46 protein-coding genes and 1 pseudogene (1 of these 47 only partly in view) are annotated in these 57513 nt (G+C 67.9%); 32 read left to right on the top strand and 15 right to left on the bottom strand.

Annotated features, from left to right (window positions below; all coding sequences use genetic code 11):
* Positions 1 to 313: 313 nt before the first annotated feature.
* The 5 genes from QYL93_RS22940 to QYL93_RS22960 are packed head-to-tail and all read left to right on the top strand — an operon-like array spanning position 314 to position 4828.
* Positions 314 to 946, top strand: a complete 633-nt coding sequence (locus tag QYL93_RS22940; RefSeq protein WP_305745825.1) for a PepSY-associated TM helix domain-containing protein — start codon at positions 314 to 316, stop codon at positions 944 to 946.
* 17 nt (positions 947 to 963) lie between these two features.
* Positions 964 to 1494, top strand: a complete 531-nt coding sequence (locus QYL93_RS22945) for a DUF2271 domain-containing protein (RefSeq protein WP_305745826.1) — start codon at positions 964 to 966, stop codon at positions 1492 to 1494.
* Between the two features lie 29 nt (positions 1495 to 1523).
* On the top strand, positions 1524 to 2324 hold the full coding sequence (locus QYL93_RS22950; protein WP_305745827.1) for a DUF4198 domain-containing protein: 801 nt from the start codon (positions 1524 to 1526) through the stop codon (positions 2322 to 2324).
* 27 nt (positions 2325 to 2351) lie between these two features.
* Positions 2352 to 3437: an FAD:protein FMN transferase gene (locus tag QYL93_RS22955; RefSeq protein WP_305745828.1), complete on the top strand. Its 1086-nt coding sequence runs from the start codon at positions 2352 to 2354 to the stop codon at positions 3435 to 3437.
* The gene (locus QYL93_RS22960; RefSeq protein ID WP_305745829.1) at positions 3434 to 4828 is read left to right on the top strand and encodes a sulfite reductase subunit alpha; all 1395 of its coding nucleotides are present in this window, start codon (positions 3434 to 3436) and stop codon (positions 4826 to 4828) included. The genes QYL93_RS22955 and QYL93_RS22960 overlap by 4 nt, the downstream gene beginning before the upstream one ends.
* Positions 4829 to 5002: 174 nt before the next feature.
* On the opposite strand, the gene QYL93_RS22965 is transcribed toward QYL93_RS22960, so the two are convergent.
* The 3 genes from QYL93_RS22965 to QYL93_RS22975 are packed head-to-tail and all read right to left on the bottom strand — an operon-like array spanning position 5003 to position 8384.
* The gene (locus QYL93_RS22965) at positions 5003 to 6808 is read right to left on the bottom strand and encodes a bifunctional UDP-sugar hydrolase/5'-nucleotidase (RefSeq protein WP_370877024.1); all 1806 of its coding nucleotides are present in this window, start codon (positions 6806 to 6808) and stop codon (positions 5003 to 5005) included.
* Positions 6805 to 7902, bottom strand: coding sequence for a chorismate synthase (aroC, locus tag QYL93_RS22970; protein ID WP_305745830.1), 1098 nt, complete (start codon positions 7900 to 7902; stop codon positions 6805 to 6807). The genes QYL93_RS22965 and aroC overlap by 4 nt, the downstream gene beginning before the upstream one ends.
* Before the next feature lie 32 nt (positions 7903 to 7934).
* Positions 7935 to 8384, bottom strand: a complete 450-nt coding sequence (locus QYL93_RS22975; protein WP_305745831.1) for a CBS domain-containing protein — start codon at positions 8382 to 8384, stop codon at positions 7935 to 7937.
* Between the two features lie 111 nt (positions 8385 to 8495).
* Here QYL93_RS22975 and QYL93_RS22980 point away from each other — a divergent pair, with 111 nt between their 5' ends.
* The 5 genes from QYL93_RS22980 to QYL93_RS23000 all read left to right on the top strand — a co-directional run bounded on the left by QYL93_RS22980 (position 8496) and on the right by QYL93_RS23000 (position 14926).
* Positions 8496 to 9803 (top strand): O-acetylhomoserine aminocarboxypropyltransferase, encoded by a 1308-nt coding sequence (locus QYL93_RS22980; protein WP_179681413.1) that lies wholly within the window; start codon positions 8496 to 8498, stop codon positions 9801 to 9803.
* A gap of 8 nt (positions 9804 to 9811) precedes the next feature.
* Positions 9812 to 11305 (top strand): DUF4303 domain-containing protein, encoded by a 1494-nt coding sequence (locus QYL93_RS22985; protein WP_305745832.1) that lies wholly within the window; start codon positions 9812 to 9814, stop codon positions 11303 to 11305.
* Positions 11306 to 11371: 66 nt separating this feature from the next.
* Positions 11372 to 12184, top strand: a complete 813-nt coding sequence (locus QYL93_RS22990; RefSeq protein WP_305745833.1) for an alpha/beta fold hydrolase — start codon at positions 11372 to 11374, stop codon at positions 12182 to 12184.
* 16 nt (positions 12185 to 12200) lie between these two features.
* A complete protein-coding gene (locus QYL93_RS22995; protein ID WP_305745834.1) occupies positions 12201 to 13184 on the top strand; it encodes a DUF2157 domain-containing protein in 984 nt (327 codons plus the stop codon).
* Positions 13181 to 14926 carry a GDYXXLXY domain-containing protein gene (locus QYL93_RS23000; protein WP_305745835.1) on the top strand — a complete coding sequence of 582 codons (1746 nt, stop codon included), beginning with the start codon at positions 13181 to 13183 and terminating at the stop codon, positions 14924 to 14926. The genes QYL93_RS22995 and QYL93_RS23000 overlap by 4 nt, the downstream gene beginning before the upstream one ends.
* Positions 14927 to 14944: 18 nt before the next feature.
* Here the strand turns inward: QYL93_RS23000 and QYL93_RS23005 are convergent, their stop codons facing one another.
* A complete protein-coding gene (locus QYL93_RS23005) occupies positions 14945 to 16198 on the bottom strand; it encodes a DUF418 domain-containing protein (protein ID WP_305745836.1) in 1254 nt (417 codons plus the stop codon).
* 152 nt (positions 16199 to 16350) lie between these two features.
* Here QYL93_RS23005 and QYL93_RS23010 point away from each other — a divergent pair, with 152 nt between their 5' ends.
* Positions 16351 to 16701, top strand: a complete 351-nt coding sequence (locus tag QYL93_RS23010; RefSeq protein WP_305745837.1) for an Mpo1-like protein — start codon at positions 16351 to 16353, stop codon at positions 16699 to 16701.
* A 180-nt stretch (positions 16702 to 16881) separates the two neighbouring features.
* Here the strand turns inward: QYL93_RS23010 and QYL93_RS23015 are convergent, their stop codons facing one another.
* From QYL93_RS23015 to dnaG, 4 genes are all read right to left on the bottom strand, one after another.
* Positions 16882 to 18423: a methyl-accepting chemotaxis protein gene (locus QYL93_RS23015; protein WP_305745838.1), complete on the bottom strand. Its 1542-nt coding sequence runs from the start codon at positions 18421 to 18423 to the stop codon at positions 16882 to 16884.
* A 64-nt stretch (positions 18424 to 18487) separates the two neighbouring features.
* Complete coding sequence (locus QYL93_RS23020) at positions 18488 to 19504, bottom strand: tripartite tricarboxylate transporter substrate binding protein (protein ID WP_305745839.1); 1017 nt, start codon at positions 19502 to 19504, stop codon at positions 18488 to 18490.
* 203 nt (positions 19505 to 19707) lie between these two features.
* A complete protein-coding gene (gene rpoD / locus QYL93_RS23025) occupies positions 19708 to 22080 on the bottom strand; it encodes an RNA polymerase sigma factor RpoD (RefSeq protein WP_305745840.1) in 2373 nt (790 codons plus the stop codon).
* Positions 22081 to 22328: 248 nt separating this feature from the next.
* Positions 22329 to 24407, bottom strand: coding sequence for a DNA primase (gene dnaG, locus QYL93_RS23030; protein ID WP_305745841.1), 2079 nt, complete (start codon positions 24405 to 24407; stop codon positions 22329 to 22331).
* 111 nt (positions 24408 to 24518) lie between these two features.
* Between dnaG and QYL93_RS23035 the strand changes: the two genes are divergently transcribed.
* A complete protein-coding gene (locus QYL93_RS23035) occupies positions 24519 to 26165 on the top strand; it encodes an acyl-CoA synthetase (RefSeq protein WP_305745842.1) in 1647 nt (548 codons plus the stop codon).
* Between the two features lie 3 nt (positions 26166 to 26168).
* Here QYL93_RS23035 and gcvA read toward each other — a convergent pair whose 3' ends face one another.
* Positions 26169 to 27068, bottom strand: a complete 900-nt coding sequence (gene gcvA, locus QYL93_RS23040; RefSeq protein ID WP_305745843.1) for a transcriptional regulator GcvA — start codon at positions 27066 to 27068, stop codon at positions 26169 to 26171.
* A 116-nt stretch (positions 27069 to 27184) separates the two neighbouring features.
* On the opposite strand from gcvA, the gene QYL93_RS23045 reads away from it, so the two are divergent.
* On the top strand, positions 27185 to 27817 hold the full coding sequence (locus QYL93_RS23045; RefSeq protein WP_305745844.1) for a pyridoxamine 5'-phosphate oxidase family protein: 633 nt from the start codon (positions 27185 to 27187) through the stop codon (positions 27815 to 27817).
* Between the two features lie 54 nt (positions 27818 to 27871).
* Here the strand turns inward: QYL93_RS23045 and QYL93_RS23050 are convergent, their stop codons facing one another.
* Positions 27872 to 30670 (bottom strand): di-heme oxidoredictase family protein, encoded by a 2799-nt coding sequence (locus tag QYL93_RS23050; RefSeq protein WP_305745845.1) that lies wholly within the window; start codon positions 30668 to 30670, stop codon positions 27872 to 27874.
* 423 nt (positions 30671 to 31093) lie between these two features.
* Here QYL93_RS23050 and QYL93_RS23055 point away from each other — a divergent pair, with 423 nt between their 5' ends.
* Positions 31094 to 31927 carry an aldo/keto reductase gene (locus QYL93_RS23055; protein ID WP_305745846.1) on the top strand — a complete coding sequence of 278 codons (834 nt, stop codon included), beginning with the start codon at positions 31094 to 31096 and terminating at the stop codon, positions 31925 to 31927.
* Positions 31928 to 32020: 93 nt separating this feature from the next.
* On the opposite strand, the gene QYL93_RS23060 is transcribed toward QYL93_RS23055, so the two are convergent.
* Positions 32021 to 32998: a LysR substrate-binding domain-containing protein gene (locus QYL93_RS23060; RefSeq protein WP_305745847.1), complete on the bottom strand. Its 978-nt coding sequence runs from the start codon at positions 32996 to 32998 to the stop codon at positions 32021 to 32023.
* 129 nt (positions 32999 to 33127) lie between these two features.
* Between QYL93_RS23060 and QYL93_RS23065 the strand changes: the two genes are divergently transcribed.
* Both QYL93_RS23065 and QYL93_RS23070 read left to right on the top strand, forming a co-directional pair.
* Positions 33128 to 33874: a sulfite exporter TauE/SafE family protein gene (locus tag QYL93_RS23065; protein WP_305745848.1), complete on the top strand. Its 747-nt coding sequence runs from the start codon at positions 33128 to 33130 to the stop codon at positions 33872 to 33874.
* Between the two features lie 105 nt (positions 33875 to 33979).
* On the top strand, positions 33980 to 34411 hold the full coding sequence (locus QYL93_RS23070; protein ID WP_305745849.1) for a cupin domain-containing protein: 432 nt from the start codon (positions 33980 to 33982) through the stop codon (positions 34409 to 34411).
* 815 nt (positions 34412 to 35226) lie between these two features.
* Here the strand turns inward: QYL93_RS23070 and QYL93_RS23075 are convergent.
* The 4 genes and pseudogenes from QYL93_RS23075 to QYL93_RS23090 form a co-directional block, all read right to left on the bottom strand.
* Positions 35227 to 36452 (bottom strand): annotated as a pseudogene (locus QYL93_RS23075) (gamma-glutamyltransferase family protein); the annotation flags it as partial.
* Between the two features lie 189 nt (positions 36453 to 36641).
* Positions 36642 to 38201, bottom strand: coding sequence for an alkaline phosphatase (locus QYL93_RS23080; protein WP_305745850.1), 1560 nt, complete (start codon positions 38199 to 38201; stop codon positions 36642 to 36644).
* Positions 38202 to 38211: 10 nt separating this feature from the next.
* The gene (locus QYL93_RS23085) at positions 38212 to 39741 is read right to left on the bottom strand and encodes a GGDEF domain-containing protein (RefSeq protein WP_305745851.1); all 1530 of its coding nucleotides are present in this window, start codon (positions 39739 to 39741) and stop codon (positions 38212 to 38214) included.
* 96 nt (positions 39742 to 39837) lie between these two features.
* Positions 39838 to 40812 (bottom strand): NADPH:quinone oxidoreductase family protein, encoded by a 975-nt coding sequence (locus QYL93_RS23090; protein ID WP_057268959.1) that lies wholly within the window; start codon positions 40810 to 40812, stop codon positions 39838 to 39840.
* Positions 40813 to 40944: 132 nt separating this feature from the next.
* Here QYL93_RS23090 and surE point away from each other — a divergent pair, with 132 nt between their 5' ends.
* The 16 genes from surE to hfq all read left to right on the top strand — a co-directional run.
* Complete coding sequence (gene surE / locus QYL93_RS23095; RefSeq protein WP_057205328.1) at positions 40945 to 41715, top strand: 5'/3'-nucleotidase SurE; 771 nt, start codon at positions 40945 to 40947, stop codon at positions 41713 to 41715.
* Positions 41715 to 42512 carry a protein-L-isoaspartate(D-aspartate) O-methyltransferase gene (locus tag QYL93_RS23100; protein WP_305745852.1) on the top strand — a complete coding sequence of 266 codons (798 nt, stop codon included), beginning with the start codon at positions 41715 to 41717 and terminating at the stop codon, positions 42510 to 42512. The genes surE and QYL93_RS23100 overlap by 1 nt, the downstream gene beginning before the upstream one ends.
* A 13-nt stretch (positions 42513 to 42525) precedes the next feature.
* Complete coding sequence (locus QYL93_RS23105; RefSeq protein WP_305745853.1) at positions 42526 to 43425, top strand: peptidoglycan DD-metalloendopeptidase family protein; 900 nt, start codon at positions 42526 to 42528, stop codon at positions 43423 to 43425.
* Positions 43422 to 44465: an RluA family pseudouridine synthase gene (locus tag QYL93_RS23110; protein ID WP_370877025.1), complete on the top strand. Its 1044-nt coding sequence runs from the start codon at positions 43422 to 43424 to the stop codon at positions 44463 to 44465. The genes QYL93_RS23105 and QYL93_RS23110 overlap by 4 nt, the downstream gene beginning before the upstream one ends.
* 199 nt (positions 44466 to 44664) lie before the next feature.
* Positions 44665 to 45654, top strand: coding sequence for an SMC-Scp complex subunit ScpB (gene scpB, locus QYL93_RS23115; protein ID WP_305745854.1), 990 nt, complete (start codon positions 44665 to 44667; stop codon positions 45652 to 45654).
* Entirely contained in the window at positions 45651 to 47423 is a 1773-nt protein-coding gene (locus QYL93_RS23120) for a pseudouridine synthase (protein ID WP_305745855.1), read from the top strand. Before scpB ends, QYL93_RS23120 begins: the two co-directional genes overlap by 4 nt.
* 98 nt (positions 47424 to 47521) lie before the next feature.
* Positions 47522 to 47947 carry a nucleoside-diphosphate kinase gene (gene ndk, locus QYL93_RS23125; RefSeq protein ID WP_007848912.1) on the top strand — a complete coding sequence of 142 codons (426 nt, stop codon included), beginning with the start codon at positions 47522 to 47524 and terminating at the stop codon, positions 47945 to 47947.
* An 87-nt stretch (positions 47948 to 48034) separates the two neighbouring features.
* On the top strand, positions 48035 to 49222 hold the full coding sequence (gene rlmN / locus QYL93_RS23130) for a 23S rRNA (adenine(2503)-C(2))-methyltransferase RlmN (protein ID WP_305745856.1): 1188 nt from the start codon (positions 48035 to 48037) through the stop codon (positions 49220 to 49222).
* Positions 49223 to 49248: 26 nt separating this feature from the next.
* The gene (gene pilW / locus QYL93_RS23135; protein WP_305745857.1) at positions 49249 to 50085 is read left to right on the top strand and encodes a type IV pilus biogenesis/stability protein PilW; all 837 of its coding nucleotides are present in this window, start codon (positions 49249 to 49251) and stop codon (positions 50083 to 50085) included.
* A complete protein-coding gene (locus QYL93_RS23140) occupies positions 50078 to 51031 on the top strand; it encodes a helix-turn-helix domain-containing protein (protein ID WP_305745858.1) in 954 nt (317 codons plus the stop codon). Before pilW ends, QYL93_RS23140 begins: the two co-directional genes overlap by 8 nt.
* Positions 51032 to 52348, top strand: coding sequence for a flavodoxin-dependent (E)-4-hydroxy-3-methylbut-2-enyl-diphosphate synthase (gene ispG / locus QYL93_RS23145; RefSeq protein WP_057205342.1), 1317 nt, complete (start codon positions 51032 to 51034; stop codon positions 52346 to 52348).
* A gap of 174 nt (positions 52349 to 52522) precedes the next feature.
* Positions 52523 to 53788 carry a histidine--tRNA ligase gene (gene hisS, locus QYL93_RS23150; RefSeq protein ID WP_305745869.1) on the top strand — a complete coding sequence of 422 codons (1266 nt, stop codon included), beginning with the start codon at positions 52523 to 52525 and terminating at the stop codon, positions 53786 to 53788.
* Positions 53789 to 53803: 15 nt separating this feature from the next.
* On the top strand, positions 53804 to 54490 hold the full coding sequence (locus QYL93_RS23155; RefSeq protein WP_057268967.1) for a tetratricopeptide repeat protein: 687 nt from the start codon (positions 53804 to 53806) through the stop codon (positions 54488 to 54490).
* Positions 54487 to 55659 (top strand): outer membrane protein assembly factor BamB, encoded by a 1173-nt coding sequence (gene bamB / locus QYL93_RS23160; protein ID WP_305745859.1) that lies wholly within the window; start codon positions 54487 to 54489, stop codon positions 55657 to 55659. Before QYL93_RS23155 ends, bamB begins: the two co-directional genes overlap by 4 nt.
* A 161-nt stretch (positions 55660 to 55820) precedes the next feature.
* A complete protein-coding gene (der, locus tag QYL93_RS23165; RefSeq protein WP_179681384.1) occupies positions 55821 to 57164 on the top strand; it encodes a ribosome biogenesis GTPase Der in 1344 nt (447 codons plus the stop codon).
* 277 nt (positions 57165 to 57441) lie between these two features.
* On the top strand, positions 57442 to 57513 hold the 5' portion of the coding sequence (hfq, locus tag QYL93_RS23170; protein ID WP_057205382.1) for an RNA chaperone Hfq. It continues 183 nt past the right edge of the window; only the first 72 of its 255 coding nucleotides appear in the window; it begins with the start codon at positions 57442 to 57444; its stop codon lies off the right edge, out of view.

The raw sequence follows: 57513 nt of genomic DNA on the forward strand, positions 1-57513 counted from the left end.
ATGAACGCACTTTCTTCCACCACCCGCCGAGGCGCCCTGGCCTTGGGCCTCATGTACAGCGAACTGGCGCGCACGGCGCAGGCGGTGAAGAACGCGAACGTAACCATGGATTGAAGTGAAACCACCTTGCGCAGTCGCTTCGCGGCTTCGCCCTGGAGGGCAAGCGCCGGCAGGGCAGGGGGTTGCCATGTCCCGGCAGCTTCCCGAGGTAAAGATGGTTTAAATGCAAATGGTTGTCATTCTCTTCAACTAGAATCCTGGTTTCGCATCCCCGCGCGACGTCTTTCGGCGTGTTGCGCGCACCCCTCCAGGAATGACCAAACCACAGGACAACCGGCGCCGGTCTTACTGGCTCAAGACGCTGCACGAATGGCATTGGGTCAGCTCGGCCATGTGCCTCATTGGCATGCTGCTGTTTGCCGTCACGGGCTTCACGCTCAACCACGCCGGGCAGATCGAGTCCAAGCCCAAGGTGGTGAGCCAGCAGGCCACCGTGCCCGATGCGCTGCTGACCACGCTAAAGGCCTTGCCGCCGCCGCCGAAAGACCGCGCCCCGCTGCCCGAGGCCTTGCAGGCCTGGGCGCGCACGCAGTGGTCGCTGGACACGGCGGGCCGCGACGCCGAGTGGTCGGCCGATGAAATCTATGTCTCGCTGCCGCGCCCCGGCGGCGATGCTTGGCTGCGCGTGAACCTGGCCGATGGCGAGGCCGAGTACGAGCGCACCGACCGCGGCTGGATCTCCTACCTCAACGACCTGCACAAGGGCCGCAACACCGGTGCCGCCTGGAGCTGGTTCATCGATATCTTCGCTGCCGCCTGCCTGGTGTTCACCGTCACCGGCCTGTTCATCCTGAAGATGCACGCGGGCAACCGCCCCTTCACCTGGCCCATGGTGGGCATGGGGCTGGTGATCCCGGTGGTGTTGGCACTCCTGTTTATCCACTGAACCGAAAGAAGAAAAGAATGCCTGTGACAAAGCATTTGCACCTGCGCTACAGCATCGCGCTGGGCGCATGCCTGGGTGCCCCGGCGTTTGCCGCTGGCCTGGGCGTGGGCGTGGAGATCCCGCGCCTGGACGTGGCCGAGTACCACCGCCCCTACGTGGCGATGTGGGTCGAGCGTGCCGACAACTCGGTGGCATCGACCCTGGCCGTCTGGTACGACGTGAAGATGAAGAACGAAGAGGGCGCCAAGTGGCTCAAGGACCTGCGCCAGTGGTGGCGCCGCACGGGCCGTGACCTGGCCGTGCCCATCGACGGCGTGACCAGCCCCACGCGCCCCGTGGGCAAGCACCAGGTCGCTTTCAACGAAGGCACCAAGCAACTGGCCACACTGCCCGCCGGCAGCTACAAGCTGGTGGTCGAGGCCTCGCGCGAGGTCGGTGGCCGCGAGCTGGTGACGATTCCCTTCACCTGGCCCACCACCAAGGCCCAGCAGTTGAGTGCCAAGGGCAGCAGCGAGCTCGGTGAGGTCACCCTCGACCTCAAGCCCTGACACCTTTAACGAATACCCGGAGTACCTTCATGCAATTCAAGACCCGTATCGCCACCTGCATCGCCCTGTTGTGCGGTGCCTTCTCGGCCCAGGCCCACAACGTGTGGCTGCTGCCATCGACCACCGTGCTCTCCAAGGCCGAGTGGATCACCGTGGATGCCGCCGTCTCCAACGACCTGTTCTTCTTCAACCACTTCCCGCTGGGCCTGGACAACCTCGTGGTGGTGGCACCCGATGGCTCGGCCGTCAAGCCCGAGAATTCGCACCGCGGCAAGCTGCGCAGTGTGTTCGACCTGAACCTCACGCAGACCGGCACCTACCACCTGGCTGTAGTCAGCAGCGGCCTGAACGCGAGCTACAAGGACAAGGCCGGCCAGCCCAAGCGCTGGCGCGGCACGGCCGAGAAGTTCGCGGCCGAAGTGCCTGCCGACGCGCAGGAGCTCAAGGTGACGCAGTCGGCCGGCCGCATCGAGACCTTCGTGACGGTGGGCAAGCCCAGCGCCATCAAGCCCACGGGCCAGGGCCTGGAGCTGGTGCCCGTGACGCACCCCAACGACCTCGTGAAGGGCGAGAAGGCCACGTTTGCCTTCCACGTGGACGGCAAGCCCGCCGCCAACCTCGAAGTGGTGCTGGTGGCTGGCGCCACGCGCTACCGCGACAAGATCGGCGAGATCAAGGCCACCACCGATGCCAAGGGCGAGTTCAGCGTGACCTGGCCTGCCGCCGGCATGTACTGGGTGGATGCCGATGCCAAGGACGAGAAGACCTCGCTGCCCCAGGCCAAGGAACGCCGCCTGTCGTACGTGGGCACGCTCGAAGTCTTGCCTTGATCTGTTGCAGGTGAGGTTTCGGCGCGCATGAGCATCCAGGTGCAGTATGGGCAGGGATTCGGGCGCGTAGCCGTTGCTGCGGCGCCTCTTCCTGCCCTGGTATCGTTCGGCGGGGCTGGCCATGCCGCCCCGCATGTGCCTGTGCGCGCTGCCGATCCTGCTGTCTTGCAGACCCTGGCCGGCGAGGCCATGGGCACGACCTGGTCGGTGCGCGTTTGCAATCCGCAGTTCACGCCGCTCGCGCCCGTGCGCGCAGCCATCGAAGAAGCCCTGGCCCTGGTCGTGCGGCAGATGAGCAACTGGGAGCCCGAATCGGAGGTCTCGCGCTTCAACCGCGCGCCCGCGGGCAGCTGGCATGCGCTGTCGCCCGCGTTCTTCGCGGTGCTGCAGGCCGCGCAGCACTGGGCGCTGGCCAGTGGCGGTGCGTTCGACGTGGGAGTGGGGTCGCTGGTGAGCCGCTGGGGTTTCGGCCCCCGGCCCGATCCGCATGCCGACCACTCGCCACCCGCCACGATGCCCTCGGCGCAGGAGCTGCAGTCCCTGCGTCCGCACCGCGCGGGCCTGGCGCTGCGCGACGCGGGCATGCAGGCGCTGCAGCCGGGCGGCCTGCAACTGGACCTGTCGGGCATTGCCAAGGGCTACTCGGTGGACCTGGTCGTGCAGGTTTTGCAGGCGCAGGGCTGGGTGGATTTCCTGGCCGAGGTGGGCGGTGAGCTGCGCGCGAGTGGCACACGCCCCGGCGGCCAGCCCTGGCGCGTGGCCGTGGCAGGCGAGGCTGGCTCGGCCCGGGCACTGCCGCTCCAGGGCATGGCCATCGCTACGTCGGGCGACCACTGGCATGCCTTTGAGCACGGGGGGCGGCGCTACTCGCACACCATAGACCCGCGCACTGGCGAGCCTGTGGCGCATTCGCTGGCCAGCGTGACAGTGCTGCACCAGGAATGCATGCATGCCGATGCCCTGGCCACGGTGCTCACGGTGCTGGGGCCCGTCGAGGGCCTGGCCTTTGCCACAGGGCAGGGCGTGGCCGCGCTGCTGTGCGAACGCTCGCACCAGGGGGCTCAGTGGACTGCGACCCCGGCCTGGCGCGAGCGCTTTCCCGAATTTCAATGAACTTTTCTGATCCCGCTGTGCGGCTGGCCGCTGCCGCCGCCCTGGTGCTGCTCTACGCGGCCCTGTGCGCCGCCATCTGGCTGCGCGAGCGGCGCAGGCACCAGGCGCAGGCCGCACAGGCCCTGGCACTTGCATCGGCGCGCGAAGGAGTGCAGCCGCTGCTGGTGGTGTATGCCAGCCAGACCGGCCAGGCCGAAGAACTGGCGCGCGAGACGGCGCGCCTCTTGCACACGGCCGGCGAGCCCGTGCACCTGTGTGCGCTCGACAAGCTCGACGCGGCCTTGCTTGCACGCAGCCGGCGTGCGCTGTTCCTGGCCAGCACCTACGGCGAGGGCGATGCGCCCGACAATGCCGCAGCCTTCCAGCAGGCGTGCATGGGGGCCAGCGAAGACGGTGCGCCGGACCTGTCGCAGCTGCAGTACGGCCTGTTGGCCCTGGGCGACCGCCAGTACGCCCACTTCTGCGGCTTTGGCCGCCAGCTCGACGCATGGCTGCGTGCGCGTGGCGCCAGGCCGCTGTTCGAGCGCGTGGAGATGGACAACGGCGCGCCGGCGGCCCTCACGGCCTGGCAGCACCAACTGGCGCAGGTATCGAGCCTGAGCGAGTTGCCCGCGTGGGAGGCGCCCGCCTTCGAGCAGTGGGCCCTGGCTGCGCGCAGCCACCTGAACCCCGGCAGCGAGGGGGCTCCCGTGCACCTTGTGGAGCTGGCGCCACCCGCTGGCGCGGCGGCTGTTTGGGAGTCGGGCGACCTGGTGCAGCTGTGCGTGCCCGGCGACCTGGAGCACCCGCGCGAGTATTCGATCGCCTCGCTCGCCAGCGATGGCCTTGTGCACCTAGTGGTGCGCCAGGCCATGCGCGAGGACGGCACGCCAGGCCTTGCATCGCATTGGCTGACCGAGGGCGCGCAGGTGGGCGCAGCGGTGCCAATGCGCCTGCGCGCGCACCGCAATTTTCGGCTTGAAGACAATGCTTCGCGCCCGTTGATCCTGGTGGGCAATGGCACGGGAATAGCCGGCCTGCGCAGCCACCTGCGGTCCCGGGCGCAGGCCGGTGCCGGGCCCAACTGGCTGCTGTTCGGCGAGCGCAACGCTGCGCACGATTTCCTCTTTCGCGACGAGCTCACCGCCTGGCAGGCGGCTGGCGTGCTCACGCGGCTGGACCTGGCTTTCTCGCGCGACGATCCGGCCCACAAGGTCTATGTACAGGACCTGCTGCAGGCGCAGGCCGCCAGCGTGCGTGCCTGGGTCGAGGAGCAGGGCGCGGCCATCTACGTGTGCGGCAGCCTGCAGGGCATGGCGCAGGGCGTGGACATGGCTCTCACCGGCCTGCTGGGGCCCGTGCCCATGGCTGAGCTGGTGCGCAGCGGGCGCTACCGCAGGGACGTGTACTGACGAAGTGATGCGTGTGCCGATAAGGCGCGCCCGCGGTCGGCTTCTGCCGCGAACGCTCCTCGTTACGGTTTTGATGGTTTGGTTGCTGCTTCTGGTGTGTCGCTTCGCTCGGTCGCGGTGTGGCCGCGCCCCTAGGCAAAGCACGCGGTCGCAACCAGCGTCACAACAGAAAAATCAGTGCAGATCTAAGCGAACAATCCGATCCGTAGCCGGCGGCACCACCGCCCCACCAGAAGCTGTGAAGTAAGCCTCCAGAGCATCCAGATCCTGACCTGCCCCCAATCCATCCACGCCTTGCGTGAACACCGTGAAGTTGTCCCCGCCCGTAGCCAGGAAGCTGCTCACCACCACCCGGTATACCGCATCCGCGCGCAGCGGCTGGCCATTGAGCGTGACGCCACTCACCCGCTGCCCCGCAGGCAGACGCAGGTCATAGCGGTAAGTAAACCCCTTGGAAACCGACAGCACCCGCGGGCTCTGCGCGGTGTTGGTGCCGCTGGCGAACTGCTGCTCCAGGATCGCCTTCACCTGCCCACCCGTGAACGACTGCACCATCAGGCTGTTGCCAAACGGCTGTGCCGTGAACATCTGGCCATAGCGCACCTGGCCATCGGTACCAGGCACCAGCACGCCGCGCACGCCGCCCGGGTTCATGAACGAGATCTGGGCGTTGAGGCCCGGGCCTTGGGCCGCGAGCAACTGTGCGTCGGCGATCAGGTTACCCATGGATGTTTCGAGCGACGCGGCGGGCTCGCGCGAGACAGGGCCCGTGAGGCGCCCTGCGGGGCGCTGGGCCTGGGGTTCGGCGGCGGCGCGGTAGCGCTCCACGATGGCGTGTACGCCCTCATCGCGCGCGAAGATGGGGAAGCGCTGGTCCACGGCGAATGTGGTGGGCCCGCTGGTGAAGCCCTCGCCCTGCACGATGACCTGGCGGGCGGTCTTGCGCACCACACGGCGGGTGGCGGTGTCCACGCGCAGGCTGATGTCGGTGACGTGCGTGCCGTACTGGCCGGCGCTGGTCAGCAACAGCGGGTGGGCGGGGTTCACCGTGCCGTAGTCGCACAGGTAGGAGCGGTGCGTGTGGCCCGAGACCACCACGTCCACCGCAGGGTCGAGCCGCTCCAGGATGGGCAGGATGTCGCCGCTCAGGCCCTTGCAGCTGGTCTCGCCCAGCGCCGTCTCGGTCTCGCCGCCCTCGTGCACCATGACCACGATCACATCGGCCCACTGGGCGCGCAGGCCCGGGATCAGTGCGTTGACGGTATCGGCCTCGTCCGCAAAGCGCAGGCCGGCCACGCCGGCGGGCGCCACCATCGCGGGTGTGCCGCGCAGGGTCAGGCCGATGAAGCCCACGCTGACCGTGACGCCGCCCTCGGTAAAGCGCTTGATGCCGGTGGGCGGCAGCAGCGGGCGGCCGTCGTCGTGCGAGGTGTTCGCTGCCAGCAGGCCGAAGTTGGTGCCTGGGAAGGTGGGGTTGAGCTGGCAGGGCTCGCGCACCGTGTGCTTCTCGCAGCCGCCGTTCTTCAGGCGCAGCAGCTCGCGCCAGCCCTTGTCGAACTCGTGGTTGCCGACGGCATTGAAGTCGATGCCCATGCGGTTGACGGCTTCGATGGTCGGCTCGTCGAGGAACAGTGCCGACACCAGGGGCGATGCGCCCACCATGTCGCCCGCTGCCACCACCGCATGGTGTTTGTGAAGGGTCTTCAGGTGCGCGATGGCGCTGGCCATGTAGGCCGCGCCGCCGGCAGGCACGCGCGCCTGGCCGCTGCCGTCGGGCGCGGCCACCTGCAGGGCCATGCGCGGCGGCTCCAGATGGCCGTGCAGGTCGTTGAAGGCGATCAGGCCGATGTCGATGTGGGTGGGGCGCGCGGTTGGGGACGCGCAGCCTGCCAGCAGGGCGACCGCCGCCAGGGCCGAGGCAGCAGCGAACGCCAGCGGCCAGCGGCGCGCGGCGGCGCCCCCTGCTGCTGCGGCGCTCAAAGGAAGGACGCCTGGATGGGCGCTACCTCGCGCACCACGTCCGCGCACTGGGCGCGGTTGCGCAAGGCATGCTCCATCACCACCAGCGCCAGCAGCGCCTCGGCAATCGGCGCGGCGCGGATGCCCACGCACGGGTCGTGGCGGCCCTTGGTGATGACCTCGGTGGGCTGGCCGTGGATGTCGATGGACTCGCGCGGGCTGATGATGGAGCTGGTGGGCTTGATCGCGATCGACACCTCCAGGTCCTGCCCGGTGCTGATGCCGCCGAGCACGCCGCCGGCGTGGTTGGTGCGAAAGCCCTGGGGCGTCATCGAATCGCCGTGCATGGTGCCGCGGTGGGCCACGCTCTCGAAGCCCGCGCCGATCTCCACTCCCTTGACGGCGTTCAGGCCCATCATGGCGTGGGCGATGTCGGCGTCGAGCTTGTCGTACAGCGGCTCGCCCAGGCCCACGGGCACGCCGCTGGCCGAGATGCGGATGCGCGCGCCGCACGAATCACCGGCCTTGCGCAGCGCGTCCATGTAGTCCTCGTACTGCTGCACGTCGGCCACGGGGGCGAAGAAGGGGTTTGCGCGCACATAGTCCCAGCTCTCGAAGGGGATGGGCAGCTCGCCCAGCTGGGTCATGCAGGCGCGGAACTGCGTGCCGTACTGCTCGGCCAGCCACTTCTTGGCCACGGCGCCGGCGGCCACGGTGGGTGCCGTCAGGCGTGCCGACGAACGGCCGCCGCCGCGCGGGTCGCGGATGCCGTACTTGTGCCAGTAGGTGTAGTCGGCATGTCCCGGGCGAAAGCTCTCGGAGATGTTGCTGTAGTCCTTGCTGCGCTGGTCGGTGTTGCGGATCAAGAGCGCGATGGGGGTGCCGGTGGTCCGGCCTTCGTACACGCCCGAGAGGATCTCCACCGCATCGGGCTCGTTGCGCTGGGTCACATGCCGGCTGGTGCCGGGGCGGCGGCGGTCCAGGTCGGCCTGGATGTCCGCCTCGCTCAAAGGCATGCCCGGCGGGCAGCCGTCGATCACGCAGCCAATGGCCGGGCCGTGGGATTCACCAAAATTGGTGACAGCGAATAGGGTACCGATGGTGTTGCCGCTCATGGGACCGATTATCCCAGAGTGGCGGAACCTGTTCAGCCGCCGCGCTCTTCTTCTGGCCAGTCGCGGATATAGGCCTTGAGCATCTTGTTCTCGAAGTTCTGGCTGTCCACCACGGCCTTGGCCACGTCGTAGAAGCTGATCACGCCCATGAGCATGCGCTTGTCCATCACCGGCATGTAGCGGGCGTGGCGGTCCAGCATCATGCGGCGCACCTCGTCCATGTCGGTTTCAAGGGTGCAGGTCAGCGGGTGGTCGTCCATGGCCGAGCGCACCTGCAGCGTGCCCACGCTGCCGCCGTTCTTGACGATGGCCTGGATCACTTCGCGGAAGGTGAGCATGCCCACCAGGTCACCGAGCTCCATCACCACCAGCGAGCCGATGTCGCGGTCGGCCATGATGTCCACGGCATTGGCCAGCGGTTCGTCGGGGGTCACGGTGTAAAGGGTGTTGCCTTTGACGCGAAGGATATCGCTGACTTTCATGATCGGTCTCCAATGGGGCGAGCGGGGCGGCCACGGACGGGGTGGCGCAGCTTGTTCCGATCAAATATAGCCCACAATGCCTGCCAACACCGACAACATGGGAGACATTGGATGCCCGGTTACTCCGACCCTGGCTTTGACACGCTTGCGCTGCATGCCGGCGCCACCCCCGATCCGGCCACTGGCGCACGCGCCGTACCAATCCACCTGACGACCTCGTTTGTCTTCGAATCGAGCGACCACGCCGCCTCGCTGTTCAACCTGGAGCGGCCTGGCCATGTCTACAGCCGCATCAGCAATCCCACCAATGCGGTGCTGGAGCAGCGCGTGTCCGCGCTGGAAGGCGGCGTGGGCGCCATCGCCACCGCCAGCGGCCAGGCCGCGCTGCACCTGGCCATCTGCACCTTGATGGGCGCGGGCAGCCACATCGTGGCCAGCACGGCGCTGTACGGCGGTTCGCAGAACCTGCTGCACTACACGCTGTCGCGCTTCGGTATAGAGACCACCTTCGTCAAGCCCGGCGACATTGACGGCTGGCGCGCCGCCGTACGGCCTAATACGAAACTGTTCTTCGGCGAGACGGTGGGCAACCCGGGCCTGGATGTGCTGGACATTCCGACCATCAGCGCCATTGCGCACGAGGCGGGTGTGCCGCTGCTGGTCGACTCGACCCTGACCTCGCCCTGGCTCATGAAGCCGCTGGAGCTTGGCGCCGACCTGGTCTACCACTCGGCCACCAAGTTCCTGTCGGGCCACGGCACGGTGGTGGGCGGCATCGTGGTCGATGGCGGCAGCTTCGACTGGGACGGCCCGCGCTCGGCGGGCAAGTTCGCCGAGCTGACTGAGCCGTACGAGGGTTTCCACAACATGGTGTTCAGCGAGGAAAGCTCGGTGGGCGCCTTTTTGCTGCGCGCGCGCCGCGAAGGCCTGCGCGACTTCGGCGCCTGCATGAGCCCGCACACCGCCTGGCTGATCCTGCAGGGCATCGAGACGCTGCCGCTGCGCATGGAGCGGCACATGCGCAATACGGCGCGCGTGGTCGAATTCCTGGCCAGCCAGCCCTTTGTCTCGCGTGTGGGCCATCCCATGCTCGAATCGCACCCCAGCCACGCCCTGGCGCAAAAGCTGCTGCCCCGGGGTGCAGGCTCGGTGTTCAGCTTCGACCTCAAGGGCAACCGCGAGCAGGGCAAGAAGTTTATCGAGGCGCTCAAGGTTTTCAGCCACCTGGCCAACGTGGGCGATTGCCGCAGCCTGGTGATCCACCCGGCCAGCACCACGCATTTCCGCATGAGCGACGAGGCGCTGGTGAACGCCGGCATCACGCAGGGCACGATCCGCCTGTCCATCGGGCTGGAGGATGCCGACGACCTGATCGACGACCTCAAGCGAGCCCTCAAGGCTGCGGAGAAGGCGGCCTGAGCCGGGTGATGGCTGACAAGGCACCCGCCATGGACTGGCAGGCCTTCGAGCAGACGCTGCTGGACGATGCGCTGGCGCTGGTGCTGCTTGCGCTGCAGGCGCACACCCTGCGCGGCGATGTCTATGCCGTAGCGCTGGCTGGCATGTACCGCGAGCTCGATGGGCCCATCTACCTGCCCACGGTATCCATGGGCAGCGAAGCAGCGCTGGCCGAGGCCGGGGATGGGCCGGAAGATGACAGCGGCACGCTCTACAGCCTGCGCTGGAACCCCGCCGACTGGAGCTGGCCCGAAATGTCCTCGGACAGCGCCGCCATGGCCTCCGCCCAGGCCGCATTGGCGGCCGAGGCCCAGGGCGGCGACGTGGCGCAATGGGAGGCCGCGGACCGCCGCTGCGTCGATGCCCTGGTGGACGTGTGCCACCGGCTGCGTACCGCCCTGCAAGCGTCGCCCGAGGCCGACCGGCTCACGCCCGGCTTTGCCGTGCTGCTGCACGAGGATAGCGATGAGGGCATTGCCATCGCCCAGCGCTGTCTGGGTGAGGAGGCCTTTGAACGCCTGCTGCCAGGCCATGCCGCCGACCTGGCCGAGGCCCGGCGCGTCGCAGGGTTGCCCGATGCCGAGCGCTTGCGCTACCACCTGGCCTGCCTGGCGCACCAGCCTGCCCCCGAACTGGGACTGACGCGCGCGCAGGCCCAGCGCCACGGCGAAGCGGCGCAGGGTGCCCTGCGCGCCTTCGGTACCGCTGCCATTGCGGCGCTGCTGCAACTGCTGCCGCGTGCCGAAACGCAATGTGAAGCCGCTCGCCTGCTGGGCGAGATCGGTGCGGCCACGCCCGAGGTGGTGGCCGCGTTGCGTACGCAGGTGCTCAAAGCCGTGCCGCGCAGCAGCATGCGCCACCGGGCCCAGGCCGGGCGCAATGTCTGCTCCGGTGCGCTGGCCCACCTGGGCGACAGCGCCTGGCTGCTGCAGCAGGCACAGTCCGGCACGTTGGGCGATGAATGCGTGGCCCAGGGCCTGTCATCGCCCTACGGCGCGTTCCGCAACCATGCGCTGAACCCGCTGCCGCTCGACTACCGCCCCATCGAGTCCCTGCCCGCCGTGCGGCCCGCACTGCTGCCGCTGGTGGAGAAATGGCTGCGACCCGGCTCGGGCACCTGCACGCTGCGCCCGCACGAGGTGGATGAAGCCGTGCGCGGCCTGCAGTCGCCCCTGACCGTGGTGCGCCAGCATGCCGCTATGGCGCTGGGCGACCGGGCCCTGGGCGCCGAGGCCGGTGCCCGCGCCGTGCCCGCGCTGGCCCATGCCGTGGCGCACGATGGCGACGAGACCGTGCGGTACCTCGCCGTGCTGGCCCTGGACGACTGGCGCAGCGAGGCGGCCGCCCAGCGCCCGCTGGCCGAGGCCACGGCCGCCGGCGATGCAAGCACCCAGGTGCGCGACGCTGCGCAGCGCTGGATCCAGGTGCTGGACGACCTGGTTGCCGGCGTGCCGCCGCGCTGAGGCCGGCATCGCACTCGACACCACCACAACGCAACAAAGACAAGCGAACAAAGAGGACCCCTCCGTATGCAGATCCAAGTCAACGGCCACACCACCTACTGCTACACCGGCGGCAAGGCGTTCAACCCCGCACTGCCCACCGTGGTCATGGTCCACGGCGTGCTCAACGACCACAGCGTGTGGGCTCTGCAAAGCAGATATCTGGCCAACCATGGCTGGAACGTGCTGGCGGTGGACCTGCCCGGCCATTGCCGCAGTGCGGGCGAGGCGCCGGCCAGCGTGGAAGCGGGGGCCGACTTCATTGCCGCGCTGCTCGATGCCGCAGGCGTGCAGCGCGCGGCGCTGGTGGGCCACAGCTTCGGCTCGCTGATCGCGCTGGAGGCAGCTGCCCGGCTGGGCGAGCGCGTGAGCCATCTGGTGCTGGTGGGCACGGCCTACCCCATGAAGGTCTCGCCCGCGCTGATCGACGCGGCGCTCAACGAGCCCGAGATGGCGCTGCGCATGGTCAACGTGTTCTCGCGCAGCACGCTGGCTCCGCCTTCGGGCGCGGGCTTCTGGGTCTACAACGCAGGCCTGGCGCTGGGCCGCAAGGTGCTGCGCAGCAACACTGCGGTCAACGTGTTTCACCGCGGCTTCGTGGCCTGCGACAGCTATGCCAATGGGGAACAGGCGATTGCCGCCGTGCAGTGCCCGGTGCTGTTTGCCCTGGGTGCGCAGGACCAGATGACCGCGCCCAAGGCGGCCCAGGGCCTGGTGGCGGCCGCGCGTGCCGCCGGCAAGCGGGTGCACACCACCAGCCTGCCCGTGGGCCACAACCAGATGAGCGAAGCGCCGGACGGTACGTTGATGGCGATCCGCGACTTTATTTCTCTGTCCTGAGCCAAAGGCCCCTCCCATGACCCTGCGCACCGCCCTGTTCGAGCTGGCCCGCCAGCACACGCTGGACCGACCGGCCGCCACCCGCCTGCTCGGCCTCGCGGGGTTCGACCGGCCGCCCGCCGCCCTGCACACCACGCTGTGGCGCACCGTCGCGGTCATCGCGGCGGCGCTGGGTGGCCTGGGGCTGGTGATGTGGATCGCGGCCAACTGGGAGAGCCTGGGCCGATTCATGCGCTTTGCGCTGCTGCAGGGCTTTGTGCTGACCATGTGTGCGGGTGCTGCACTCAGGGCAGGGGCGCGTGCACCGCTGGCCATGCTGGCGCTGCTGGGCACGGGCGCGCTGTTCGCCTATTTCGGGCAGACCTACCAGACCGGGGCCGACCCCTGGCAGCTGTTTGCCGTGTGGGCCGTGCTCACATTGCCCCTGGCGCTGGCCGTGCGCAGCGATGTGGTGTGGGTGCCATGGACCCTGGTGGCCATGGTGGGCATCTCGCTGTGGGCGCAGGCGCACACGGGCCACAGCTGGCGCGTGTCGCCTGCGGACATGACGGTGCACCTGGTCTCCCTGGGCGCTGCGCTGGCCGTGGCGGCGGCCATGCTGCCGCAGCTCCACCGCGTCACGGGCGCAGGCGTCTGGGCGCTGCGCACGGCGGGCACGCTGGCGCTGATGATGGTGACACTCACGGCGCTGGGTGGCCTGTTCCATTCACCCGTGGCGGGCCACTACGGCCTGGGCCTGGTGCTGCTGGCGGCGGCTGCCGCGCTGGTGGGCATGCGCACGCATTTCGATATTTTCCTGCTCAGCGGTGCGGCGCTCGGGCTCAACATCCTGCTGGTGACCGGGCTGGCGCGTGCCATGTTCTCGGGCTCCCGCTTCGGTGATTTCGTGGGCTCGCTGCTGCTCATCGGCCTGGTTGCCGCAGGGCTTCTGGCGGCCACCGTGAATCTGGTGATGCGCCTGGCGCGCCGCGCTGCGCAGCAGCAAGGAGAAGCGGCATGAGCGACGCATCCATCGATCCCGTGAATCTGTCTGCAAGCGCTGCTGCGCCCGTGCCCAAGCCCGGTGCGCTTGAAACCATCGTGCAAGCCGCCGTGGCGCAAGGCATCCTGCCGCCCGGCGCCTCGTCCGCAGACGCACACCGTGCCGGCGGCACGGCGCGCCCCTGGCCCGTGGTACTGCTCACGGCGCTGGGCGCCTGGCTGGCCGCGCTGCCGCTGCTGGCCATGTTCGGCCTGTTCTTCGGCGAGTGGATCGTGAGGGACGCGGGTGCCTACCTCATCGGCGCTGTGGTGCTGGCCTGCGCCACGGCAGCCCTGCGCAGCAAGGACCTGCCGATCTTTCTGGAGCAACTGGCGTTTCCGGCATTGCTGACAGGCGCGGGCCTGCTGGGCTTTGCCTTCGGACGCGACATGGGCCTGCAGCCGGCTGCCGCCTTCATGCTGGTGGTGGCGCTGGGCATGGCCGCACTCGTGGCCTTGCCCTGGCTGCGCGTGCTGCTGGGGGCGGGCGCGGCGGCGCTTTTCGCTGTCCTCATCTGGCCCGGCTCCGAGGGCCGCTGGGCCTTGTCGCCGCTGGTGCCCTGGAGCATGGTGCACGGCGTGCTCGCGGTGTGGGTGGGCCTGCTGCTGTGGCAGCGCCATGCGCTGGGCCGCGGTACGGTCGGCAACTGGCTGGCGGCGCTGCTGGAGCCCCTGGCCTGCGGCTGGCTGCTGGTGCTGCTGTGGGGCATCTGCGGCCTGTCGGGCCAGACCTTCCTGGTGGGCGGTGCGTTCGGTGCCGGCATCGGTGGCGAGCTGGTGCGCGAGGTCGGCCGGGAGGTCGGGCCGCGCGCCTTTGCGCTGCAATGGCTGGTGCAGGCGGCCAGCGTGCTGCTGGCGCTGGTTGCCGCTGCCATCGCGCAGCGCGCCTGGCCGGTGCTGCGCCAGCCCCGCGCTGCCGTGGTGGCGTTGGTGCTGGCCCTGCTGTGCTGGTTCTCGCCCTTGCTCGGCAGCGCACTGCTGGCCCTGGCCATCGCCGGCACCACCCGCCGCTGGGGCCAGGCCACTGCGGCCGCCCTGGCCTGCACCTGGATCATGGGTGGTTTCTACTACCTGCTGGCCTGGCCCCTGACCACCAAGGCCATGGTGCTCGTGGTCTGCGGTGCGCTGCTGGGTGTGTTGGCCTGGAGTGCGCTGCGCACGCCACGCGCCGCTGCTGCTGCGGGGCCTGGCCACGCGGCCCGCCACTGGGCCCACCGCGCCAGCCCCTGGCTGCTGGCGCTGAGTGCGGTGGCCACCGTGGCCGTGGCCAACATCGGCATCGCCGACAAGGAGAACACGATCGCCAACGGCCAGAAGGTCTACGTGCCCTTGGCCCCGGTGGACCCGCGCTCGCTGATGCAGGGCGACTACATGCGCCTGCGGTTCACCTTGCCACCTCTGGTCGATTTCGACCGGCGCGACGCGGGCGTGGAAGGCCTGCTGGGCAGCCGGCCCTATGCCGTGGGCCGGCTGGATGCACGCGGCGTGGTGGCCTGGGAGCGCGTCGAAAAATACGATGCGCCCATTGCCCCCGGCGAGTTCCGCATCCAGCTCACACCCAAGAACGGCGACTGGACGCTGGTGACGGATGGCTGGTACTTCGCCGAGGGCGATGCCAGCCGATGGGAGCAGGCGCGCTTTGGCGAATTCCGTGTGCAGCCGGACGGCAAGGCTTTGCTGGTGGGCATGGCAGACGATCAGCTCGTGCCCATCGGCCGGTGATGCGGCCGCGCATACCGCTCACTCGACCAGCTGGGCCGTGCGCTGCCATGCGGGCCAGCGCAGCAGCGTGAACGCACGCAGCAGCCACTCTGCCGGCCCGTAGGCGTGCAGCGCTATCCAGCGGCGGCTTTGCACGAGCAGGGCCGCGTACAACGCCAGGCAGCCCAGCAACACCACCAGCGGCGACACCTGCCCCACCAGCGCCAGGCCGTAGGCGGTGAACACCACCGCCCCCACCAGGGACTGCAGCAGGTAGTTGGACAGTGCCATGCGGCCCGCAGGCTCCAGCCAGGCGCCCAGTCGGCGGCCTGCAGCGCCGCTTTGCAGGGCCCAGAGCAGTGCCGCGACATAGCTGAAGGTGAGGAAGGGCGCTGTGGCCAGGTCAACTGCGAGTGCGGCGGCCGACACGTGATCGGGTTGGCGGACGGTGCTGTTCTGCGCTGTGGCATAGACCCAGGCACCCAGGCCGCCCACCGGCAGGCAGCACAGCAGCCAGCGGCGCAGGCGTGCCGGCTGCAGCGCAATGGTGGCCAGGTAGCCCGAGCGATGGGCCGCCAACCCCAGCAGGAACATGGCCAGCGCACAGGGCCCCTGCACGAACACCAGCACGAACCAGACGCCATCGGCCATGTCGCGCCCGCGCTGGGCAATGGCCTCGATAGCCCCTGAACGGTAGGCCTGTGCGGCCTGCTGTGCCTTGGCGTGGATCTCGGCCAGAGGCCAGTCCATCGGCGGCGCCAGCGACATCAGCAAGGCGAGCAGCCCCCAGCCCACCGACACCAGCCCCAGCAGCGCCACGGCCATCATCACCGCTGCGCCCGGGCGCAGCTTGCGCAGCGCCAGCAGCAACAAACCCAGCAGCGCATAGGTCACCAGGATGTCGCCTGAAAATAGCAGCCATGCATGGGCCACCCCCAGCAGCAGGAGCCCCGCCAGGCGCCGCAGGAAGCGTGGCACGAAGGCGCTGCCCGCGCGCTGGGCGGCATCTATCTGCAAGGCAAAGCTGTAGCCGAACAGCAGCGAGAACAAGAGGTAGAACTTGGTCTCGAAGACCAGGCTGATGAACCAGCGCACGGCATGGTCCACGAGCCGCGAGAACGCGGGGTCGGCCACGCCAAGGCCGAAGTAGGTCGAGGCAAAGCTGCCTGCATTGACGACCAGGATGCCCAGCAGCGCGAAGCCGCGCAGCGCATCGATGGCGTGTTCGCGCGGCGGCGTGCCTGTACCTGCGGCCGGGTGTGCGTGGTCAGCGTGCGGTGGGGTCTGCGTCATGGCGAAAAGGGGGACCGTCGCGGTCGAGGGCGCGCGCCGGTGCACGGCGCGGGGCGGGTATTTCCATGGCGGGGTGTCCCATGCGGCACTCCCACCCTGGCGGGCATGGGCGTATAAAGCGAGGCATAAGTATTACCCACGGAGACAAGACCATGGACATCAGCGCCCCTGCTGCTGACAAGGCGACGGCCCCCACCGACCCGCGCGCCCTCAAGAGCTTCGCGGAGTTCTACCCGTTCTACCTGACCGAACACAGCAACCGCACCTGCCGGCGGCTGCATTTCGTGGGCTCGACGCTGTCGCTGGTGTGCCTTGCCTCGGCGCTGGCCCTGCAGCAGCCTTGGTTCCTGTTGCTGGGTTTGTTGTGCGGCTACGGGTTTGCGTGGGTGGGGCATTTCGGCTTCGAGAAGAACAAGCCGGCGAGCTTCAAGCGGCCTCTTTACAGCTTCATGGGCGACTGGGCGATGTACCGGGATATCTGGTTGGGGAGGGTGGCGTTCTGAGGTGCTGTTTTGTCTGTGCAGCATGCCTTGGTTGAGGGCGGGCGCCGGGCGACATCCCGGCTCCCGCCTTTCATCAAGGCAAGCTGGCAACTCCAGACCACTCCCGGAAGTAAAGCAGGCCGGACCTGATCGCTGAAATGCTGGCAGTGGCCTCGCGGGAGGAGGCCGCCCTGTGGAGGATCAGCGCAGGCGGAACACCGCCACGGCCTCCACCAACTGGTGGGCCTGGCCGCTCAGGCTGCCGGCGGCGGCTGCGCTTTGCTCCACCAGTGCGGCGTTCTGCTGCGTGGCATCGTCCATGCGCACGATGGCCTGGGTCACGCGCAGCATGTCGTTGGTCTGCTCGGCGCTGGCCTGGCTGATCTCTTCCATCAGCGTGCTCACGCCGCGGATGGACTGGACCACCTCGCCCATGGTGCTGCCGGCATTGCGTGCCAGGCTCGAGCCCGCTTCCACGCGCTCCACGCTGGTCTGGATCAGTGCCTTGATCTCGCGCGCGGCGCTGGCACTGCGGGTGGCCAGGCTGCGCACCTCGCTGGCCACCACGGCAAAGCCGCGGCCCTGCTCGCCTGCGCGGGCAGCTTCCACCGCCGCGTTGAGCGCCAGGATATTGGTCTGAAAGGCGATGCCGTCGATGACGCCGATGATGTCGGCGATCTTGCGCGAGCTTTCCTGGATGCCCTGCACCACCTCGACCATCTGGCCCACCACTTGGCCGCCGCGCTCGGCGACCGAGGCGCCGCTCTTGGCCAGTTCGTTCGCCCGCTGGGCGTTCGCTGCGTTGTTCTGCACGGTCTGCTGCAGCTGCTGCATGGAGGATGAGGTTTCGTCCAGCGACGAGGCCTGGTCTTCGGTGCGCATGCTCAGGTCGGTGTTGCCCTGCGCAATCTCGGCGCTGGCGCTGGCCACGCCCTCGGCATTGGTGCGAACGCCGGAGACCACGCGCTCCAGGTTCTCCTGCATTGCGGCCAGGGCCTGCAGCAGGCGCGCGGGTTCGTCATTGCCTTCGATGGCGATGGTGGTCGTCAGGTCGCCTGCGGCCACCTTGTTGGCCAGGGACACGGCCACGCGCAGCGGGCCTACCACCGAGCGCGTGAGCACCCAGCCGGCAAACACCCCCAGTGCGCTCACCAGCGCCAGCGCCACCAGGCTGCTGACCAGTGCGCGGCGGGCATCCTGCGCGGCCTGCTGCGCAATGGCAGCGCTGCTGTCGGCCACCTGGCGGCTCAGTTCGCCCAGCAGCTTGGCCGGGCCCTGGTCGATGTCGGCCACATCGGCATCGCCGGCCGAGGCCACAAAGCCCAGCGACTGGAAGGCTTCGAAACCCTTGCGATAGCCCTGGGCCATCTGGGTATGGGCATCGGCGAACTTCTGCAGTGCGGCGCGCTCGCTGCTGTCCACCAGCTGCGGCGCCAGTGCCTTGGCGGCATCGGCCACGCGCTTTTCGCTGGCCTGGAAGGCATTCCAGTGCAGTTCGCGCTTGCGCGAATCCTCGCCGCGCAGCAGCGTGTTCTTCCACTCCATCACCTGGGTCTTGAACTCGCTCTCCATGCGCGTCACGGCGCGCTCCTGGGCCACGCGCTGCTGCACCGTGCTGTCGTAGGTACCCAGCGTGCTGTATAGCGCGGCAATGCCGAACAGGGCCGCGCCGATCATCAGCGCCAGCACCAGGCCCAATGCACCAGCCATGCGCGTGCCGATGGAGTAGCGGGACATTTTCATCAGGAGGTCCTAGGTGTTGGCAGCAGGTAGGCGGTGCGATGCAAGAGCCTTGCGAAGGGCGGTGTCACGCTTTGAGCTTGAGCAGATAGACCATCACACGCGCGGTGGTCAGGTCCAGTTCCATGAACTCGGTCAGGTCCTTGCCGGTGAGCCAGGACGCATCCCATTTGTTGGTTTTCAGGGTGCGCACCCAGGATTCATGCAGGGTGGCGGCTTCCACGGCGGTCACCATCTCGGCCAGGCGGGCGGCAGAGACGCCCTTGCCCGTGAACACGCCGCGCCAGTTGGCCATGACGGCATCGATCCCCTGTTCGCGGAACGCGGGCAGGCCGAACACGCTGCGCCGGGCCGATACGCCGATGGCGCGCAGCTTGCCGGCGGCAATCGCGTCACTGAACTCGCTGTAGCCCGACAGGCCCAGGGCGGCCTTGCCGGTGACCAAGGCATCCACCACTTCATTGCCGCCCGCAAACGGCCGGTAGACCAGTGCTTCGGGGCTGGCCTTGGCGGCACGGGCCAGCACGCCCGCATAGATGTGGTCCACCCCGCCTGCGGAACCACCGGCCACCGGCAGGGCGGGCAGGTCGGCCTTCATGGCCGCCACCAGGTCCTTGGCGGTGCGGATGGGGGACGATGCGGGCACGGCGGCCACCAGGTAGTCGCTGGTCAGGCGCGCAATGGGCTGGATCTGCGTGAGGTCCACCGCCGGCTTTTGCAGCGCCACCGCACCCACCATCACCATGCCGCCCATGAGCAGGGTGTTGGCGTCGTTGGCGTATTTTTCGGCGTAGCGGGCCAGGCCGATGGTGCCGCCCTTGCCGCCCACGTTCTCGTACTCCACCTGGTCCACGGCACCCGCGCCCACCAGGGCAGCGCCCAGCGCACGGCCGGTCTGATCCCAGCCTCCGCCGGCATTGGCGGGGATCACGATGCGCAGCGTGCCCGCCAGCTTGGCGACCTTGGCCGGTGGGCGGGCCTGGGCCAGCGCCGTACTGCCAAAGGGTGTTGCCAGCGCGGCGAGCGCAGCCGCGCGGGTCAGCACCTGCCGGCGCCGCGTGTTCAGGGGGGTGTGGGCGGTCATGGGTTCCCTTGGTAAGCGAATGTATCCATCTGCAATGGTGTGCGCTGAAACTGTCATTCAGCTGTCCAGAGTATCAGGGTATACGCGCAAGCGGATGACATCTGTGGCCGCCACGCCACCATGAAAAACGCCCTGCGCCGCAGATGCGGGGCAGGGCGTCAGGACCGGAAAACCCCCGACAGGGGCTTTCACTGGCAGGCCGATTACAGCGAATCGATGAAGCTGCGCAGCTTGTCCGAGCGGCTGGGGTGCTTCAGCTTGCGCAGCGCCTTGGCTTCTATCTGGCGGATGCGCTCGCGCGTCACGTCGAACTGCTTGCCCACTTCTTCCAGCGTGTGGTCGGTGGACATCTCGATGCCGAAGCGCATGCGCAGCACCTTGGCTTCGCGCGGCGTGAGGCCGTCCAGGATGTCCTTGACCACGTCGCGCAGGCCGGCCTGCATGGCGGCATCGATGGGGGCGGTGTTGGCACCGTCCTCGATGAAATCGCCCAGGTGGCTGTCGTCGTCGTCGCCGATGGGGGTTTCCATCGAGATCGGCTCCTTGGCGATCTTCATGATCTTGCGGATCTTCTCTTCCGGGATCTCCATCTTCGCCGCCAGGATGGACGCATCGGGCTCGAAGCCGAACTCCTGCAGATGCTGGCGGCTGATGCGGTTCATCTTGTTGATCGTCTCGATCATGTGCACCGGGATACGGATGGTGCGCGCCTGGTCGGCGATCGAGCGCGTGATGGCCTGGCGGATCCACCACGTGGCGTAGGTCGAGAACTTGTAGCCGCGGCGGTATTCGAACTTGTCCACGGCCTTCATCAGGCCGATGTTGCCCTCCTGGATCAGGTCCAGGAACTGCAGGCCGCGGTTCGTGTACTTCTTGGCGATGGAGATCACGAGGCGCAGGTTGGCCTCGATCATTTCCTTCTTGGCATCGCGCGAGGTGGCTTCGCCCTCGTTCATGCGCTTGTTGATGTCCTTGAGCTCGGTCAGCGGCACCACCACGCGCGATTGCAGGTCCGTCAGCTTTTGCTGAAGTTCCTGAATGGGCGGGATGTTGCGCGCCATCACCGTGCTCCAGGGCTTGCCGGCGGCGGCCTGCTTTTCAACCCACTTCAGGTTCAGCAGGTTGGCCGGGAAGTCCTTGATGAAGGTCTCTTGCGGCATGCCGCACTTGTCCACGATGATGCGGCGCAGCTCGCGCTCCTTCTTGCGCACGTCGTCCACCTGGCCGCGCACCATGTCGCACAGCTTCTCGATGGTCTTGGCGGTGAAGCGGATGGTCATCAGCTCTTCCGACAGGGCGTGCTGCGCCTTCACGTAGGCCGGCGTGCCGTAGCCTTCCTTGTCGTAGATCTTGTGGACCTTCTCGAACAGGTCGCGCAGCTTGTCGAAGCGCTCCAGCGCCTGCTTCTTGAGCTCTTCGAGCTTCTTGGTCAGCGCCTTGGAGCCACCCTTGCCGTCGTCGTCGTCGGCTTCGTCGAACTCGTCGAAGTCTTCTTCGGCCACATAGTCATCGGCCTCGTTGGGGTTGGAGAAGCCATCCACGATGGTGGAGATGACGACCTTGCCTTCACGGATGTCCTCACCCATGTTGAGGATCTCGGCGATGGTGGCGGGCGATGCGCTGATCGCCTCCATCATGGCCATCAGGCCGCCTTCGATGCGCTTGGCGATCTCGATTTCGCCTTCGCGGGTGAGCAGCTCCACCGTGCCCATTTCGCGCATGTACATGCGCACGGGGTCGGTGGTGCGGCCGAATTCGCTGTCCACGGTGGACAGGGCGGCTTCAGCGGCTTCTTCGGCTTCTTCTTCACTGGCGCCTGCGGGGGCGTTGTCGGTGATGATCAGCGCCTCGGCGTCGGGCGTCTGCTCGTACACGGCCACGCCCAGGTCGTTCAGCGTGGTGATGACGGCTTCGAGCGTTTCGGCATCGACCAGCTTGTCGGGCAAGTGGTCGGAGATTTCGACGTGCGTGAGGTAGCCGCGCGTCTTGCCCAGCTTGATCAGGGTTTTCAGGCGCGAGCGGCGCTTGGCCAGGTCTTCTTCGGTCAGGACGGTCTCGTCCAGGCCGAATTCCTTCATCAGGGCGCGTTCCTTGGCCTTGCTGATCTTCATGCGCAGCGGCTTGACCTTCTCGGCCGTGGGCGTGGCTTCTGCCTCGACCTCGACTTCACCTTCCAGGTCGGCTTCGATGTCCGACAGGTCGGCATCGTCGCTGCTTTCCGCTGCACCACCGGCGGCGGCCTTGGGCTTGCGGCCGCGTTTGGCCGGCACCTTGGCTTCGTCCGTGGCGGCGCCTGCGACCTTGGCGGGGCGGCCAGGGCGCTTCTTGGGGGCCTCTTCACCGTCTGCGTCGACGGCAGCCTTGGCACGGGCTTTCTTGAGTTCTTCGGGGGCTTCCGTCTTCTCGGCAGACTTGTTCAAGGGCACAGTTTTCACTTTCTTGGCGACCGGGGCGGGCGCGGCAACTGTTTTGGAGGCAGTTGCCTTGGCCGGCACCTTGGCCGCGGTTTTTGAGACGGCCTGCGCGGCGGTCACTGGGGCTGACTTGGATGGCTTCGCGGACTTTTGAGCGGGCATGAACAACCTCAGAATCAAAAACGGACACAAAGAAAACGCAAGCGCCACAGATCCCGGCGCGGGTGGCACTGCAAAAGCGATGCTTTTGCAGCTTGAGGGGTATCCCTCAGGGGCAAGATGTCTGGGCGAACATTTGGTGTGCAGTCCTTGCGATGGGTGGGCGGTTGTGCGCGTTTGTCACGGTGGCCCGGCTCGGAGGTGCTGCTGTCGCTCTTGCCTAACCCTACATTATACCATTTGACGCAATTTCAAGCCACCTTGACGGTTGCGTTCAACAAAACCAGGCGTTTTTGCTCCAGCACACGGTAGCGCTCCAGGGCCGATGCGTCCTGGGCCGCCTGAAGGATCAGCACTTTCTGCTGTTCCTTGATGTCCTCGATGAGCATCCGGTTCAAAAGATCGCGCAGTTCCAGCCGGAGTTCCTGCGACTCGCCCTTGGTCTGGGCGTGGGCGCCGGTCATCACCTTCATGGCCAGGTCTTCGCATTCGTGCTCGCGCAGGTCCTCGCGCAGCACCTCCCAGGCCTGGGGGCCGTGCTCGTGGAACCGGCCTTCCAGCCAGGTGAACAGCGGCCCGTGGGGGGCTGGCTGTGCGCACAGGGCGGCGTGGTCGTCGTGTGTGAGTTCTTCCAGGAAGCCCATGTGCGACAGCAGCAGGCGCGCGGCGTGGTCTGCCCGGCCCATGGCGGGGGTGCGTGGCAGCCGTGGCTGGGGCGGCCAGGGGGAGTCCTTGTCTTTTTTCTTCCACTTGCCACCCGTGTTGACCCAGTCGCTGCCGCCGCCCTTGCGAAAGGGGGGCTTGCCATTGCCGGTTCCGCCATTTCCGCCACCGCTGTAGCCGCCATGGCCGCCATCGCTCGGGCCCTGGTACCCGCCGCCCACGTAATCGGGCTCATGCGGGGGGTGCCACCCGTCCAGGTCGGGCGGGGCGCCGCCCCAGGGCGGCTCATCGGCATAGGGGTTGGCGGCTTCCCGCGTGCGTGCTGGGCGCTGCTGGGGTGCCGGCGCCGGGGCGGGAGCGCGGGCGCCGCCAGGGTTCCACAGCTCGGACAGGTCGCGGGCGTTCAACTGCGTCAGTTCGGCCAGTTCGCCCAGCAACTGGCGCTTGAGCACGCCGTCGGGCAGCGCCGTCCACAGCGGGCGGGCGTTGCTGGCCATGTGGGCGCGGCCCTCGGCCGTGGTCAGGTCGCAGCCATCGCTGGCCGACTCGACCAGGAAGCGGCTCAGCGGCACGGCCTCGCTCACATGCTTGGCAAACGCATCGGTGCCATTGGCGCGGATGAAGCTGTCCGGGTCGTGTTCGGCCGGCAGGAACAAAAACTTGATGCTGCGCGTGTCCGTGGCGTGGGGCAGGGCGCCGTCCAGCGCCTTGCGCGCGGCGCGCCGGCCGGCGTTGTCGCCGTCGAAGCTGAACACCACCGATTCGGTAAAACGCAGCAGCTTTTGCACATGATCGGGCGTGCAGGCCGTGCCCAGCGTGGCCACGGCGTTCGGAAAGCCCAGTTGCGCCAGGGCCACCACGTCCATGTAGCCCTCGGTCACCAGGGCGTAGCCGTGCTCGCGGATGGCGGTGCGCGCCTCGAACAGGCCGTAGAGCTCGCGCCCCTTGTGGAACACCGGGGTTTCGGGCGAATTGAGGTATTTGGGCTTGTCATCGCCCAGCACGCGCCCGCCAAAGCCGATGCACTCGCCCTTGACGTTGCGGATGGGGAACATCACCCGGTCGCGAAAGCGGTCATAGCGCTTGTCCTGCCCGTCCTCGCCCACGATGACCAGGCCGCTTTCCTCCAGCAGCGGGTCGTCGTAGTGCGGGAACACGCTGGCCAGGCTGCGCCAGCCCTCGGGCGCATAGCCCAGGCCGTAGCGCTTGGCCACCGCGCCCGACACGCCCCGGCCCTTGAAGTAGGCGATGGCGCGCTGCGATTCGCGCAATTGGCGGCGGTAGGCGTCGCCGGCTTTTTCCAGCACGTCGGTCAGGGTGGCCTGCTTCTGGCGGGCGGCGGCGGCGCGCTCCTTTTCCTGCTGGGAGATGTCGTCGTCGGGCACCTGCAGGCCCACCTGCTGGGCCAGGTCCTGCACCGCCTCGACGAAGCCCATGCCCGCATGGTCCATGAGGAAGCCGATGGCATTGCCGTTCTTGCCGCAGCCAAAGCAGTGGTAGAACTGCTTGGAGGGGCTGACACTGAAGGACGGCGACTTTTCCCCATGGAAGGGGCACAGGCCCATGAAATTGGCCCCGCCCTTCTTCAACTGGACGTAGCGGCCCACAATCTCGACCACGTCGGTGCGGGCTAGCAGTTCCTGGATGAATGACTGGGGGATGGACACCGGTGCATTTTCCTCTATCGCCGGCCGGGCCCCGGGTTCGCCCGCAGATCCCCGCCAGAACCCTGCGTTGTAATAGGGCGGTTCATCGTCCCCGCGAAGGAAATCCCTGCCATGCCCCACATGTTCGACCAGCACCTGGACCGCAACCCGGCCAACTTCGCGCCCTTGTCGCCCCTGGGGTTCCTGGAGCGCACAGCCGAGGTCTATCCGGACCGCCTGGCCATCGTCCATGGTGAATTGCGCCAGACCTGGGGCCAGACCTATGCGCGCTGCCGCCAACTGGCCAGCAGCCTGAACCGCGCCGGCATAGCCAAGAACGACACCGTGGCGGCGCTGCTGCCCAACACCCCTCCCATGGTGGAAGCGCATTTCGGCGTGCCCATGGCGGGCGCCGTGCTCAACGCCATCAACACCCGCCTGGACCCCGAGACCATCGCCTTCATGCTCGACCACGGCGAGGCCCGCGCCATCATTGTCGACCCGGAGTTCACCGGCACCCTCGCCAAGGCCCTGGCATGGCGCAAGTCAACTGCGCCACTGCTGGTGCTGGAAGTGCAGGACGCCGTGTACGGCCCGGCTGCCCAATCCCTGGGCGGCACCGACTACGACGCTTTCGTGGCGGCAGGCGATGCGCAGCACGCCTGGGAACTGCCCGCTGACGAGTGGGATGCCATTGCCCTGAACTACACCAGTGGCACCACCGGCAACCCCAAGGGCGTGGTCTACCACCACCGGGGCGCGGCCACCAATGCCATCAGCAACGTGCTGGAGTGGGACATGCCCAAGCACGCGGTCTACCTCTGGACCTTGCCCATGTTCCATTGCAACGGCTGGTGCTTCCCCTGGACGGTGGCGGCGCGCGCGGGCGTGAACGTCTGCCTGCGCCGGGTGGAGGCGCAGGCCATCTTCGACGCCATGCGCCAGCACGGCGTCACGCACTACTGCGGCGCGCCCATCGTGCACGGCATGCTGGTGAATGCGCCTGATGCGATGAAGGCCGGCGTGCCCGCTGGCATCCAGGCCATGGTCGCAGGCGCCGCGCCGCCCGCGTCGATGATCGAGGGTATGGAGAAGATGGGCTTTGACCTGACCCACGTCTACGGCCTGACCGAGGTGTACGGCCCCGCCACCGTGTGCGCCAAGCACGGGGCCTGGGATGACCTGGACATCGGCGAGCGCGCCCGCCTGAACGCCCGCCAGGGCGTGCGCTACCACCTGGAGCGCGACGTGCGCGTGCTCGACCCCGCAACCCTGCAGCCCGTGCCGCAGGACGGCGAGACCATGGGCGAGATCATGTTCAAGGGCAATATCGTGATGAAGGGCTACCTCAAGAACCCCAAGGCCACCGACGAGGCGTTTGCCGGCTGCTGGTTCCACAGCGGCGACCTGGCGGTGCAGTACCCCGACGGCTACATCAAGATCAAGGACCGCAGCAAGGACATCATCATCTCGGGCGGCGAGAACATCTCCTCCATCGAGGTGGAGGACGTGCTCTACCGCCACCCCGCCGTGCTGGCCGCCGCCGTGGTGGCCCGGCCCGACCCCAAGTGGGGCGAGACACCCTGCGCCTTCGTCGAACTTAAGGCCGGCGCCACGCTCACGCCCGAAGACATCGTGGCCCACTGCAAGCAGCACCTGGCGGGCTTCAAGGTGCCGCGCGCGGTGGTGTTTGGCGAGCTGCCCAAGACCAGCACCGGCAAGATCCAGAAGTTCGAGCTGCGCAAGCAGGCGGGGTCGGCCGAGGCCATCGACGTCTGAGCCTCAACCCAGGCCTGTGCTGCTTTCCAGTTGGCTCTGCAGCCACTGCGCAAAGCACAGCGCCTCTGGTGTCGCGTCGGGCGCCAGGCCATAGTAGTGGCGCGTGAGCGGCAGGCGCAGGGCGGGCAGGGGGCACACCAGGCGGCCGGCGGCCAGGTCGTGCGCCACCAGCGAAGCCGGGGCCAGCGCAAAGCCCAGGCCATCGAGCGCGGCCTGCAACACGAAGTGCAGGTGGTCGAATTGCAGCTGGCTCGCGGGCCGCAGGCGCGGTGCACCCACCTGGCGCTTCCAGTGGTCCCAGTCGTCGGGGCGCGAGCGCGACCACAGCAGGGCGTGGGCGGCCAGGTCGCGGGGGCCGTCAACGGGTGCGTTGGCAAGCAGCGCCGGCGTGCCCACGATCAGTGCCTCGTCCAGAAGGAAGGGCTGCACGGCGATGGACGCCGGCCAGCCCGCGTTGCGGCCGCGGCGGATCGCCACATCGAAATGCTCGCTGGCCTGGTCGGGCGAGACGGTGCTGGTGACCACCTGGGGGGAGATGCCAGGAAACTGCGCCACGAAGGCCGGCAGCCGGGGGATGACCCAGCGCACCGCGAACGAGGGCCGCACGTTGATGGTGACCGTGCGCGCGGGTGCCTCGTCCATCAGCGCCCGGGCGGCCGCGCCGATCTGTTCCAGCGCCGGCGCCACCTCGGCAAAGAAGTGCTGCCCCTCGGGCGTGAGCGACACCTGCCGCACGCGCCGCTCGAACAGCGCCACGCCCAGGAATTCTTCGAGCGCCTTGACCTGCCGGCTGATGGCACCATGCGTCACGAACAGCTCGGCCGCCGCCAGCGTGAAGCTCTGGTGGCGTGCTGCAGCGGCAAAGGCGCGCACGGCATTGAGCGGGGGCAGGCGGGGTGTCATGTGTGTGATTTTCTCACGCATGGGCGGCCGTAAACTCGTTTGCCGCTGGCGCTGCCGCGCTGCACCATGGCGGCCATGACACCCGCAATCTTCGCCATCAACCCCTGGAACCTGACATGACCGCCACCGTTGTCGATACCGCCCATTCCATCGAGAGCATTGCCCAGCTCGAAGCCTTGTTCGGCACGCCCGGCGAGGCCTCGCTGTCCAAGGAGGTGCCCTTCGTGCACCCCTCGTACCGCGCGATGATCGAGGCATCTCCCTTCGCGGTGTTGGCCACCTCCGGCCAGGGCGGGCTCGATGCCTCGCCGCGCGGCGATGCGCCGGGCTTTGTGCAGGTGCTGGACGAGCGCACCCTGCTGCTGCCCGAGCGGCGCGGCAACAACCGCGTGGACAGCCTGCGCAACATCGTGGCCGACCCGCGCGTGGCGCTGCTGTTCCTGATCCCCGGCGTGGGCGAGACGCTGCGGGTCAATGGCCGCGCCAGCATCACCACGGCACCCGATCTGATGGAGCGCTTCGTGGTCAGTGGCCAGGCGCCCAAGTGCGTGGTGCGCATCGCGGTGGAGGCCGTGTACTTCCAGTGTGCGCGCGCCATCCTGCGCTCGCGCTTGTGGGAGGCCACCGAGCCCGGTGTGCCCCGGCCCGTGCCCACACCCGGCGCCATCCTCTCGGCCATCAGCCAGAGCTTCGATGGCGCGGCCTATGACCAGGCGCTGCCGGAGCGCCAACGCACGACTTTGTACTAGAACAAAAAAAAGGCCGCCGCAGGCGATGTGCCCGCGGCGGCCTTCAGGGCTGGATCACAGCGACCGCAGGAACGCCAGCAGCGCTTCGCGGTCCGCCGTGGGCAGCGCCTCGAAGCGGCGGCGTGCCGCATCGGCCTCGCCGCCATGCCAGAGCACTGCCTCGGTCAGCGAGCGGGCCCGGCCGTCGTGCAGGTAGCCCACCTTGGCGGCCTGACCTGCGCCCATCACCTTCTCTGTATAGCCGATGCCCCACAGCGGCGCGGTGCGCCACAGCGCGCCCGTGGCCTGGCCCTGGGCGAAGTTGTCGACCAACTCGGCACCCATGTCGTGCAGCAGCAGATCGGTGTAGGGGCGGATGGTCTGGTCGCGCAGCTCGGCGAACAGGTGGCCCGAGCCCGTCTTCATCTCGGCCGTGTGGCAGGCCACGCAGCGCAGGCTGTCGAACAGCTTGGCACCCAGGGTGACCTGCTGCGGGTTCACGCGGTGCTCGTCCAGCGGTGCCACGCCCTTGGGGAAGCCGCTGGCCTGGCTGCGCTGGGCGGGCACGGCCACCAGGGCCAGGTAGTTGGAGATCGACGCCAGGTCGGCTTCGGTGATGCCGGGCTTGCGCACGCCTGCCGCACAGGCGGTGGGGCCGTAGTTGCAATCACGCGAGGGGTAGACGGTGGAGGTGACCGACATGTCCTGCAGCAGCGCCGTGGAGGCCTGCTGGCGCAGCGTGGCCTTGGACGCCTTCCAGCCGAAGCGGCCCAGGCGCACCACGCCGGTCTCGGGGTCGTACACATAGTTGGGCACGCCCTTCACGCCATCGGCATCCGGCACGGTGCGTGCGCGGGCGAGAATGTCGGCCTCGGGCACGGCTTCGAGCAGGCCCATGCCGATCATGGGCGGCGCGGCACGCAGCGAATGCACGGCCGGCACCGGGCCGTCAAAGCCGAGCACGGGCTTGCGCAGCTCCACCACGCTGCCATCGGCCAGTCGCACATTGCGCGTCTCGAATTTGGCCACGCGCACGCTGTTGCCCCAGTCCTGCGCTTCGCCGGTGGCGGCGCGGGCGTTCATCTGCAGCACGCTGCCGTAGCGCGGGTGGGGTTGCTGCTGGCCGGCATCGCCCAGGCTGGCGGTCTGCAGCGACATGCTGTCCAGGCGCTGGTTGACCTGCATCGGCGCGGGGCTGCGGCCGTTGTTGACGTGGCAGGCCACGCAGGCCGACTGGTTGAAGTGCGTGCCCTGCAGCTTGGCGGCGGGCGTGTAGGGGTCGTTGCCCGGTTCGCTGTGGGCACCGGTGTCGAAGTTGGTGTGGATCAACCGGCGCCCCTCGACGAAGCGCTGCATGTTCTGCATGCCCACGTTGTTGAACGGCTGCTGGAACATCGAGGCGCCGTTGTCCGAGTAGTTGTACGAGACCGAGCCCGTGCCGCCCGAGAGCGTGATCGCCGGCAGCGGTGCCGAGTTCAGCCGCGGCTGCACGCCATACCAGGGCACGAGGCCGGTGCCCACCACGTACAGCCACTCGGCCGAGTAGTAGCGAATGCCGCCGTTGTCGCCCTTGGAGGACATGGATTCGCGCGTGCTGAACATCGCGGGAGAGACCTCGATGGCATCGCCGGCCACCAGCGCGCGCGAGGGCACGTTGGTGCCGTTGGGCAGGCCATCGGCGCCCAAGCCGCCGTGGCCCGGGTAGTCCTTGATGCGCAGGGTGCAGGGGCCGTTGATGCCATCGGGGCTGGCCAGGCGGCCATTGGCCGGGTAGGGCGTGGGTGCGCAGACCTTGACGTTGCGGTCCACCAGCTCGCCCGGGTTCATCCAGCCGTAGCCGGTGACGCCGGGGCGGTCGAAGGCGCGGAAGAACGCCGTGTCGCCCGGCAGAAAGTCCACCGTGGTGTAGCGGTTGACCACCAGCGTGGGCTTGGTGACGCCGGCCACGCGGCTGTTGTCGAGGATCTCCATGCCCCAGGTGCGGTTCTGGAAATACTGCGTCACGAAGGTCAGGTGCGCGCCGGGGCCCTTGTCCACCGGGGCGCCTGTGACCGGGTCCACCGTGTCGTTGGGGCCAAAGCCGATCTCGTTCCATTCTTCACCACGCTCGCGGCCATGGCGGCCCAGGGCGCGTGCGCCGAAGCGCGTCACCAGCGTGCCGTCGGCCAGGCGGAACTGGGTCAGCTCGGCGGCCTCGGGCGCGGCGGGCAAGGGTGCCAACCCCTGGCCGTTGGCCGGGTAGCGCCAGGCAGAGGTCGCGCCCACGCCCTGGGTGTTGTCGGTGCCCGGCGTCTTGAACTCCACCTCGAACAGCGAGTAGCCGTAGCCTCCGGCCCGTGCCACGCCCTGCAGGCGGATGTAGCGCGCGCTCATGCCCAGATTCAGGAACTCCTCGGTGCCGCCCTTGCCATTGGTGACATAGCGGATCTGCGTCCAGGTGCTCCCATCCTGCGAGACCTGCAACGCGTATTCCTTGCCGTAGGAGCGCTCCCAGACGAGCTTCATGTAGCCCACGTCGACCTTGGCGCCAAAGTCGAACTGGATCCAGGCGTCGTCCACGAAGGTGCTGCCCCAGCGGCTGTTCGGGTTGCCGTCGATGGCCGCGCTGGCCGACATACCGGGATTTTCCACCGCCGACGAGGTTGCGGTCACAGGCTTGATCGCCACGCCCGGCTGGCTGGGCGCTGCAGCCGTTACTTCGTACGCGGACTTGTGCTGGACATAGACCACGTTGGACGAAGACTGAGAAGCCTCCTGCCCGCTGCCGCCGCTGTCCGGGCTGCCGCCACCGCAGGCGGCCAGGCCCAGCGCCAATGCGCCCAGGGCTCCCAAGCGCGCACTGCGGTGCGCGCGTTTGATCATCGTGTATTGCATGTTTTTCCCACCCTGCATCCGTGTGCGTTTGTTGTGGCCAAATCATAGGCATGCAGTCCATCGCGCCGTCTACCGCAGTTGCGTAGCCGCCTCAGTTAATTTGCGTTAATTAATTGCAAAACGTGTGCAGACGTATCTGCCAAGAGCGCGTTTGTAGGCCACGTTCACCCGCGCACGGCTTGACCTATGGTGCTCCCTGTTTTGGGGCGGTTGCATATGGATGCACTTTGGTGGGCGCCATGGAAATATTTCATTTGGCAGCCAACCGGGTCAATGGCAAGTGGCCGCGCGGGTGGCTGCAGTCTCTTCGACTGGCGCCATTGGACGCGGGTGTGCAGCAAATTGGCATGCGTGCGAAGATGCCTTGTAAAGCCGCATGCAGCGGATCGAACCTTCCAACTGCCAGACGCCAGGAACCCAGCCATGACCCAGCCGCATCCTTCCCTGCTACTCAACGACGGCCGCTCCATCCCCCAGCTCGGCCTGGGCGTATGGCGCACCCCGGCCGATGCCACAGCACAGGCCGTGAAGGCGGCCCTGGCATCGGGCTATCGGCACATCGACACGGCCGCCATCTACGGCAACGAGGCGGGCGTGGGCGAGGGCCTTCGTGCCAGCGGCGTGCCACGCGACGAGGTGTTCATCACCACCAAGCTGTGGAACGCCGAGCAGGGCCTCGACACCACGCTGCGCGCCTTCGACGCCAGCATGCAGTTGCTGGGCCTTGATGTGCTCGACCTGTACCTGATCCACTGGCCGAACCCTTCGCGCGATCTGTACGTGGACACCTGGCGCGCCTTCGTCCGCCTGCAATCCGAAGGGCGGGTGCGTTCCATCGGCGTCTCCAACTTCGAGCCTGAGCACATGGACCGGCTCGTGCTGGAGACCGGTGCCAAGCCCGTGCTCAACCAGATCGAGCTGCACCCGCGCTTTCAGCAGCGCCGGCTGCGTGAATACCACGCTGCAAATGGCATCGCCACGCAGGCCTGGAGCCCGCTGGGCCAGGGGCAGTTGCTGGAGGATGCGGGCATCCAGGCCATCGCCGCCAAACATGGAAAGACGCCGGCACAGGTCGTCGTGCGCTGGCACATCGAGGTGGGCAACGTCGTGATCCCGAAGTCGGTCAACCCCGGCCGCATTGCCGAGAACGCGGATGTCTTCGACTTTGCGCTGGATGCACAGGACATGGCGGCCATCGCCCAACTGGATCAGGCCGAAGGGCGTATCGGCCCGAACCCGCTCACGGCGGCGTTCTGACGCGCTGAACACAAGCCCTCGCAAGAGGGCTTGTTTTTTCACGGCGTGATCGGACTCGAACCAACGGTCTCCCGCGCCGGCGCCTGCCCCAGGTCAGGCCTGCTCTGCTGCAAACCCGGCCGCCGCATCGCGCAATGCCTGTGCCAGCAACGCCACCTCCGCATACTGCGCGCCCTCGAAGCGCTGGAACAGCGTGATGGGCGGCAGCGTCCAGCCGAAGCGGTGCGGCACGATGGCCACGCCGGCAATGCGCACCAGCTCCTGTGCGATGTCTGCCGGCACGATGGAGACGGCGCGTTCGCTGGCCGCGATCAACTCGCCGATGACCTTGGATGACAGGCTCTCCACATAGGCCTGCGGCGGGGCTACGCCGGCACGCAGGAAGAAGTCGGTGATCTGCTCTCGCATGGGGGTCTGGCGTGCGCCCAGCACCCAGTCGAGTTCGGCCAGCTCGGGCCATGACAGCGGGCGCCGCGCCAGCCGCGCCGACAGGCGACGGTGGGCAATCAGGCGGGGCTCCTGGTGGTAGAGCACCTCGTGCACCAGTCCATCCATGTCGAGCACTGCGGAGGCGCGGCCGATCACGCAGTCGAGTTCGTGCGCGCGCAGGCGCTGCAGCAGGTGGTCGCTGGTGCCTTCATGGATGCCCACGGTGGCACGCAGCCCGCGCGGCCGCGTCTGGCCGATGGCGGCGGCCAGCAGGCGGCCGGGCACGAAGGGGATCACGCCGATCTGCAGGTGGGCGGCGCGGCCGGCGCTGGTGGCTTCGATGTCCAGCGCCCAGTGGGTGAGGTCCTGCAGCATGGTGCGCGCGTGGGCCAGCGCCAGGGTGCCGAGCGCGGTGGGCACCATGCCGCGTGCGGAGCGCTCGAACAGCGGAGCACCGAAGATCGACTCGATTTCAGCCAATGCATGCGTGATGGCCGGCTGGCTGGTGGCCATGTGGTGCGCCACGCGGGTGAGCGTGCCGTGCGTTTCGATCTGCTGCAGCAGCACCAGGTGCCGCATCTTCAGGCGCGAGGCCAGGCGGGCCTGCAGGGCCTGGGCGGCATTGGTGTCGTGGGGATGCATGGCGGGTTGAAAAGGGTATGCGGAAAATCGCATGGGTAGATAGTAATTGCTGATGGTTTGCTTATATGAACCGACCACAATTCGATGCAGGTGCTGGACGGGCAGGCACCGTACAACAAGGGAGAGGCAATGGATTCGGTATTCACTGTGGTGGCGCTGGGCGCAGTCGCCGCAGGCTTTGTGCAAGGGCTCTCGGGCTTTGGCTTTGGCCTGACGGCGATGTCGCTCTGGGCCTGGACGCTGGAGCCGCGCCTGGCTGCCGTGCTGGTGGTAGCCGGCTCGCTCACGGGCCAGGTGCTCGCGGCGTTCTCGGTGCGCCGGGGCTTCGACAAACTGCGGCTGATGCCCTTCGTGCTCGGTGGGCTGGCGGGCATCCCCATCGGTGTGGCGCTGCTGCTGCGGCTGGACATGGACGCCTTCAAGCTCGTGCTGGGCACGCTGCTGGTGCTGTGGTGCCCGGCCATGCTGATGGCCAAACAGTTGCCGCGCCTGACGCGCGGCGGGCGGCTGGCCGATGCGGTGGTGGGCATGGCGGGCGGGGTGATGGGCGGCATCGGCGGCTTCACCGGCGTGCTGCCCACGCTGTGGTGCACGCTGCGCGGCTGGGACAAGGACGCGCAGCGCGCCGTGATCCAGAACTTCAACCTGGCCATGCTGCTCGTGACCATGCTGGCCTACCTGACCACGGGTATGGTCACAGCGCCCATGCTGCCCTACCTGGCCGTGGCGCTGCCGGCCATGCTGGTGCCGGTGCTGCTGGGCGCGCGGCTGTACCACGGCATCAGCGAGGCGCGCTTTCGCCAGATCGTGCTGGGCATGCTCACGCTCTCGGGCGTGGCGATGCTGGCATCGGCGCTGCCCAGGCTGCTGGGATGACGGGCCTTCAGATTCCTGACAACCTATACGCAGGCTGGGCAGTCGGCCCTAATATCTCCACCTGCAGTGCGCCATGCGCTGCCGCGACAACAACACTGGAGACATATGACAAAAGCAATTTCTGCATGGGCTGCGTGCGCAGCCATGGCCCTGTCCCTCGCTGCCACACCGGCCCTGGCCGACGTGTTCACCAAGGAAGAACTCATCAAGGTCAACAAGGAGGCTGCCGGTGGCGGCAAGGGCACCTTGATGGGTGAATACGCCTTCACGCGCGACAAGGCCCTGAAGGACCAGGCGATCAAGGAAATCAGCTGGCTCACCCTCAAGCCTGGCGACTCCATCGGCTACCACAAGCACACGACGAATGAGGACACCTACATCATCATTTCGGGCCGTGGCACCTTCAAGGACAAGGATGGCAAGGATGTGGCCGTGAAGGCTGGGGACGTGACCATCGTGCGCAAGAACGAATCGCACGGACTTGCGAACACGGGCACCGAGCCCCTGGTTTTTGTGGATGTGATTGCAGAGCAGTAATGTGTGCTGTTTTGACGGTGTGCTTGGGTTGAGGGCGGAGGCCGGGTCTCGGCCCGGCGGCCGAGGTACTTGTTCTTTGCTTCGCCAAAGAAAAGTACCCCAAAGAAAGGCGACCCCGCTGCCCGTGTCCCCCTCGCCGGTGGCGAGGGAGCAGCCTGCGATGCTCGGGCCTGGGGTGCACCGCGGAACTCGCTGCGTTCCCCCTGCGGGTGAACTCCGCTCGGACAACCGCGGTGAGTCAGACAACGATGCGCGTGTCCTTCGGCACGCGCTCACCCCAGGCCCTGCGCTTCTCGGCACGGTCAGAAGGGGGTGGGAGCGGGCTCCATACGGGCCATTGCTTCGCTCGGCCTGTGGTCCTTCGCTGCGCTCGGCTCGCCAGGGCGGCTGCGCCGCCCGTCGGCAGCGCACAGCGCGTAACCGACACCCGGCGCGGCTGCGAAGCAGCAGCCGTCTTTTTCCCCGCTCCCCACCCCTGCTGGCTGCGCCGAGAAGCGCAGGGCCTGGGGTGGGTGCGTGTGCCGAAGGACACACGCACTTCGTGCTCTAGCTTGCCGATGCTGTCTGAGCGGAGTTCGAAGAACGCAGCGAGTTCATCGGCACCACCCCAGGCCCGAGCATCGCAGGTTGCCCCCGTTCGCCCGACAGGGCGAATGGGGGACGCAGACTGGGGGTCGCCTTTTCTTGGCCCACCTTCTTTTGGCGACGCAAAAGAAGGTGGGTGCGCCGCCGGGCGCACATCCCGGCCTCCGCTCTTCAACCAGGCAAACCGCACGACTCCAACGGACTGGACCGACGATGCATGAAGAGCCAGCTCAGTCCCCCATCACAACCCCTTCACGCCGCGGATCCGCCCCCCCCCCCCCAAACCACAGCATCTTCCAATGCGCATGCCCCCGCGTGATGGCCTGCAAGCCACTGGTCATGTTCATCTCCCGCACCTCCGCCCCGCGCGCCCTCAAGGTCTCCACGGTAAGCGACGGGAACCGCTTTTCCTCCAGCAACGAAGGCCCGTTCATCGAGCCGAAGTTGGGCAGGTAGATTGCCTGCTGCGGCATCAATCCCCAGTTGAACACGCCGTACAGCGTCTTGGCCGTGTAGTGGATGATGGCCGCCCCACCCGGGCTGCCGCCGCTCATCAGCAACTCGCCCGTGGCCTTGTCGAACACCAGGGTGGGCGACATCGACGAGCGCGGCCGCTTGCCCGGCTGTACGCGGTTGGCGATCGGCTGGCCCTGTGCGTCGGCCGGTGCAAAGCTGAAATCGGTGAGCTCGTTATTGAGCAAAAAGCCCTTGACCATCTGCCGTGCGCCGAACTGGTCTTCGATGGTCGTCGTCATCGCCACCGCATTGCCGAAGGCGTCGACGATGCTGATGTGGCTGGTGCCGTACTCGGGCTGGTCAGGCATGGGCGCGTAGCTGGTGGCCACGGCACCAGGCTTGCCGGGCTGGGCGAGCTTGAGGCTTTGCGTGCCGATGAGCTTGGCGCGCTCGGCCAGGTAGGCCGGCGCGATCAGGCTGGCCCAACTGCCGGCGGGCGGCTGCACGAAGTCAGGGTCGGCCACGTACAGGGCCCGGTCGGCAAACGCCAGGCGCGCGGCGTCGGTGTACAAGTGCAGCCAGTCGGCCGTGGGCAGGCCATCTTCGAGCGTCATGGCGGCGGCATCGGTGTTCTTGAGGATGCCCAGGATCTGCGCGATGGCGATGGCGCCCGAGCTGGGTGGCAGAAAGCCGCACATGCGGTAGCTTTTGCTCGCCACCTGGTAGTCGTGGCACAGGGGCTCGCGCTTCTTGGGCTGGTAGCCGGCCAGGTCGGCCATGCTCAGCCTGCCGGGGTTGGTGGGGTGCTTTTGCCCCTTGTCCACGATGGCCTGGGCGATCTCGCCCTCATGAAGGGCTTTGCTGCCCTCGGCCGCGATGCGGCGCAGCACGGCACGGCACCCAGCTCGGGGTTGCGCAGGTTGAAGCCCACGTCGCGTGCGTGCCCATCGGGCTTGTAGAAGTAGGCCTCCGCCACCGGGGCCTTCTTGAGGTGGGTGTCTTGCGCATGGCTTGCCTCCAAGGGGGCTGGGATAAGAACCATGGTAAATCGCAGGCAGGGTCGCAGCGCTCCCTTTTTCCAGGCTGCTACAAGCGCAGGGTGTTGCTGGCAGACGCAAGGATTGAACCCGTATCCACGCAGGAGGTCCGCCGGCAGGGGCTGGGTCGCTATCGGTTCGGTGGCTATGGATCAGGCGGCGACAGGCCCTGCGCGCTTGTCTTCAACGACAAAGCGCGCCAGCGTGCGGCCCCCGCTGTCCTCGCGCAGCGGGTCGTCCAACACGCGCAGGGTGGTGGTCCAGCGAGCGGGTGTGATGTCGGCCAGCCCATAGCCGCGTTGCTCGCAGCGGGCCAGCAGCACGTGCGGGCTGTTGCGCACCACGGCGTCCACCTTCTCTTGCGTGGTGCCCGAGCGCGAGCTGATGGAGGTGCCGCAGAACTCGCTGGCGATCACCGGCGCATCGGGCCGGGCCGCGTCGGCCAGCACGCGGCAGACATAGTTCTGGTGGATGTCACCGCCCAGCAGCACGGTGTTGCGTGGGGCATGCTGCGCAACGGACTGCAGCAGGCGGGCGCGCGCGGCGGGGTAGCCGTCCCAGCTGTCGGTGGAGACCACGCCCGAGGGGTAGTGGCGCGGCGAGAACAGGGTCTGCTGCGCGACCACGCTCCAGCGGGTGCGGCCGTCCTTTGCGTCGGCCGCCAGGCCCGCATCCAGCCACTGCTCCTGGGCGGTGCCCAGGAAGCTGCGGGTGGGCTCGGCCAGTTCGGCGCAGTCCCTGGGGCGCACCGCGCCGGCACCGCTGGCACTGGCGGTGCGGCAGGCCTGCACGCTGCGGTACTGGCGCGCATCGAGCATATGCAGCTGTGCCAGCCGCCCCCAGGCCAGGCGCCGGTACAGCTGCGGGGCGGTGGTGTCGCGCTGCACCAGGCTGGCGGCGCGCAGGGGCATGTTCTCGTAAAACGCCTGCCAGGCGGCGCTGCGCTGGGTCAGGAAGGCCATGGGGTCGCCCTTGCCCGTGGTGCCGGCGTAGTCGTTCTGCACCTCGTGGTCGTCCCAGGTCACCAGCCAGGGGCAGGCGGCATGGGCGGCCTGCAGGGCCGGGTCGCTCCTGTGCAGCGCGTATCGATCGCGGTAGTCGGCCAGGGTGGTGGCCAGGCGCAGGCCGTGCACGCGCGCCAGGCCCGTGCTGTCGCGCGGGCTGGCGTACTCGTAGATGTAGTCGCCCAGAAAGAGCACCAGGTCGGGCGCATCGGTGCGCACATGGCGCCATGCAGCGTAGTGGCCATGCTCCCAGCGCTGGCACGAGGCAAAAGCTACGCGCAGGCGTTCGGGCAGGGCATCGGCCGCCGGTGCGGTGCGCGTGCGGCCGGTGGCGCTCACGGCGTCGCCATGCATGAAGCGGTAGTGGTACCAGCGGCCCGGCGCCAGACCGGCCAACTCCACATGCACGCTGTGGCCCAGACCCGGCAGGGCCGTGGCCTGGCCGCGCTGGACGATGCGCTGGAAGCCCTCGTCGTCGGCCAGTTCCCAGTGCACGGTGAGGGGCGTGCTGGCCTGGCCGGGCTCTGTGGGGACAAGGCGGGTCCAGAGCACCACGCCGTTGGCGCTGGGGTCACCGCTGGCCACGCCCAGCGCGAAGGGGTTGCGCTGCTGGCGCTGCGGCTGGCTCCAGGCCCAGCGGGGCAGGGTGGCTGCGGCAGCACCGTGGGCGGCCAGCAGCAGGAACGAGCGGCGTTGCTGCGGCGTCACCGGCGGGGGCTCATGCCGCCATCACGCGGTTCTTGCCCGAGCGCTTGGCCAGGTACATGCTCTGGTCGGCGCGCTTGATGGCGTCGAAGCTGGTTTCCGAGTCATGCAATTGCGCCACGCCTGCGCTGAAGGTGATCAGGATCTTTTCGCTGCCCTGCAGGAAGAAGCGCGTGGTCAGCTCGCGCTGCAGGCGCGTCATGGCGGCCACGCCGGCCTCCACCGCCGTGTCGGGCAGCAGCAGCACGAACTCCTCGCCGCCGTAGCGGGCCAGCAGGTCCTGCGGGCGCATCACCTCGCGCGTGACCTTCGCCAGGTGCACCAGGGCGGCGTCGCCCACGCTGTGGCCCAGGCGGTCGTTGATGAGCTTGAAGTTGTCGATGTCCAGCAGCGCAAAGCACAGCGGCGCGCCCATGCGGCGGGCACGGGCGATCTCGCGCTCCATGGCCTCGTCCAGGCCCTTGCGGTTGAGGGTGCCGGTCAGCGGGTCGTGCCGCGCCTGGGCGCTGGCGCGGTCGAGCTCCTGCTGCAGCTTGGTGACTTCGGCGTGCTTGGCCTCGGTGCGCTCGCGCAGGTCCAGCAGCTCGGTGTGGGTGAGCTTGGTGTCCAGGGCCATGCTGCGCGTGGCGGTCATCACCTCCTCCAGCACCGGCGCGATCTCCTGCAGGCTGGCGGCCTTGCCGATCAGGTCGGCGCAGCGCTCCATGGTGCCCTGGTAGGTGGTGCTGGACGCGGTGATGAGGGCCAGGCGCTCGATGAAGGTGGCCAGAAGCTCCTTCATCTGCTCCTGGGCTTCCATGGTGCGCGCCTTGGCCTCGGTCTGCTTGAAGATCACGTCCTTCAGGCGCAGTTGCACATCGTCGAGCCGGCGCAGCGTGAGCGGCGGGGTGGACGCCGTCATCAGCGCCTCGGCCTGGCCTTGCAGCCATCGGTCGTCTGCGCTGAGCACGGCGATGTTCTCGAACACCATGTGCAGCAGTTCCAGCAGCCCTGCGCGGATGGCAGCCTGGTCCTCGGTGGCAAACGACAGCCGGTAGGTGAAGTTGCCCAGCATCAGCATCAGCGTGGGGATGAGCGGCGAGGGCTCGCGCAGGAACGTGGTGAGCTGCCCGGCCATGTCGTGCACGCGCGCATCGTCCTCGCCCAGCGCCGGCAGGAGGTTGTCGATCAGGCGGGCCAGCAGTTCGGCCAGATCCTGCGGCAGGACGCTGACGGGGGCGGGGCTTGCCACCTCGACCGGCGCGGCGGCGGCAGGGCTCAGGCCCAGGTTGGCATAGCCGACGAGCACGCTCTGCAGGCCGCTCCAATCCTTGTTGGTGACGGCTTTCTCGAATTGGCCGAGCAGGCGCTTTTGCGCCGGGGTCTGGGCGGGAATCAGCCGCAGGATGCTGGCCAGCTGTGCGTCGGGAAACGGCGCAGCACTGCGCGCACCTGCGATTTCATCGTAGATGGACAGGTAGTTGTCCGGTGTGGGCGCCAGTCGGCGGGCCGCCAACTGCTTGAGCGTTTCGCGTGCGATTTCGTAGGGTTGACGGTCGGCCATGGGCGGGCACCAGTAACAGGGGCTGCGTTGAACCGCGAGTTTGACACAGCGCCATGCTTTCCGTTACAGACGCCGCCATGGCGTCTGTTTTCGGTGTCAGTTGACCATGACCAGCTTGCCCATCACACCGCGCGAGCCCATGTGCGCGTAGGCGGCGGGCAGCTCGGCCATGGGCATGGTGCGGTCGATCACGGGCTTGATCCTGCCCTTGGCGTACCACTGGGCCAGCTCGCCCATCATGGCGGCATTGGCCTTGGGCTCGCGCTTGGCGAAGTCGCCCCAGAACACGCCGACGATGGAGGCGCCCTTGAGCAGCGCCAGGTTGAACGGCAGCGCCGGGATCGGGCCCGAGGCAAAGCCCACCACCAGGTAGCGCCCGCGCCAGGCGATGGAGCGGAACGCCGGCTCGGCGAAATCGCCACCCACGGGGTCGTAGATCACATCGGGGCCCTTGCCATCGGTCAGCGCCTTGATGGCCTCGCGCAGGTTCTCCTTGCTGTAGTTGATGGTGGCGTCGGCACCGATGGAGGTGCACAGCGCGCATTTCTCGTCGCTGGAGGCGGCGGCGATCACGCGCGCGCCCATGGCCTTGGCGATCTGGATGGCCGAAGTGCCCACGCCGCCGGCGGCGCCCAGCACCAGCACCGTCTCGCCGGCCTTGAGCTGTGCCCGGTCCACCAGCGCATGGTAGGACGTGGCGTAGATCATGATGAAGGCAGCCGCATCCACATGCGAGAAGCCCGGCGGCAGCGGCATGCACAGCGCGGCGGGTGCAATCGTGTGGGTGCCAAAGCCCCCGGTGCCCGATAGGCAGGCCACGTTCTGGCCGACCTGCAGGTGGGTGACGCCTTCGCCCACGGCCTGCACCACCCCCGCGTACTCCGAGCCGGGCACGAAGGGCAGCGGCGGCTTCATCTGGTACTTGTTCTGCACGATCAGCAGATCGGGGAAGTTCAGGCTGGCGGCCTTGATCTCGATCAGCACCTCACCCGCCTTGGGCGTGGGCGTGGGCAGTTCGGTCCAGGCCAGGGCCTCGACGCCGGTGGGGTTGGTGCAAAGCCAAGCGTGCATGGGGAAAGTCTCCAGTCGGTGATGCGCCGGATGATAGGCGCGGCGTCGTGGCGCGCGATGTCCCCCGAGCGACGGAGAGCGCGCTTGCGTCGGTCGCGTCCTACAATCCAAGGCAAACCCCGACCACTATCCATGAAGATCCTGATTTCCAACGACGACGGCTTCCAGGCCCCTGGCATCGTGGCGCTGCATGGCGCGCTCAAGACGCTCGCGGGCGTGGAGGTGGAAGTGGTCGCGCCCGAGCACAACAACAGTGCCAAGTCGAACGCGCTGACCCTGCATTCGCCGCTGACCGTGACCAAGGCGGCCAACGGCTTTCGCTATGTGAACGGCACGCCGGCCGATTGCGTGCACATCGCCCTCACGGGCTTGCTCGGCTACCGGCCCGACCTCGTGGTCTCGGGCATCAACAACGGCGCCAACATGGGCGACGACACGATCTACTCGGGCACCGTGGGCGCCGCCATGGAGGGTTATCTCTTCGGCGTGCCGGCCATTGCCTTCTCGCAGGTGGACAAGGGCTGGGGCGAGATCGAGGCGGCCGCCGCCAAGGCGCGCGAGATCGTGGAGCAGATGCTGGCGCAGAGCCTCGTGACCGAGGTGCCCTGGCTGCTCAACGTGAACATCCCCAACATGCCGCTGGCGGCGCTCAAGCCCATCAAGCTGTGCCGCCTGGGGCGCCGGCATGCGGCCGAGCGCGTGATCGTGCAGGAAAGCCCGCGCGGCGAGGCCATGTACTGGATCGGCAACGCGGGCGCGGCCAAGGACGATGCCGAGGGCACTGATTTCCATGCCACGGCGCAGGGGCATGTGGCCATCACCCCCCTGAAGGTTGATCTCACGGACCACGACAACCTGGGCTACTGGGCGCAGACCGCCTCGAAGCTCGCGGCGGGCATGTGATGCAGCGGCGTCCCGGCTTTCCCGCCAGGCTCCCGGGCAGCGGAGCACCCGCACCACGCCCTGCAGGGGCGGGCGCTGGCGTACCCAAGGGCGCCGGGGCCGGGCTGGGCCAGCGGGCCCCGGCCGCTACGGCGGTGGGCGTGGGCCTCGATTCGGCGGCGGTGCGCAACCGCATGGTGCAAAAACTCGCGGCCGGCGGCATCACCTCGCCTGCCGTGCTGCAGGCGCTGGCGACGGTGGAGCGCCACCGCTTCGTGGACAGTGGCCTGGTCAACCAGGCCTACGAGGACACCAGCCTGCCGATCGGCCTGGGGCAGACGATTTCCAAACCCAGCGTGGTGGCGCGCATGTGCGAGCTGCTGCTCTCGGCCGAGAGTGCCCGACCCGCCGGTTTGGGCCGCGTGCTGGAGATTGGCACCGGCTGTGGCTACCAGGCGGCCGTGCTGGGCCTGCTGGCGCGCGAGGTCTACACCATCGAGCGCCTGCGCGGCCTGCACGACAAGGCGCGCGACAACCTGCGCCCGTTTCGCCTGGCCAATGTGCACCTGATGCTGGGCGACGGCATGCTCGGCTACGCCAAGGGCGCCCCCTATGCGGCCATCATCGCCGCAGCCGGAGGCGACGCCGTACCGCAGGAATGGTGCGACCAGTTGGCGGTGGGCGGAAGGCTGGTGGCGCCCATGGCGGTGGCCGGCGGACAGCAGATGTTGCTGGTGATTGACAAGACCCCACACGGGTTGAAACAAAGCGTGCTCGAGCCGGTTCACTTTGTCCCTCTAAAATCGGGGATTGCCTGAAGGGAAAATGCTTATGTTGGTATCGCGTGGTCTTGTTGCAGGGTTTACCGTGGCGTTGCTGTTGGTGGGCTGTGGAACACGGATGACCAAGGCCCCTGTGGAGGACCGGGGAACCTATGCCGGTGCCATGACCACCACGACCGGATCGCCGCAGCCCGGGGTGGTGGCCGCCCCCATGAAGCCCCTGCCGGGGGCAGAGAATGCCGGAAAGCCCGGCTACTACACCGTCAAGCCCGGTGACACCCTGATCCGCATCGGCCTGGAGAACGGGCAGGGCTGGAAGGACATCGCGCGCTGGAACAACCTGGAGAACGCCAATCTGATCGAGGTGGGCCAGGTGCTGCGCGTCGTCGCACCCGGCACGACCCCGCCGCCCGTGATTGCCGCCGATACCGGTGTGGTCACCCGCCCGGTGACCTCCACGACCATCACCCCATCGGCGCCGACTGGAACCGCGCTGCCACCCGCATCCACCGCCAGCGGCGCCAAGCCTGTCACGCCTGCGCCGGCCGTGATTGCCGCACCGGCACCAAGCGCGGGCGAGGACGACCTGAACTTCATCTGGCCCGCATCGGGCTCGCTGCTGGCAGGCTTTGACGAGGCGCGCAACAAGGGCTACGACATCTCCGGCAAGGCCGGGGACCCGGTGCTGGCCGCTGCAGATGGCCGCGTGGTGTATTCGGGTGCCGGCCTGCGGGGCTACGGCAACCTGGTGATCCTCAAGCACAACAACACCTTCCTCACGGCCTATGCGCACAACCAGACGCTGCTGGTCAAGGAAGACCAGTCCGTGCGCAAGGGCCAGAAGATCGCCGAGATGGGCAGCACCGACGCCGACCGCGTGAAGCTGCACTTCGAGATCCGCCGCCAGGGCAAGCCGGTGGACCCCGCACGTTACCTGTCGGCACGTTGAGCGCCGTGGTGGCGCCCGCGCACCCCGACACCGAACCCGGCCTGCCCGGGCCGGACGAGGAGGGGACCGGCGAGGAGTGGGCGAGCGAGGAAGCGGGCGGTGCCGATGCCGAGTTGCGCCAGATGCAGGTGGGCACGGCGCAGCATGCTGCCCGCCTGGACCGGGCGCTGGCCGAGCTGGTGCCCGAGCTGTCCCGCAGCTACCTGCAGCAACTGCTGGCCCAGGGGCTGGTGCGCCTGAATGGCAGCCCGGCCACCAAGGCATCGCTCAAGGTCAAGGCGGGCGACAGCCTGACCCTGGAGATGCGCCCCACGCAGCAGAGCCAGGCCTTTCGGCCCGAGGCGATGGACATCGAAGTGGTCTACGAGGACGAGCACCTGCTGGTGGTGAACAAGCCTGCCGGCCTGGTGGTGCATCCGGCCCCCGGCAACTGGAGCGGCACCTTGCTCAACGGCCTGCTGGCGCGCGACCCCAAGGCGCTGCTGGTGCCGCGCGCGGGCATCGTGCACCGGCTGGACAAGGACACCAGTGGCCTGATGGTGGTGGCGCGCGAGCGCGCCACCATGGACGCGCTGGTGGCCATGATCGCCGCGCGCACCGTGCACCGCCAGTACCTGGCGCTGGCGCACAAGCCCTGGGCAGGCAATGCCCGCCGCACGGTGATGCAGCCCATCGGCCGCGACCCGCGCAACCGCCTGCGCATGGCCGTGGTCGACCTCGCCAGCCATGCCGGCAAGCCGGCACGCACGGATTTTCGCCTGCTGGAAGGCGCCGACCAAGGCTGCTGGGTGGAGTGCACCCTGCACACCGGCCGCACGCACCAGATCCGCGTGCACATGGCCTCCATCGGCCACCCGCTGGTGGCTGACGTGCTCTATGGCGGCGCCCCTGTGGGGGCATTGCAGCGCCAGGCGCTGCACGCCTTTCGCCTGGCGTTCACCCATCCGGTCACGGGCCAGCCGCTGGAGTTGCATGCACCGCTGCCCCTGGATATGCGCGATGCGCTGTCTTTTTGGGGCCTGCGTTACAATGGCGCATAGCGAAACGCAGGTATCTGTGTTTCCAGGCCTGACCGGCCCTGGGGCGTGAACACCACGCCCTGAACCCGAAGACGGAATCCCGCCGGGCCCCCGCGTCGCGCCAGCGGCCGCGCAATATGCGCCCCTTTGATGGATCCCTGCTGTTGGTGTGGCCCCTTGTCACGACACGTGCCGCCTTTTTTCCCGGAATCGCTGAACCATGAACACGGTGGATGCCAAACGGGTCCTTGAGACTGCCCTGATTTGCGCGCAGCAGCCCGTGCCGCTGCGCGAGATGCGGGTGCTGTTCAACGACGCCCTGGGTACGGACACGCTCAAGCTGCTGCTGCTCGACCTGCAGCGCGATTGGGCCCACAGCGGGGTGGAGCTGGTGCAGGTGGCCACCGGGTGGCGCCTGCAAAGCCGCCCCGAAATGCGTGAATACCTGGACCGGCTGCACCCCGAAAAGCCGCCCAAGTACACGCGCGCCGTGCTGGAGACCTTGGCCATCATTGCCTACCGCCAGCCGGTGACGCGCGGCGACATCGAGGACATCCGCGGGGTGACGGTCAACAGCCTGATCATCAAGCAGCTTGAAGACCGTGGCTGGGTCGAGGTGATCGGCCACCGCGAGACGGTGGGGCGACCTTCGCTGTTTGCCACCACGCGCCAGTTCCTCGACGACCTGGGCCTGGCCTCGCTGGACCAGTTGCCCATGCTGGAGGACGCCTCTGGCCATGCCAATGTGCTGGAGGCCATGGCGGCTGCGGCGCAGGGCGTGATCGGGTCGGAGGAAGAAGAAGGTGCTGCCGGGGAGGCCGTGGGTGATGAACCCGGTACCCAGGCTGCGCCGCAAGGCGGGGAGGGCGGTGAAGCCGCCGCCCCGGTGCCATCCGTTGAAGACGGTGGGCATGCCGGCGAGGGTGGCACGCAGGTGCAGCAGAACCTGCTGGACCTGGACGGCACGCTTGAAGGCGAGGCTGCGGTGCCCGATGTGGCGGCCGACGGCGTGGCTCAAGAGGCGCCCGCCCGGCTGGAGCCGGACAGCCAGTTGCTGGCCGGCAGCGGCGAAGAAGACACGACGGGCGAGACCGGCCCGGCAGACCCCGCACCCGCTGCGGATGATTTGAACAAGAGCGCGCAGAGCGATGAAGAGCTGCGCGATGACGATGACGATGCCCGCCGTGGCATCCAGGGAAAGCTTCCATGAACGATTCGACGACACCCGACGCATTGCCCGACGCCCCCGGCTCCGAGCAACCGCCCGAGGCGGCTACGCCGCCCGCCAAGCCGCGCCGCGCGCCGCGCAAGAAGGCGGTGGTGCAGGCCGATGAAGCCGCCGCCGTGGAGGCGCCCGTGGCGCCTGCCGAGGCATCGTCGGCACCGGAGGCCGGTGGCGAGCCTGCGGTGAAAAAGCCCCGCAAGCCGCGCCAGCCCCGCGTGGCTGCCGATGTGGCCGATGGCGCCGAGGCGGCGCAGTCCACGCCGCAGCTGGCCGTGCAGGACGTGCCGCCCCTGGCCGTGGCGCCTGCGGAACCCGTGGTTGCCCTGGATTCCTCTGCTGCGGCCGATGGCGACGCGGTGGGCAGGGCGCCTGTGCCGGCCGTGGTCTTGGTCGACCGTGCGCCCGGCGCGCGCATCTATGGCGACGCCCCCGCCGCACCGCGCGGCGATGCGCAGGAGCGCAGGGAGGGTCGCAAGGAAGGCCATGGCAAGGGGCAGAACCACCAAGGCCAGGGCTCCAAGGGACCCCGGCCGCAGCACGGCGTGCAGGGCTACCAGTTCGAGGACGTGGTGTCCGGCCAGTTCGATGCGGACGAGGAGTCTGGTGAGGAGGTGCCCCTCAAGCGCGTGCTCCTGCCCCAGGTGGAGACGCCCAAGCTGCACAAGGTGCTGGCGCAGGCCGGCCTGGGTTCGCGGCTGGAGATGGAGCAGCTCATCCTGGAGGGCCGCATTTCGGTCAACGGTGAGCCGGCCCACATCGGCCAGCGCATCCAGTTCGGCGACCAGGTCAAGGTCAACGGCAAGCCCATCCGCTACCGCATCGATCCGCCACCGGCACGCGTCATCGCCTACCACAAGCCCGTGGGTGAAGTGGTGTCGCACGACGACCCGCAAAACCGTCCCACCGTGTTCCGCAAGCTGCCGCGTCTGCAGCAGGGCAAGTGGCAGTCCGTGGGCCGGCTGGACCTGAACACCGAAGGCCTGCTGCTGTTTACCAGCTCGGGCGAGCTGGCCAACAAGCTCATGCACCCGCGCTTCGGCCTGGAGCGCGAATACGCCGTGCGCGTGCTCGGTGCCCTGAGCAATGAAGAAAAAGCCAAGCTGATCGAGGGCGTGCGCCTGGACGACGGCATGGCCGCCTTCGGCTCCATCGAGGACGGTGGCGGCGAAGGTGCCAACTGCTGGTACCGCGTCACCATTTCCGAAGGCCGCAACCGCGAAGTGCGGCGCATGCTGGAGTCGGTGGGCCATGCGGTCAGCCGGCTGATCCGCATCCGCTATGGCGCCATGGTGCTGCCGCGCGGCCTCAAGCGCGGTGCGTTCCTGGAGTTGGACGAAAGCGACATCCGCGCACTGGTGAAGGCCGCAGGCGCCGGGCGCGACCCGTTGGAAGACCGTGGCGATGCCGCGCCGGGCGAAGCTGCCCCCGCAGGCAACAAGCGCGGCAACATCCGCCGTGGCGGTCCGCGCGGCGACGGTAGTCGCCGTGACCAACCTCCGGGCGCCGGTGCCAACGGCCCGCGCGGCCAGAAGCCCCGCCGCGATGGCGGCGGTGGTGGTGGCCAGGGCGCTCGGGGTGGCAATGGTGGTGGCAACAACAATGCCGACCGCGCGCGTGGCGGCTCGGCCCAGCCCGATCCGATGAAGACCTCGGTCGGCTACATCGGCACTGACAGCCTCTCGCGCCACCGCCAGGCCCAGCGCGCCCCCGGTGGCGGTGGTGGTGGCGGCCCGCGCCGTGGCCGTGGCCGCTGATTCACAGGGGTTACCCGGCGCACGGTTAGAATCGAGGGTTTTGTCCGCTGGGCAAAAGAATCCGCATCGTTTATATCAATCCAATCAGGAAAAACACCATGGCAATCGAACGCACTCTCTCCATCATCAAGCCTGACGCAGTCGCCAAGAACGTGATCGGCCAGATCTACGCCCGTTTCGAAGCCGCCGGCCTGAAGGTTGTGGCTGCCCGCATGGTGCACCTGTCGCGCCTGGAAGCCGAGCAGTTCTACGGCGTGCACAAGGCACGTCCCTTCTTCAAGGATCTGGTCGATTTCATGATCTCCGGCCCCGTGATGATCCAGGCCCTGGAAGGCGAAAACGCCATCCTGAAGAACCGCGAACTGATGGGCGCCACCGACCCCAAGAAGGCAGAAGCCGGCACCATCCGCGCTGACTTCGCCGACAGCATCGACGCCAACGCCGTGCACGGTTCCGACGCTGCCGAAACGGCTGCCGTCGAAATCGCCTTCTTCTTCCCCGGCCTGAACATTTACACCCGCTGAGATGGTGGTCCCCATGCTTGAGCCCACCCCGGTGGGGCGGCCGCACCATGGGGACGACTGCGAGCGGTTACCCGAAGGGATGCCGCTATGACCACGACTGAAACCGCCACCGCTGTGGTTGCCGCGCCTGCGGCAGCGACAGCGACCCCGGCCAAGACCACCAACCTGCTGGAGTTCGATCTCGACGGGTTGGCTGCCTTCTGCGAAAAGCTCGGGGAAAAGCGCTTTCGCGCGACCCAGCTGTTCCGCTGGATCCACCAGCGCGGTGCGCGCGATTTCGACGCCATGAGCGACCTGGCCAAGGCCCTTCGCGACAAGCTCAAGGGCTGCGCGCACGTGCAGGCGCTGCCGGTCATCTCCGAGCATGTCTCTGCCGACGGCACCGTCAAGTGGCTGTTCGACGTAGGCGGCGGCAATGCGGTCGAGGCGGTGTTCATTCCCGAGGACGACCGCGGCACGCTGTGCGTTTCCTCCCAGGCCGGTTGCGCCGTGGGATGCCGCTTTTGCTCCACCGGCCACCAGGGCTTCAGCCGCAACCTCACCACCGGTGAGATCGTGGCCCAGCTGTGGTTTGCCGAGCATGCGCTGCGCGCGCGCCTGGGCAAGACGGAGCGCATCATTTCCAACGTGGTGATGATGGGCATGGGTGAGCCCCTGCAGAACTATTCGGCCCTGGTGCCGGCGCTGCGCGTGATGCTGGACGACCATGCCTACGGCCTGTCGCGCCGCCGCGTGACGGTGTCCACCTCGGGCGTGGTGCCCATGATCGACCGGCTGGCGCAGGATTGCCCTGTGGCCCTGGCCGTTTCGTTGCATGCACCCAACGATCCGCTGCGTGACAACCTGGTTCCACTGAACCGCAAATACCCGATCGAAGAGCTGCTGGCCGCGTGCAACCGCTACCTGGAACATGCGCCGCGCGACTTCATCACCTTCGAATACTGCATGCTGGACGGGGTCAACGACCAGCTCGAGCATGCGCAGCAACTGATCGACCTGGTCAAGCCCGCACGCGGCGCGGGCGTGCGTTGCAAGTTCAACCTGATCCCCTTCAACCCGTTCCCGGCGTCGGGCCTTTTGCGTTCGTCACAGGCGCAGGTGCTGGCCTTTGGCAAACTGCTGAGCGACGCGGGCATCGTGACCACGGTGCGCAAGACGCGCGGCGACGATATCGACGCCGCCTGTGGTCAATTGGCCGGCGACGTCAAAGATCGCACAAAAGCGGCGGAACGCATGGCCAAACAGCGCACAATCGCGCTCAAACTGGTGACATGACACAACGAACTTGAAGGAGGCTCTACATGGTGGGATTGGTTGAACGCTGGCAGCGCATGGGCCGCTGTGCGCTCCTGGCCTGTGGGGTGGTGGCTGGCGTGGCAGGGCTCTCGGGCTGTGCGAGCGGCGGCAGTGGCCCATCGGCCGGCGAGCCCGGCGGTGCTGTCTTCACCCAGTCCGATGAGCCCGAGGCGCGCCGCCGCGCGCGTATCCGCCTGGAGCTGGCGACCAACTACTTCGAGAACGGGCAGACCACCGTGGCGCTGGACGAGGTCAAGCAGGCCCTGGTCGCCGACCCCACCTATTCCGACGCCTTCAACCTGCGCGGCCTGATCTACCTGCGGCTCAACGAGTTCGGCCAGGCCGAAGAGAGCTTTCGCCGCGCGCTCGGCCTGCGCAGCAACGACCCCAATCTGCTGCACAACCTGGGCTGGCTGCATTGCCAGCAGCGCAAGTACGCCGAGGCCGACCAGAGCTTCGTGACGGCCCTGGCCAACCCGGCCTACACCGCGCGCAGCAAGACGCTGATGGCGCGCGGCCTGTGCCAGATGGAAGCCGGCCAGGTGGCCGAGGCCGAGCAGTCGCTGCTCAAGGCCTATGAGCTCGATGCGGCCAACCCGGTGGTGGGCTACCACCTGGCGTCCCTGTTGATGCGCCGCAATGAGCTCACGCGGGCGCAGTTCTACATCCGCCGCCTGAACAACAGCGATTTTTCGAATGCGGAAACGCTGTGGCTGGGCATCAAGGTCGAGCGCGGCCTGGGCGACACGGTGGCCATGCGCCAGCTGGGTGATCAATTGCGCAGGCGTTTCCCGGAAGCGCGTGAGACGGGTGCCTATCAGCGTGGGGCTTTCAATGAGTGATTCGGTGACAGGGGTTTCGGTGCACACAGAGGCGCAAGAGACGGCAGGGGGACGGACGGCCGGTACCTTGCTGCGCGAAGCGCGCATGGAGGCGGGCCTGCACATTGCGGCGCTGGCGGTGGCCCTGAAGGTGCCGGTGGCCAAGCTGGAGGCCCTGGAGTCCGACAACTTCGCGGTGCTGCCCGACACGGTGTTCGTGCGGGCCCTGGCATCGAGCGTGTGCCGCACCCTCAAGATCGACCCGGCGCCCATTCTGGCGCTGCTGCCGCAAAGCAAGAGCCCGCGCCTGGTGGCGGGCAATGCGGGGATCAATGCGCCGGTCAAGGGCAGCAGCTCCAGTGCGGGCAATGGCTCCTTCGCTCCAGCGTCCTCGGGCGGCAAAAAGTCCTGGGCCATCGCCGTGGTGGTGCTGGCCTTGCTGGCGGGTGCCCTGGCCATCATGTTTGTCCCTGCCGACCGCAATCCGTTCGGTGGCAGCGCGGGGGATGAGGCGCCGGCGTCTCCCCCCGTGGCTGCCCAGGAGCCGCAAGCCCCCGTGGCTGTGGCCTCCGGCCCGGCCGCTGTGCCCGCGCCCGCTGCGGCTGTGGTGGCCGCGCCTGCTGCGACGCCTGCAGCTCCTGTGCCTGCAGCAAGCCCTTCGGCTGCTGCGGTAGCCGGTGCGGCCACCCCGGCCGTGGCGGCATCGACCCCCGAAGCGGCTGCCTCAGCCTCCAGCGTGCTGACCCTGAGTGCGCGCGGCGCCTCGTGGGTGCAGGTGCGCGATGCAGGCGGAACCATTGCGCTGCAGAAGAATCTGGCAGTGGGGGAGTCGGTGGCCGTTTCGGGCACGCTCCCTCTGGCGGTGGTGATCGGCCGGGCCGATGTGACCGATGTGTTTGTGCGTGGCAAGCCATTCGCGCTGACCACCGTTTCGCGCGACAACGTTGCGCGGTTTGAGGTGAAATAAGTGGACAAGTCTCTGATCGATCTGGCCCCGATTGCCATTGCCCAGCCGGCCCCTCGGCGCTCCCGCCAGGCCCGTGTGGTCTGGGGTTCGCGCGTGGTCACGGTCGGGGGCGATGCGCCGGTGCGCGTGCAGTCCATGACCAATACCGACACGGTGGACGCCATCGGCACCGCCATCCAGGTCAAGGAGCTGGCGCAGGCCGGCTCCGAGTTCGTACGGATCACCGTCAACACGCCCGAGGCGGCGCAGGCGGTGCCCTACATCCGTGAGCAGCTCGACCGCATGGGTGAGACCGTGCCGCTGGTGGGGGATTTCCACTTCAACGGCCACCGGCTGCTGACCGACTACCCGGACTGCGCGCAGGCGCTGTCCAAGTACCGCATCAACCCCGGCAACGTGGGCAAGGGCGACAAGCGCGACCGCCAGTTCGGCCAGATGATCGAGGCCGCCATTCGCTGGGACAAGGCGGTGCGCATCGGCGTGAACTGGGGCAGCCTGGACCAGGAGCTGCTGGCCGAGCTGATGGACACCAACAGCCGCCGCGCCAGGCCCTGGGAGGCGCGCCAGGTGATGTACGAGGCGCTGATCACCTCGGCCATCGAGTCGGCCCGCCGCGCGGAAGAAATGGGCCTGAACGGCGACCAGATCATCCTCTCGTGCAAGGTCAGCGGTGTGCAGGACCTGATTTCCGTGTACCGGGCCCTGGCCCAGCGCTGCGACTACGCGCTGCACCTGGGCTTGACCGAGGCCGGCATGGGCACCAAGGGCACGGTGGCGTCGGCCACGGCGCTCTCCATCCTGCTGCAGGAAGGCATTGGCGACACCATCCGCGTGTCCCTGACTCCGCAGCCCGGCGAGGCCCGTACCCAGGAAGTGGTGGTGGCCTCCGAGATCCTGCAGTCGCTGGGCTTGCGCATCTTCGTGCCCAGCGTGACCGCCTGCCCCGGCTGTGGCCGCACGACCAGCACCACCTTCCAGGATCTGGCCAAGCAGATCGACGACTACCTGCGCGCGCAGATGCCTGTGTGGCGCGTGAAGTACCCGGGCGTGGAAAAGCTCAAGGTGGCGGTCATGGGTTGCATCGTCAACGGCCCCGGCGAGAGCAAGCACGCCGACATCGGCATCAGCCTGCCCGGTACCGGTGAAGCCCCGGCCGCTCCGGTGTTCATCGATGGCGAGAAGGCCCTGACCCTGCGCGGCGAGAACATTGCCGCCGAGTTCCACCAGTTGGTGGAAAACTACATTGAAAAGCGCTTCGGGGGCTCCCATCCGGTGGCTGCCCCGGCGGTGGGTGCGCCTGACAGCGCGCTCGCCTGACCCGGCGGCGGCCGACGCCCCTGCGACAATTGCACCCTGCGGGCCCGAACGGCCCAGCGAGGCGCCTCCCCGGAGCCGCCTCCCGTACCCCTATTCAACTGGAAGCCCATTGCTGTGAGTAAAGACGTATCTGCCGCCGCCGCCAAGCCCGAGAAACTGGTGGCGGTCAAGGGCATGAATGACATCCTGCCGCCCGACTCCGCCCGCTGGGAGTGGCTGGAAGACAAGGTGCGCAATCTGATGGCGCGCTATGCCTACCGCAACATGCGCACGCCCATCGTCGAGCCCACGCCGCTGTTCGTGCGCGGCCTGGGCGAGGTGACCGACATCGTCGAGAAGGAGATGTACTCCTTCGAAGACCGCCTGAACGGCGAGCGCCTGACCCTGCGTCCCGAGGCCACGGCCGGCGTGGTGCGCGCGGTGGTCGAGCACAACATGCTCTACGAAGGCGGCAAGCGCCTGTACTACATGGGCCCCATGTTCCGCCACGAGCGCCCCCAGCGCGGCCGCTACCGCCAGTTCCACCAGATCGGTGCCGAGGCTCTGGGCTTTGGCGGGCCCGAAGTGGATGCCGAGCTGATCCTGCTGGCCAACGCCCTCTGGAAGGAGATCGGGTTGACCAACGTGCGCCTGGAGCTCAACAGCCTGGGCCAGCCCGAGGAGCGCAAGGCGCACCGTGCGGCGCTGATCGCCTATTTCGAGCAGAACGCCGACCAGCTGGACGAGGAGGCGCGCCGCCGGCTGCACGCCAACCCGCTGCGGATCCTGGATACCAAGAACCCGGCCATGCAGGCGCTGGTGAATGCCGCGCCCCGGCTCATCGACTTCCTGGGCGCCGAGTCGCTGGCGCACTTCGACGCGGTCAAGGCCATCCTGGACGCCAATGGCGTGGCCTGGACGGTCAACCCGCGCCTGGTGCGCGGTATGGACTACTACAACCTCACGGTGTTCGAGTTCATCACCGAGCAATTAGGCTCGCAGGGCACCATCTGCGGCGGTGGGCGCTACGACTACCTGATCGAGCAGATCGGCGGCAAGCCGGCCCCGGCCGTGGGCTGGGCCCTGGGCGTGGAGCGCGTGCTGGAGCTGGTCAAGGAGCAGGGCGCCCAGGTGCCGGCGCTGGTGCCGGATGTCTATGCCATCATCCCCAGCCGTGCGGCGCTGCCCGTGGCCAGCCGGGTGCTGGAGCAACTGCGTGCCCAGGGCATAGAGGTGCAGATGCACGGCGCGCCCACGGCGGGCGAGGGCATGGGCAGCATGAAGTCCCAGTTCAAGAAAGCCGATGGCAGCGGCGCCCAGTATGCTTTGGTGTTTGGCGACGAGGAGCTTGCGCGCGGCGTGGTGGGCGTCAAGTCCCTGCGCGATGGCGCCGGAGCCCAGGTGGAGCAAGCCATCGCCAATGTGGCCGATTGGGCCGCCACCCTACAATCCAACCGTTAATTCTTACCTACCTCCATGGCAAATCATTTAGACCTCGAAGAGCAGGAACAACTCGACCAGCTCAAGCACTTCTGGAACAACTGGGGTACCTTGATCAGCTGCGTGCTGATCGTGGTCTGCGGTTCGCTGGCGGCATGGAACGGTTACCAGTACTGGCAGAGCAGCCAGGCCACGAAGGCGGCGGCGCTGTTCGATGCGGTCGACGTGGCCAGCCGTGCCAAGGACCAGGAACGCCTGGAACGGGCTTTCGGCGACCTCAAGGCCGGCTACGCGGGCACGCCCCAGGCGGCCCAGGCGGGCTTCACCGTGGCCCGCAACCTCATGGAAGCGGGCAAGCCCGATGGCGCGCGCGAAGCGCTCGCCTGGGTGGCCGAACATGCCGGCGACGATGGTTTCAAGGCGCTGGCCAGGCTGCGCCTGGCCTCCGTGCTGACCGAGCAGAAGAAATACGACGAAGCGCTGGCCCAGCTATCGGGCTCGCTGCCTGCCGCGTTCGAAGGAGTGGCTGCGGACCACCGTGGCGACATCCTGATGCTGCAGGACAAGCGCACCGAGGCCCTGGCCCAGTACACCAAGGCCTACAAGGCCATGAACGAAGACGTGGAATACCGCCGCCTGGTCGAGGTCAAGCTCAACACGCTGGGTGCCAACCCTGCCGCCGAAACCGTGGCGGCCGCCAAGACGGCAGAGGCTGCCAAATGAGCGCGCAGACTCTGATCCGCACCCACCTTCGTCCGGTCCGTGGCCTGGCGCTGCTGGCCCTGGCGGCGGCGCTGGCCGGCTGCTCGGTGATGCCCGGCGGCTCGTTCTGGGGCGCCCCCAAGCCCGTGCCTGCCGACCTCGGTGCCAATGTGCCCGTGCTGGGCGTGCGCCAGGCATGGACCAGCAAGGTCGGGGCGGTGGCGGGCCTGTCGCTGGACGTGCGCGTCAATGGCACCACGGTGACCCTGGCCTCGGCCGACGGCACGGTGGCTGCCATCGATGCCCGCACGGGCGGCGACATCTGGCGCCTGGCCCTGGCCGAGCCGCTGTCGGCCGGTGTCGGCAGCGATGGCAAGCTGGCGGCTGTGGTGGCACGCAGCAATGCGCTGATCGCCGTCGAGTCCGGCCGTGAGCGCTGGCGCCAGCCCATGGCCTCGCAGGTCTTCACCGCGCCGCTGGTGGCGGGTGGCCGCGTGTTCGTGCTGGCGGCTGACCGCACCGTGATCGCTTTCGACGCCGCCACCGGCAAGCGCCTGTGGACCCAGCAGCGCCCGGGCGAGCCCCTGGTGCTGCGCCAGGATGGCGTGCTGCTGGCGGTGGGCGATACCCTGGTGGTGGGCCTGTCCGGCCGCCTGGTGGGCCTGAACCCCGACAACGGCAGTGCCCGCTGGGAGGCCCCTCTGGCCAGCTCGCGCGGCACCAACGACGTGGAGCGCCTGGTGGAACTGGTGGGGCGCAGCAGCCGCGTCGGCGAATCGGTGTGCGCCCGTGCCTTCCAGTCGGCCGTGGGCTGCGTGAACACGGTGCGCGGTAACGTCGCCTGGACCCAGCGCGCCGCCGGCGCCGAGGGCATCGACGGCGACAAGGATGCGATCTTCGGCACCGAGAGCAATGGCTCGATGGTGGCCTGGAACCGCAATGACGGCACGCGCCTGTGGGGCTCGGACCGCTTCAAGCACCGCAAGCTGACCACGCCGCTGCTGCTGGGCCGCTCGGTGGTGGTGGGCGACGACACGGGCCTGGTGCACCTGCTCTCGCGCACCGATGGTGCGCCCCTCAATCGCATGACCACCGATGGCTCCGGCATTGCCGCAGCGCCAGTGGCTGCAGCAGACACCCTGGTGGTGGTCACCCGCAATGGCGGAGTATTCGGCTTCCGCCCGGAATGAGATGAAGCACCCCCTGAGTCGCTTCGCGCCTTCCCCCTCAAAGGGGACGACGCCAATGGCCGGGCAAAGCCCGTTCCATGGCGTCCGCTGGCTTTGGCAGCGTGCGGTTCATGGGTTGCGGATAGCGCATAGCGCAATGGAAAACTGATAGGTCGTATTCAATGAAGCCAGTTATCGCCCTCGTGGGGCGGCCGAATGTCGGTAAATCCACGCTGTTCAACCGCCTGACGAAGACCCGCGACGCGATCGTGGCGGACTTCGCCGGGCTCACGCGTGACCGCCACTACGGCAATGGCAAGCAGGGCAAGCACGAGTACATCGTCATCGATACGGGGGGCTTCGAGCCCGATGCCTCCACCGGCATCTACCGCGAGATGGCCAAGCAGACGCAGCAGGCCGTGGCCGAGGCCGACGTGGTCGTCTTCGTCGTGGATGCGCGCGCCGGTGTCTCGGCGCAGGACCATGACATCGCCAACTACCTGCGCCGGCTGTCCAAGCCCTGCGTGCTGGTGGCCAACAAGGCCGAAGGCATGGTCGAGGGTGTGCAACTGGCCGAGTTCTATGAACTGGGGCTGGGCGAGGTGTTTCCGGTGTCGGCTGCGCATGGCCAGGGCATTCGGAGCCTGGTGGAGATTGCGCTGGAGCCGCTGAACCTGCCCGACCCTGACGAGGCCGATGCCTCCGACGACAAGAGCGTCATCAAGCTTGCCGTGGCGGGCCGCCCCAATGTGGGCAAGTCCACCCTGATCAACACCTGGCTGGGCGAAGAGCGCCTGGTCGCGTTCGACATGCCGGGCACCACGCGCGATGCGATCACCGTGCCTTTCGAGCGCAACGGCCAGCGCTTCGAGCTGGTGGACACGGCAGGCCTGCGCCGCAAGGGCAAGGTCTTCGAGGCGATCGAGAAGTTCTCGGTGGTCAAGACGCTGCAGGCCATCGAGTCGGCCAACGTGGTGCTGCTGCTGCTCGATGCCACGCAGGGCGTGACCGACCAGGACGCGCACATCGCCGGCTACATTCTGGAGAGCGGCCGCGCCGTGGTGCTGGCCGTGAACAAGTGGGATGCCGTGGACGAATACCAGCGCACGCTGCTGGAGCGCTCCATCGAAACCCGCCTGTCGTTCCTGAAGTTCGCCTCGATGCACTTCATCTCGGCCAAGAAGCGCCAGGGCCTGGGCCCGCTGTGGACCTCCATCGTGCAGGCGCACAAGGCGGCCACCTGCAAGATGTCCACCCCCGTGCTCACCCGGCTGCTGCTGGAGGCGGTGCAGTTCCAGGCGCCCAAGCGCGCGGGCATGTTCCGCCCCAAGCTGCGCTACGCGCACCAGGGCGGTATGAACCCGCCGGTGATCGTGATCCACGGCAACTCGCTGGAGCATGTGACCGAGGCCTACAAGCGCTTCCTGGAAGGGCGCTTCCGCAAGGAATTCGACCTGGTGGGCACGCCGCTGCGCATCGAGGTCAAGACCTCGCACAACCCCTACGCGGACAAGGACGAGGGCTGACCCCGGGGAGAGGGCGCCGCACGGCTCCTTCGTGGTCACGGCATATGCTGCATTGCAGCATGGTTATTGCAGCGCCCTGGTTTGGTGAATGGCGCGCAGAGGTAACTATCTGTTTCTGTCGCCGCATATTCTCCCCCGGTATTCCCCTTGTGAGAACGCCGGTCCGGCGTGAAGAAAGGCCGGGTTGGCGAAAGGCCATGTCACCAGGCGGCAAAAGTCCCACTTTGCTGTGGTAAGGTGGTGGTTTACAACAACATCTTTGAACACGGAGAATATCGTGAGCAATAAAGGCCAACTTTTGCAAGATCCTTTCCTGAACGCACTGCGTAGGGAGCATGTACCTGTTTCC

The organism is Acidovorax sp. A1169 (assembly GCF_030704685.1).
Lineage (GTDB): Bacteria > Pseudomonadota > Gammaproteobacteria > Burkholderiales > Burkholderiaceae_C > Acidovorax.

Coding starts and splice junctions, on each gene's coding strand:
- QYL93_RS22940 (WP_305745825.1), top strand. CDS start 314: ATGACCAAACCACAGGACAACCGGCGCCGGTCTTACTGGCTCAAGACG.
- QYL93_RS22945 (WP_305745826.1), top strand. CDS start 964: ATGCCTGTGACAAAGCATTTGCACCTGCGCTACAGCATCGCGCTGGGC.
- QYL93_RS22950 (WP_305745827.1), top strand. CDS start 1,524: ATGCAATTCAAGACCCGTATCGCCACCTGCATCGCCCTGTTGTGCGGT.
- QYL93_RS22955 (WP_305745828.1), top strand. CDS start 2,352: ATGAGCATCCAGGTGCAGTATGGGCAGGGATTCGGGCGCGTAGCCGTT.
- QYL93_RS22960 (WP_305745829.1), top strand. CDS start 3,434: ATGAACTTTTCTGATCCCGCTGTGCGGCTGGCCGCTGCCGCCGCCCTG.
- aroC (WP_305745830.1), bottom strand. CDS start 7,902: ATGAGCGGCAACACCATCGGTACCCTATTCGCTGTCACCAATTTTGGT.
- QYL93_RS22975 (WP_305745831.1), bottom strand. CDS start 8,384: ATGAAAGTCAGCGATATCCTTCGCGTCAAAGGCAACACCCTTTACACC.
- QYL93_RS22980 (WP_179681413.1), top strand. CDS start 8,496: ATGCCCGGTTACTCCGACCCTGGCTTTGACACGCTTGCGCTGCATGCC.
- QYL93_RS22985 (WP_305745832.1), top strand. CDS start 9,812: ATGGCTGACAAGGCACCCGCCATGGACTGGCAGGCCTTCGAGCAGACG.
- QYL93_RS22990 (WP_305745833.1), top strand. CDS start 11,372: ATGCAGATCCAAGTCAACGGCCACACCACCTACTGCTACACCGGCGGC.
- QYL93_RS22995 (WP_305745834.1), top strand. CDS start 12,201: ATGACCCTGCGCACCGCCCTGTTCGAGCTGGCCCGCCAGCACACGCTG.
- QYL93_RS23000 (WP_305745835.1), top strand. CDS start 13,181: ATGAGCGACGCATCCATCGATCCCGTGAATCTGTCTGCAAGCGCTGCT.
- QYL93_RS23005 (WP_305745836.1), bottom strand. CDS start 16,198: ATGACGCAGACCCCACCGCACGCTGACCACGCACACCCGGCCGCAGGT.
- QYL93_RS23010 (WP_305745837.1), top strand. CDS start 16,351: ATGGACATCAGCGCCCCTGCTGCTGACAAGGCGACGGCCCCCACCGAC.
- QYL93_RS23015 (WP_305745838.1), bottom strand. CDS start 18,423: ATGAAAATGTCCCGCTACTCCATCGGCACGCGCATGGCTGGTGCATTG.
- QYL93_RS23020 (WP_305745839.1), bottom strand. CDS start 19,504: ATGACCGCCCACACCCCCCTGAACACGCGGCGCCGGCAGGTGCTGACC.
- rpoD (WP_305745840.1), bottom strand. CDS start 22,080: ATGCCCGCTCAAAAGTCCGCGAAGCCATCCAAGTCAGCCCCAGTGACC.
- QYL93_RS23035 (WP_305745842.1), top strand. CDS start 24,519: ATGCCCCACATGTTCGACCAGCACCTGGACCGCAACCCGGCCAACTTC.
- gcvA (WP_305745843.1), bottom strand. CDS start 27,068: ATGACACCCCGCCTGCCCCCGCTCAATGCCGTGCGCGCCTTTGCCGCT.
- QYL93_RS23045 (WP_305745844.1), top strand. CDS start 27,185: ATGACCGCCACCGTTGTCGATACCGCCCATTCCATCGAGAGCATTGCC.
- QYL93_RS23050 (WP_305745845.1), bottom strand. CDS start 30,670: ATGCAATACACGATGATCAAACGCGCGCACCGCAGTGCGCGCTTGGGA.
- QYL93_RS23055 (WP_305745846.1), top strand. CDS start 31,094: ATGACCCAGCCGCATCCTTCCCTGCTACTCAACGACGGCCGCTCCATC.
- QYL93_RS23060 (WP_305745847.1), bottom strand. CDS start 32,998: ATGCATCCCCACGACACCAATGCCGCCCAGGCCCTGCAGGCCCGCCTG.
- QYL93_RS23065 (WP_305745848.1), top strand. CDS start 33,128: ATGGATTCGGTATTCACTGTGGTGGCGCTGGGCGCAGTCGCCGCAGGC.
- QYL93_RS23070 (WP_305745849.1), top strand. CDS start 33,980: ATGACAAAAGCAATTTCTGCATGGGCTGCGTGCGCAGCCATGGCCCTG.
- QYL93_RS23085 (WP_305745851.1), bottom strand. CDS start 39,741: ATGGCCGACCGTCAACCCTACGAAATCGCACGCGAAACGCTCAAGCAG.
- QYL93_RS23090 (WP_057268959.1), bottom strand. CDS start 40,812: ATGCACGCTTGGCTTTGCACCAACCCCACCGGCGTCGAGGCCCTGGCC.
- surE (WP_057205328.1), top strand. CDS start 40,945: ATGAAGATCCTGATTTCCAACGACGACGGCTTCCAGGCCCCTGGCATC.
- QYL93_RS23100 (WP_305745852.1), top strand. CDS start 41,715: ATGCAGCGGCGTCCCGGCTTTCCCGCCAGGCTCCCGGGCAGCGGAGCA.
- QYL93_RS23105 (WP_305745853.1), top strand. CDS start 42,526: ATGTTGGTATCGCGTGGTCTTGTTGCAGGGTTTACCGTGGCGTTGCTG.
- scpB (WP_305745854.1), top strand. CDS start 44,665: ATGAACACGGTGGATGCCAAACGGGTCCTTGAGACTGCCCTGATTTGC.
- QYL93_RS23120 (WP_305745855.1), top strand. CDS start 45,651: ATGAACGATTCGACGACACCCGACGCATTGCCCGACGCCCCCGGCTCC.
- ndk (WP_007848912.1), top strand. CDS start 47,522: ATGGCAATCGAACGCACTCTCTCCATCATCAAGCCTGACGCAGTCGCC.
- rlmN (WP_305745856.1), top strand. CDS start 48,035: ATGACCACGACTGAAACCGCCACCGCTGTGGTTGCCGCGCCTGCGGCA.
- pilW (WP_305745857.1), top strand. CDS start 49,249: ATGGTGGGATTGGTTGAACGCTGGCAGCGCATGGGCCGCTGTGCGCTC.
- QYL93_RS23140 (WP_305745858.1), top strand. CDS start 50,078: ATGAGTGATTCGGTGACAGGGGTTTCGGTGCACACAGAGGCGCAAGAG.
- hisS (WP_305745869.1), top strand. CDS start 52,523: ATGAATGACATCCTGCCGCCCGACTCCGCCCGCTGGGAGTGGCTGGAA.
- QYL93_RS23155 (WP_057268967.1), top strand. CDS start 53,804: ATGGCAAATCATTTAGACCTCGAAGAGCAGGAACAACTCGACCAGCTC.
- bamB (WP_305745859.1), top strand. CDS start 54,487: ATGAGCGCGCAGACTCTGATCCGCACCCACCTTCGTCCGGTCCGTGGC.
- der (WP_179681384.1), top strand. CDS start 55,821: ATGAAGCCAGTTATCGCCCTCGTGGGGCGGCCGAATGTCGGTAAATCC.